The sequence below is a fragment of the Streptomyces sp. P9(2023) genome (genome assembly GCF_032436795.1).
Lineage (GTDB): Bacteria > Actinomycetota > Actinomycetes > Streptomycetales > Streptomycetaceae > Streptomyces.
Genome location: NZ_JAUPWM010000046.1, coordinates 1 through 53,953, shown reverse-complemented (window position 1 = coordinate 53,953; position 53,953 = coordinate 1). Strand labels below are relative to the sequence as shown.

At 72.5% G+C, this 53,953-nt stretch carries 52 protein-coding genes, 1 other RNA gene, 1 pseudogene and 1 riboswitch; of the genes and pseudogenes, 28 read left to right on the top strand and 26 right to left on the bottom strand.

Translation table 11 applies throughout. The annotated features are described in order from the left end of the window. Positions 1-83: 83 nt before the first annotated feature. Both Q5762_RS33370 and Q5762_RS33365 read left to right on the top strand, forming a co-directional pair. Positions 84-398 (top strand): MazG-like family protein, encoded by a 315-nt coding sequence (locus Q5762_RS33370; protein ID WP_315896039.1) that lies wholly within the window; start codon positions 84-86, stop codon positions 396-398. 90 nt (positions 399-488) lie between these two features. Continuing rightward, positions 489-671 (top strand): hypothetical protein, encoded by a 183-nt coding sequence (locus tag Q5762_RS33365; RefSeq protein WP_315896038.1) that lies wholly within the window; start codon positions 489-491, stop codon positions 669-671. Positions 672-718: 47 nt separating this feature from the next. Here Q5762_RS33365 and rnpB read toward each other — a convergent pair. Together rnpB and Q5762_RS33355 are read right to left on the bottom strand one after the other, a co-directional pair. Continuing rightward, positions 719-1,117: RNase P RNA component class A (rnpB, locus tag Q5762_RS33360), an RNA gene on the bottom strand. Positions 1,118-1,147: 30 nt separating this feature from the next. Then, entirely contained in the window at positions 1,148-1,717 is a 570-nt protein-coding gene (locus tag Q5762_RS33355; protein WP_315896042.1) for a Uma2 family endonuclease, read from the bottom strand. 142 nt (positions 1,718-1,859) lie between these two features. On the opposite strand from Q5762_RS33355, the gene Q5762_RS33350 reads away from it, so the two are divergent. Further along, a complete protein-coding gene (locus tag Q5762_RS33350; RefSeq protein ID WP_315896037.1) occupies positions 1,860-2,630 on the top strand; it encodes a MerR family transcriptional regulator in 771 nt (256 codons plus the stop codon). Continuing rightward, positions 2,627-3,427, top strand: a complete 801-nt coding sequence (locus Q5762_RS33345) for a hypothetical protein (RefSeq protein ID WP_315896036.1) — start codon at positions 2,627-2,629, stop codon at positions 3,425-3,427. The genes Q5762_RS33350 and Q5762_RS33345 overlap by 4 nt, the downstream gene beginning before the upstream one ends. A 1-nt stretch (position 3,428) precedes the next feature. Here the strand turns inward: Q5762_RS33345 and Q5762_RS33340 are convergent, their stop codons facing one another. Continuing rightward, on the bottom strand, positions 3,429-4,871 hold the full coding sequence (locus Q5762_RS33340; protein ID WP_315896035.1) for an RNB domain-containing ribonuclease: 1,443 nt from the start codon (positions 4,869-4,871) through the stop codon (positions 3,429-3,431). Positions 4,872-4,968: 97 nt separating this feature from the next. Between Q5762_RS33340 and yaaA the strand changes: the two genes are divergently transcribed. Both yaaA and Q5762_RS33330 read left to right on the top strand, forming a co-directional pair. Next, positions 4,969-5,733 (top strand): peroxide stress protein YaaA, encoded by a 765-nt coding sequence (gene yaaA / locus Q5762_RS33335; protein WP_315896034.1) that lies wholly within the window; start codon positions 4,969-4,971, stop codon positions 5,731-5,733. A 75-nt stretch (positions 5,734-5,808) separates the two neighbouring features. Further along, positions 5,809-6,432, top strand: coding sequence for a bifunctional 4-hydroxy-2-oxoglutarate aldolase/2-dehydro-3-deoxy-phosphogluconate aldolase (locus Q5762_RS33330; RefSeq protein ID WP_315896033.1), 624 nt, complete (start codon positions 5,809-5,811; stop codon positions 6,430-6,432). A 47-nt stretch (positions 6,433-6,479) separates the two neighbouring features. Here Q5762_RS33330 and Q5762_RS33325 read toward each other — a convergent pair whose 3' ends face one another. The 5 genes from Q5762_RS33325 to Q5762_RS33305 all read right to left on the bottom strand — a co-directional run bounded on the left by Q5762_RS33325 (position 6,480) and on the right by Q5762_RS33305 (position 11,538). Next, positions 6,480-7,313, bottom strand: a complete 834-nt coding sequence (locus Q5762_RS33325) for a GNAT family N-acetyltransferase (protein ID WP_315896032.1) — start codon at positions 7,311-7,313, stop codon at positions 6,480-6,482. A gap of 76 nt (positions 7,314-7,389) precedes the next feature. Continuing rightward, positions 7,390-8,829, bottom strand: coding sequence for a bifunctional RNase H/acid phosphatase (locus Q5762_RS33320; protein ID WP_315896031.1), 1,440 nt, complete (start codon positions 8,827-8,829; stop codon positions 7,390-7,392). Further along, positions 8,829-9,572, bottom strand: a complete 744-nt coding sequence (locus Q5762_RS33315; protein ID WP_315896041.1) for a C4-type zinc ribbon domain-containing protein — start codon at positions 9,570-9,572, stop codon at positions 8,829-8,831. The genes Q5762_RS33320 and Q5762_RS33315 overlap by 1 nt, the downstream gene beginning before the upstream one ends. Continuing rightward, positions 9,569-10,387, bottom strand: a complete 819-nt coding sequence (locus tag Q5762_RS33310) for a Nif3-like dinuclear metal center hexameric protein (protein WP_315896030.1) — start codon at positions 10,385-10,387, stop codon at positions 9,569-9,571. Before Q5762_RS33310 ends, Q5762_RS33315 begins: the two co-directional genes overlap by 4 nt. 110 nt (positions 10,388-10,497) lie before the next feature. Further along, positions 10,498-11,538 (bottom strand): iron-siderophore ABC transporter substrate-binding protein, encoded by a 1,041-nt coding sequence (locus tag Q5762_RS33305; protein WP_315896029.1) that lies wholly within the window; start codon positions 11,536-11,538, stop codon positions 10,498-10,500. A gap of 258 nt (positions 11,539-11,796) precedes the next feature. Between Q5762_RS33305 and Q5762_RS33300 the strand changes: the two genes are divergently transcribed. Further along, a complete protein-coding gene (locus Q5762_RS33300; RefSeq protein ID WP_315896028.1) occupies positions 11,797-12,915 on the top strand; it encodes a hypothetical protein in 1,119 nt (372 codons plus the stop codon). Positions 12,916-13,695: 780 nt separating this feature from the next. On the opposite strand, the gene Q5762_RS33295 is transcribed toward Q5762_RS33300, so the two are convergent. Genes Q5762_RS33295 through Q5762_RS33285 form a run of 3 tightly spaced genes read right to left on the bottom strand, consistent with a single transcriptional unit; the run spans position 13,696 to position 16,651 of the window. Then, positions 13,696-14,637 carry a 3-oxoacyl-ACP reductase gene (locus Q5762_RS33295; protein WP_315896027.1) on the bottom strand — a complete coding sequence of 314 codons (942 nt, stop codon included), beginning with the start codon at positions 14,635-14,637 and terminating at the stop codon, positions 13,696-13,698. A 38-nt stretch (positions 14,638-14,675) separates the two neighbouring features. Continuing rightward, entirely contained in the window at positions 14,676-15,752 is a 1,077-nt protein-coding gene (locus Q5762_RS33290; protein WP_315896026.1) for a Zn-dependent alcohol dehydrogenase, read from the bottom strand. Positions 15,753-15,796: 44 nt separating this feature from the next. Next, positions 15,797-16,651: a MaoC/PaaZ C-terminal domain-containing protein gene (locus tag Q5762_RS33285; protein ID WP_315896025.1), complete on the bottom strand. Its 855-nt coding sequence runs from the start codon at positions 16,649-16,651 to the stop codon at positions 15,797-15,799. A 314-nt stretch (positions 16,652-16,965) separates the two neighbouring features. Here Q5762_RS33285 and Q5762_RS33280 point away from each other — a divergent pair, with 314 nt between their 5' ends. Genes Q5762_RS33280 through Q5762_RS33265 form a run of 4 tightly spaced genes read left to right on the top strand, consistent with a single transcriptional unit; the run spans position 16,966 to position 20,352 of the window. Next, positions 16,966-17,868, top strand: a complete 903-nt coding sequence (locus Q5762_RS33280) for an ABC transporter ATP-binding protein (protein ID WP_315896024.1) — start codon at positions 16,966-16,968, stop codon at positions 17,866-17,868. Then, entirely contained in the window at positions 17,868-18,584 is a 717-nt protein-coding gene (locus Q5762_RS33275) for an ABC transporter permease (RefSeq protein WP_315896040.1), read from the top strand. Before Q5762_RS33280 ends, Q5762_RS33275 begins: the two co-directional genes overlap by 1 nt. 11 nt (positions 18,585-18,595) lie before the next feature. After that, the gene (locus tag Q5762_RS33270) at positions 18,596-19,750 is read left to right on the top strand and encodes a sensor histidine kinase (protein WP_315896023.1); all 1,155 of its coding nucleotides are present in this window, start codon (positions 18,596-18,598) and stop codon (positions 19,748-19,750) included. Next, on the top strand, positions 19,747-20,352 hold the full coding sequence (locus Q5762_RS33265) for a response regulator transcription factor (RefSeq protein WP_315896022.1): 606 nt from the start codon (positions 19,747-19,749) through the stop codon (positions 20,350-20,352). Before Q5762_RS33270 ends, Q5762_RS33265 begins: the two co-directional genes overlap by 4 nt. 67 nt (positions 20,353-20,419) lie before the next feature. On the opposite strand, the gene Q5762_RS33260 is transcribed toward Q5762_RS33265, so the two are convergent. From Q5762_RS33260 to Q5762_RS33250, 3 genes are read right to left on the bottom strand one after another with little or no spacing between them, the layout of a single operon-like run. Then, positions 20,420-21,853: an MFS transporter gene (locus Q5762_RS33260; RefSeq protein ID WP_315896021.1), complete on the bottom strand. Its 1,434-nt coding sequence runs from the start codon at positions 21,851-21,853 to the stop codon at positions 20,420-20,422. Positions 21,854-21,902: 49 nt separating this feature from the next. After that, on the bottom strand, positions 21,903-23,096 hold the full coding sequence (locus Q5762_RS33255; RefSeq protein WP_315896020.1) for a lipid-transfer protein: 1,194 nt from the start codon (positions 23,094-23,096) through the stop codon (positions 21,903-21,905). A gap of 13 nt (positions 23,097-23,109) precedes the next feature. Then, positions 23,110-25,287 (bottom strand): acyl-CoA dehydrogenase, encoded by a 2,178-nt coding sequence (locus tag Q5762_RS33250; RefSeq protein WP_315896019.1) that lies wholly within the window; start codon positions 25,285-25,287, stop codon positions 23,110-23,112. Between the two features lie 82 nt (positions 25,288-25,369). Here Q5762_RS33250 and Q5762_RS33245 point away from each other — a divergent pair, with 82 nt between their 5' ends. Beyond that, on the top strand, positions 25,370-25,513 hold the full coding sequence (locus Q5762_RS33245) for a hypothetical protein (RefSeq protein ID WP_315896018.1): 144 nt from the start codon (positions 25,370-25,372) through the stop codon (positions 25,511-25,513). Positions 25,514-25,556: 43 nt separating this feature from the next. Here the strand turns inward: Q5762_RS33245 and Q5762_RS33240 are convergent, their stop codons facing one another. Next, positions 25,557-26,540: an alpha/beta hydrolase gene (locus Q5762_RS33240; protein ID WP_315896017.1), complete on the bottom strand. Its 984-nt coding sequence runs from the start codon at positions 26,538-26,540 to the stop codon at positions 25,557-25,559. Between the two features lie 117 nt (positions 26,541-26,657). On the opposite strand from Q5762_RS33240, the gene Q5762_RS33235 reads away from it, so the two are divergent. Beyond that, entirely contained in the window at positions 26,658-27,299 is a 642-nt protein-coding gene (locus Q5762_RS33235; RefSeq protein WP_315896016.1) for a class I SAM-dependent methyltransferase, read from the top strand. Here the strand turns inward: Q5762_RS33235 and Q5762_RS33230 are convergent. Further along, positions 27,281-28,846 carry a hypothetical protein gene (locus Q5762_RS33230; RefSeq protein WP_315896015.1) on the bottom strand — a complete coding sequence of 522 codons (1,566 nt, stop codon included), beginning with the start codon at positions 28,844-28,846 and terminating at the stop codon, positions 27,281-27,283. The genes Q5762_RS33235 and Q5762_RS33230 overlap by 19 nt on opposite strands. Before the next feature lie 297 nt (positions 28,847-29,143). Here Q5762_RS33230 and Q5762_RS33225 point away from each other — a divergent pair, with 297 nt between their 5' ends. The 3 genes from Q5762_RS33225 to Q5762_RS33215 all read left to right on the top strand — a co-directional run bounded on the left by Q5762_RS33225 (position 29,144) and on the right by Q5762_RS33215 (position 32,052). Further along, the gene (locus Q5762_RS33225; protein WP_315896014.1) at positions 29,144-29,977 is read left to right on the top strand and encodes an N-acetylmuramoyl-L-alanine amidase; all 834 of its coding nucleotides are present in this window, start codon (positions 29,144-29,146) and stop codon (positions 29,975-29,977) included. 102 nt (positions 29,978-30,079) lie between these two features. After that, the gene (locus tag Q5762_RS33220; RefSeq protein WP_315896013.1) at positions 30,080-30,934 is read left to right on the top strand and encodes a DUF5336 domain-containing protein; all 855 of its coding nucleotides are present in this window, start codon (positions 30,080-30,082) and stop codon (positions 30,932-30,934) included. Positions 30,935-31,041: 107 nt separating this feature from the next. Next, on the top strand, positions 31,042-32,052 hold the full coding sequence (locus Q5762_RS33215) for an LLM class F420-dependent oxidoreductase (protein ID WP_315896012.1): 1,011 nt from the start codon (positions 31,042-31,044) through the stop codon (positions 32,050-32,052). Positions 32,053-32,054: 2 nt separating this feature from the next. Here the strand turns inward: Q5762_RS33215 and Q5762_RS33210 are convergent, their stop codons facing one another. The 4 genes from Q5762_RS33210 to Q5762_RS33195 form a co-directional block, all read right to left on the bottom strand. Then, on the bottom strand, positions 32,055-32,600 hold the full coding sequence (locus tag Q5762_RS33210; protein WP_315896011.1) for a hypothetical protein: 546 nt from the start codon (positions 32,598-32,600) through the stop codon (positions 32,055-32,057). A gap of 101 nt (positions 32,601-32,701) precedes the next feature. Further along, a complete protein-coding gene (locus tag Q5762_RS33205; protein WP_315896010.1) occupies positions 32,702-33,781 on the bottom strand; it encodes a prenyltransferase in 1,080 nt (359 codons plus the stop codon). Next, on the bottom strand, positions 33,778-34,515 hold the full coding sequence (locus Q5762_RS33200) for a class I SAM-dependent methyltransferase (RefSeq protein ID WP_315896009.1): 738 nt from the start codon (positions 34,513-34,515) through the stop codon (positions 33,778-33,780). Before Q5762_RS33200 ends, Q5762_RS33205 begins: the two co-directional genes overlap by 4 nt. Before the next feature lie 151 nt (positions 34,516-34,666). Then, a complete protein-coding gene (locus Q5762_RS33195; protein ID WP_315896008.1) occupies positions 34,667-35,989 on the bottom strand; it encodes a glycosyltransferase family 4 protein in 1,323 nt (440 codons plus the stop codon). Between the two features lie 230 nt (positions 35,990-36,219). Here Q5762_RS33195 and Q5762_RS33190 point away from each other — a divergent pair, with 230 nt between their 5' ends. Next, the gene (locus Q5762_RS33190) at positions 36,220-36,921 is read left to right on the top strand and encodes a TetR family transcriptional regulator (protein ID WP_315896007.1); all 702 of its coding nucleotides are present in this window, start codon (positions 36,220-36,222) and stop codon (positions 36,919-36,921) included. An 8-nt stretch (positions 36,922-36,929) separates the two neighbouring features. On the opposite strand, the gene Q5762_RS33185 is transcribed toward Q5762_RS33190, so the two are convergent. The 4 genes from Q5762_RS33185 to Q5762_RS33170 all read right to left on the bottom strand — a co-directional run bounded on the left by Q5762_RS33185 (position 36,930) and on the right by Q5762_RS33170 (position 39,985). Beyond that, complete coding sequence (locus Q5762_RS33185) at positions 36,930-37,475, bottom strand: hypothetical protein (protein WP_315896006.1); 546 nt, start codon at positions 37,473-37,475, stop codon at positions 36,930-36,932. Between the two features lie 117 nt (positions 37,476-37,592). After that, positions 37,593-38,165 (bottom strand): hypothetical protein, encoded by a 573-nt coding sequence (locus tag Q5762_RS33180; RefSeq protein ID WP_315896005.1) that lies wholly within the window; start codon positions 38,163-38,165, stop codon positions 37,593-37,595. Between the two features lie 117 nt (positions 38,166-38,282). Beyond that, positions 38,283-38,516, bottom strand: coding sequence for a ferredoxin (locus Q5762_RS33175; protein ID WP_315896004.1), 234 nt, complete (start codon positions 38,514-38,516; stop codon positions 38,283-38,285). Then, positions 38,516-39,985: an aldehyde dehydrogenase gene (locus tag Q5762_RS33170; RefSeq protein ID WP_315896003.1), complete on the bottom strand. Its 1,470-nt coding sequence runs from the start codon at positions 39,983-39,985 to the stop codon at positions 38,516-38,518. The genes Q5762_RS33175 and Q5762_RS33170 overlap by 1 nt, the downstream gene beginning before the upstream one ends. 131 nt (positions 39,986-40,116) lie before the next feature. Between Q5762_RS33170 and Q5762_RS33165 the strand changes: the two genes are divergently transcribed. Next, positions 40,117-41,157 (top strand): MBL fold metallo-hydrolase, encoded by a 1,041-nt coding sequence (locus Q5762_RS33165; RefSeq protein WP_315896002.1) that lies wholly within the window; start codon positions 40,117-40,119, stop codon positions 41,155-41,157. Positions 41,158-41,415: 258 nt separating this feature from the next. On the opposite strand, the gene Q5762_RS33160 is transcribed toward Q5762_RS33165, so the two are convergent. Continuing rightward, positions 41,416-41,715 (bottom strand): hypothetical protein, encoded by a 300-nt coding sequence (locus Q5762_RS33160; RefSeq protein WP_315896001.1) that lies wholly within the window; start codon positions 41,713-41,715, stop codon positions 41,416-41,418. 131 nt (positions 41,716-41,846) lie between these two features. Next, a riboswitch (cobalamin riboswitch) is annotated at positions 41,847-42,020 on the top strand. Positions 42,021-42,097: 77 nt separating this feature from the next. Between Q5762_RS33160 and Q5762_RS33155 the strand changes: the two genes are divergently transcribed. From Q5762_RS33155 to Q5762_RS33130, 6 genes are all read left to right on the top strand, one after another. After that, positions 42,098-43,357, top strand: a complete 1,260-nt coding sequence (locus Q5762_RS33155; RefSeq protein ID WP_315896000.1) for a prenyltransferase/squalene oxidase repeat-containing protein — start codon at positions 42,098-42,100, stop codon at positions 43,355-43,357. Continuing rightward, positions 43,354-44,055, top strand: a complete 702-nt coding sequence (locus Q5762_RS33150; RefSeq protein ID WP_315895999.1) for an SCO2322 family protein — start codon at positions 43,354-43,356, stop codon at positions 44,053-44,055. Before Q5762_RS33155 ends, Q5762_RS33150 begins: the two co-directional genes overlap by 4 nt. Continuing rightward, on the top strand, positions 44,052-45,173 hold the full coding sequence (locus tag Q5762_RS33145) for an energy-coupling factor transporter transmembrane component T (RefSeq protein ID WP_315895998.1): 1,122 nt from the start codon (positions 44,052-44,054) through the stop codon (positions 45,171-45,173). Before Q5762_RS33150 ends, Q5762_RS33145 begins: the two co-directional genes overlap by 4 nt. Next, the gene (locus Q5762_RS33140) at positions 45,170-47,086 is read left to right on the top strand and encodes an ATP-binding cassette domain-containing protein (protein ID WP_315895997.1); all 1,917 of its coding nucleotides are present in this window, start codon (positions 45,170-45,172) and stop codon (positions 47,084-47,086) included. The genes Q5762_RS33145 and Q5762_RS33140 overlap by 4 nt, the downstream gene beginning before the upstream one ends. Then, positions 47,083-47,961 carry an ECF transporter S component gene (locus tag Q5762_RS33135; protein WP_315895996.1) on the top strand — a complete coding sequence of 293 codons (879 nt, stop codon included), beginning with the start codon at positions 47,083-47,085 and terminating at the stop codon, positions 47,959-47,961. The genes Q5762_RS33140 and Q5762_RS33135 overlap by 4 nt, the downstream gene beginning before the upstream one ends. A gap of 286 nt (positions 47,962-48,247) precedes the next feature. Continuing rightward, positions 48,248-48,649, top strand: a complete 402-nt coding sequence (locus tag Q5762_RS33130) for a transglycosylase SLT domain-containing protein (protein WP_399495326.1) — start codon at positions 48,248-48,250, stop codon at positions 48,647-48,649. A gap of 146 nt (positions 48,650-48,795) precedes the next feature. On the opposite strand, the gene Q5762_RS33125 is transcribed toward Q5762_RS33130, so the two are convergent. Further along, entirely contained in the window at positions 48,796-49,974 is a 1,179-nt protein-coding gene (locus Q5762_RS33125) for a steroid 3-ketoacyl-CoA thiolase (RefSeq protein ID WP_315895994.1), read from the bottom strand. Between the two features lie 277 nt (positions 49,975-50,251). Between Q5762_RS33125 and Q5762_RS33120 the strand changes: the two genes are divergently transcribed. The 4 genes and pseudogenes from Q5762_RS33120 to Q5762_RS33105 form a co-directional block, all read left to right on the top strand. After that, positions 50,252-51,499: a cytochrome P450 gene (locus Q5762_RS33120; protein WP_315895993.1), complete on the top strand. Its 1,248-nt coding sequence runs from the start codon at positions 50,252-50,254 to the stop codon at positions 51,497-51,499. Between the two features lie 150 nt (positions 51,500-51,649). Then, a complete protein-coding gene (locus Q5762_RS33115; RefSeq protein WP_399495325.1) occupies positions 51,650-52,780 on the top strand; it encodes a DUF2330 domain-containing protein in 1,131 nt (376 codons plus the stop codon). After that, complete coding sequence (locus Q5762_RS33110; protein ID WP_315895991.1) at positions 52,777-53,445, top strand: O-methyltransferase; 669 nt, start codon at positions 52,777-52,779, stop codon at positions 53,443-53,445. Before Q5762_RS33115 ends, Q5762_RS33110 begins: the two co-directional genes overlap by 4 nt. A gap of 244 nt (positions 53,446-53,689) precedes the next feature. Next, a pseudogene (locus tag Q5762_RS33105) lies at positions 53,690-53,953 on the top strand (hypothetical protein); the annotation flags it as partial.

Genomic DNA, 53,953 nt, shown 5'->3' with positions numbered 1-53,953 from the left:
TACCCCGCCCAGGTGGGCAGAACCCACACCGAACCCTACGGTTCGCATGGGACCGCTTAGCTGATCAGAGACGCTTCTGCCTCATGACCGACCCGTGGAACACCATCGACCGCCTCGCCTCCTGGATCTCCGCCCACCACACCCTCCCGCCGGAACAGGACGTCCTGCTGCGCGTCCTGAAGCTCTCGGAGGAGGTCGGCGAGGTCGCGGAGGCCGTCATCGGCGCGACGGGCCAGAACCCGCGCAAGGGCACGACCCACACCTGGCAGGACGTCGAGTCGGAGCTCTGCGACGTGATCATCACGGCGATGGTGGCGCTACGGACCCTGAACCCGGACGCCCCGGAGGTCTTCGCGGGCCACGTGAGGCGGGTGGCGGACCGCTCCCTGGACACCTGACCCACCGCCACTGTCAGTCCCGTACGACATCCTGGTGCCATGCCTCTACCCCGAGCCGCCTGCCCCGTCTGCGGCCGCACCGTCGCCCTCATGCCCACGAAGAGACTGGGCCACGGCGTGGTCGTCGACCACAAGCGCGAGCGGAAGTCCCTGATGCTGTGCGCCGGTTCGGAAACCCGCCTGCCCCTCGCCCACGCGACGGCCTGGCAGCTGGAACTGCACCCCGGCGACCCGACGACGACGGACCCGGAAGAGACCATGCCGCTCTTCTGACGGGTCTGGGGACGGCGCCGCCGGGGGGCTCCGTGAGCGGGAAGAGGCAGACGAGTCGGGCTGTACGCCGGGTTCTGTGCCCCGGGACCTCGCGGTCGTCGGGGTGACGGCCATCCATCTAGGGCCGGCGTTGCCGCCGGCCTCGTGCGGTCTACCCGCGAACTCGGGCGAGCAGCCCTCGAACGTTCGCGCAGGGACACCGAGGTGTCCCCTCTTGACCTTGCTCCGGGTGGGGTTTACCTAGCCGCCTGAGTCACCTCAGGCGCTGGTGGTCTCTTACACCACCGTTTCACCCTTACCGAGGACCGAGGTCCCCGGCGGTCTGTTTTCTGTGGCACTGTCCCGCGGGTTTCCCCGGGTGGCCGTTAGCCACCACCCTGCCCTGTGGAGCCCGGACGTTCCTCGGGAGGATCCGAGGATCCCCACGCGGCCGCCCGCCCGGCTCGTCTGCCGTGCCGCCCATGCTACCCGGCGTTTCAGCGGAAGTCGGCCGTCTCCAGGTCGAAGCCGAAGGGGTCGGGGAGGGGGAGGGGCTTGCCGAAGGGCACCATGTGCCGTTCGCGGTAGTCCCCGCCCGCGGGGTCGGTGAAGAGCGTCACCGAAGTGGCCCCCCTGTCCACAAGGAGGTAGAGCGGGATGTCGCCCCGGGCATAGCAGCGGCGCTTCGTCTCACGGTCCCTGTTCGGACGGCTCGACGTGACTTCGAGGACCATCGCGACACCTTCGCAGGGCATCCACGAGTCCGCACCCCGATAGAGGCGCAGCTCGTTCGGAGCGAAGGTGCCGTCTGGAATGACGTGGTCCTTCGGCGCGTCGGGGATCCCTTCCAACGTCAGGCCCTTGTTCCCGGAGAAGTCCACATCGATTGCTGAACGCCTGATCACCTGCTTGACGATGACGTTGATGTAGTCCTCGTGGTCCCCGTCCGGCGGCGGCGTCACGACGATCTCCCCCTCGATCAGCTCCGCTCGGAAGCCTTCCGGCGTGTCCAGCGCCAGGAAGCCCTCCAGCAGGACGTCCGCCTGCATGAGTGGTTCGTGCGGCATGGCAGTCATGTCGTGATCGTCAGACATCGAGGCACCCGCCGTCCGTGAGATCGAAGTCCTTCCCCAGATCGTGGCACATGATCAGGGCGCGGCGGCGGACGTCGCTTGACCTTGTCGCAGCGTCAGGGTTTGTACTGGGCTCATGCGAATCGGCGAGATCGCCGCCCTCGTCGGGGTCACCCCGCGGGCCGTGCGGCACTACCACCACCTCGGGCTGCTGCCCGAGCCCGTACGGCGGGCCAACGGCTACCGCGAGTACGGCATCCGGGACGCCGTCCTGCTCGCCCGGATCCGGCGCCTCGCCGAGCTCGGGCTCGGGCTCGACGAGGTCCGGGACGTGCTCGCCGACGACGAGGGCCGCGAGCTGGTCGAGGTCCTGGAGGAGCTGGACACCGACCTCGGGCGCCAGGAGACCGTGATCCGCGAGCGGCGGGCGCGCCTCGCCGAGCTGCTCGGGGAGGCCCGGGCCGGGCGGCTGACCGCCGAGGGGCCCGTCTCGCCCGAGCTGGCCGGACTGTTCGCGGGCCTCGGCGACGTCCCGGCGTCCCCGATGGCCGCCATGGACCGGGAGCTGCTCGCCCTGCTCGACACCGTCGCCCCGGACGAGGAGCGGTCGAAGCTGATCGGCGCGATGCGTTCCATGACCGAGGACCCGGCGGTCGTCGCCCGCGCCCACGACGTGTACGCGCGGCTCGACGCCCTGGCCGACGTCGACGACGTCGACGACCCGCGCGTGGCGGAGGCCGGACAGGCCCTCGCCGACTGTCTGCCGGACTCGCTGGTGGAGCAGATCGGCGAGCAGGGCGGCCTGCCGCAGGGACGGCTCACTGAGGCCTTCTTCGGCGACTTCTCCCCCGCCCAGTCCGCCGTCGTCCACCTCGCCCTCCGCCTGCTCCGGGAGCGGAACCGGTGACCGCCGTGATCCGCCTCCTGCGCGGGATCGGCTACGCGTTCCTGCCCGCCGAGGTCGTCCTGCTCGTCCTGCTCGTCTCCGGGGTGCGCGTACCCCCGGCCGCCCTCGCCGCCGCCGAGGTCGCCGGCCTTCTGGTGGCGACCGCCGGCCTCGTGACGTACGTACGGCTCCGGCGGCGCGGCCGCTCCGCCCGGCAGGCCCTCGGCGAGCTGGTGCCCGAGCCCGTGCTGCGGCTCCTGGGGCACGAGCTGCGGCTGATGGTGAGCCTCGTCCGGTGGGTGGGCCGGCGGCGCGTCGGCGTGCGCCCCGGCGACCAGGCCTTCCCGCACGCCCGCGACCAGGCCGCCCTCATCTACGGCTTCGCGTTCGTCTGCCTGGTCGAGACCGTCGGCATGTCGTACCTGCTCGCCGACTGGCCGGTCGTCCACGGGATCGTGCTCGTCCTGGACGTGTACACGGTGCTGTTCGTCCTCGGCCTGCACGCCGCCTCCGTCACCCGCCCGCACGTCCTCACCCCCGACGCGCTCCGGCTGCGGCAGGCCGCGCACGTCGACCTCCACATCCCGCTCGACCGGATCGGCGCCGTCCGGAGCGAGCTGGTCTTCTCCCACGAGAAGACCGAAGGGGAGCTGAACCTCGCCGTCGGCTCGCAGACCTCGCTCACGATCGAGCTGACCGAGCCGGTCGAAGCGCCCCGCTTCCTCGGCGCGCCCCGGCCGGTCCACACCCTCCGCTTCCACGCGGACGACGCCCGCGCGCTGCACCGGGCGCTGGCGCGGGCCGTCGCGAGCGCCTGACTCACTCCGGCACGTGCTCGAAGAGGATCTTCTCCCTGTCCGGCTCCGCCGGGTCCGCCTTCTTCAGCCTCACCTTCACCCGGCTCCCTTCCGTCAGCCGCTGCTGACTCCTCACGTTGCCCACCACGGCCGGATCCTTCAGATGCACGACACCCTTCTTCTTCGCGGGGGCCTTCGCGTCGATCACGAACCCGTCGAAGATCTGGCCGATCCGGTCCTTCAGAAGCGCCGCCTCGACGACGTCCATGCCCTCCCTGTCGGCGTCCTTGCCGCGCCCCCTCGCCATGTCGGCCGGCAGCTTCGCCAGCGCGTCCTTCACCCATGCGGGTGGCGCCTGGCCCGCGACGGCCGCCAGACAGAGCTCGCCCACATAGCGGTCGACCAGGCGGCGCAGGGGCGCGGTGCAGTGCGTGTACTCGTCGGCGATGGCGGAATGGACCACGGAGTCCGGAAGCCGGCCGTCCTCGAAGGAGATGTACGCCCCTTTGTCGAACAGGCCGGTGGCGTCCAGAAGGAAGGCGGCGTGCCGGGGATTGTTCGCCGGATCCAGTGAGCGGATGAGCTCCGCGTACGAGACATGGTGCGGCCAGTCGATCTCCAGCGCCTGCGCGGAGCGGCGGAGCTTCTCGACCCCGTCCTGAGCAGCGCTGAGGGTGCGCAGGATCCCCGTGCCCGAGGCGATCATCAGATCGGCCGCGGCCATGCCGGTGAGCAGGGAGATCTGTTCGTTCCAGCCGTCGACCGCGCGCGGGGCGCGGTAGACGAGGGTGTACGAGGTGCCGGTCTCCACGACCTCCTGTTCGGGGAGATCGAGGGAGACCCCGCCGCGTTCGACCTCCAGGGCCTCGCGGAGCGTGCCCACGGTCTTGAGCAGAGCGAGCGGTTCCTCCGCCGTGCCCTTGTCGATCAACTGCTGGGCGCCGGCGTAGTCGAGTCTGAGGCGGCTGCGGACGAGCGCTCGGCGTACGTCGACGGCGACCTGCTTGCCGTCGACGTCCAGGTCGAAACGCCAGAGCAGGGCGGGCGCGGTGTGGTCGGGCAGCAGGCTGGCGGCGCCCTCGGAGAGGACCGGTGGGTGCAGCGGGATCTTCTCGTCTGGGAAGTAGAGGGTCTCGACGCGCTGGTGGGCCTCCTTGTCGACGGCGCCGCCCGGGGCGACGAACGCCGCGACATCGGCGATGGCGTAGTGGAGGCGGTAGCCGCCGGGCCGACGGGCGAGGTGCATGGCCTGGTCGAGGTCGCGCGAGCCCGGCGGGTCGATCGTGAAGAGCGGGATGTCGGTGGCGTCGTAGTCCGGCAGCCGCGGGGACGCCGCGGCCGCCTGTGCCTCGGCGACGACGGCCGGCGGGAAGTCTGCCGGAAGGTTCATCCGGGTCCTCAGTGCGCGCAGCGCGGCCCGGAGGCCCTCGGCTGCGCCGGTCACGTGAATGTGGCGGCGGGGCATGGACCGAGCGTATGGCGGGGGACGGTACCCGGCACTTTGTAGGCTGAACGCCCTGGGGCCGCACCCCCAGCCCCTGGACGTACGAAGGAGAACCACCGTGCTCGTGCTGTTGCCGCCGTCGGAGGGTAAGGCCGCGTCGGGGCGCGGGGCGCCGCTCAAGCCGGAGTCCCTGTCGCTGCCGGGCCTGGCCGAGGCGCGGGCGGCCGTCCTGGACGAGCTGGTCGAGCTGTGCGCCGCCGACGAGGAGAAGGCGCGCGAGGTGCTCGGGCTGAGCGAGGGGCTGCGGGGCGAGATCGCCAAGAACACGGAGCTGCGGACGGCGGGGGCCCGCCCGGCCGGCGAGGTCTACACGGGCGTGCTGTACGACGCACTGGGCCTGGCCACGCTGGACGCGGCGGCCCGGAAGCGGGCGCGGGCCTCGCTCCTGGTCTTCTCGGGGCTGTGGGGCGCGGTGCGGGTGGACGACCGGATCCCGTCGTACCGCTGCTCGATGGGCGTGAAGCTGCCGGGCCTCGGCGCGCTGGTCGCGCACTGGCGGCGCGCGATGGCGGAGGTCCTCCCGGAAGCGGCCGGAAACGGCCTCGTCCTGGACCTGCGCTCCTCGGCGTACGTGTCGGCGTGGAAGCCGAAGGGCGAGGTGGCGACGCGAACGGCGACGGTACGGGTCCTGCACGCACCGACGCGGAAGGTCGTCAGCCACTTCAACAAGGCGACCAAGGGCCGGATCGTCCGCAGCCTCCTGGAGGCGGGCGCGGCCCCCCGGGACCCGGCGGAGCTGGTGGAGGCGCTGCGGGACCTGAAGTACGTGGTGGAGGAGGGGAAGGCGGGGGCTCTGGACGTGCTGGTGGACGAGATCCACTAGCGCGCCGCTCGCGAGAGCGTTGCATCGTGTGCAACGCTCGTTGCACACGATGTCGCGTACCGGCAGGATGGGGCCATGACCTCCGCGCTGCCCTCCGTTCTCGACCTCGCTCCCGTCGTCCCGGTCGTGGTGATCGAGGACGCCGCCGATGCCGTACCGCTGGCTCGTGCGCTGGTCGCGGGCGGTCTGCCCGCGATCGAGGTGACCCTGCGGACGCCCGCCGCGCTCGACGCGATCCGGGCGATCGCCGCCGAGGTCCCGGACGCCGTCGTCGGCGCCGGCACCGTCATTTCGCCGGCCGGCGTCGCGGACGCGGTCGGGGCCGGGGCCCGGTTCCTGGTCAGCCCCGGCTGGACCGAGGGCGTCCTTGACGCGATGAAGGCTTCCGGCGTCCCGTTCCTGCCGGGCGTCTCGACCACGTCCGAGGTCGTGGCCCTGCTCGAACGCGGGGTGCGCGAGATGAAGTTCTTCCCGGCCGAGGCGGCGGGCGGCGTCCCGTATCTGAAGTCGCTCTCCGGTCCGCTCCCCCAGGCCCGGTTCTGCCCGACCGGCGGCATCTCCCTGAACTCGGCCCCGTCGTACCTGTCGCTGCCCAACGTGGGCTGTGTCGGCGGTACGTGGATGCTGCCCGCCGACGCCCTCGCGGCCCGCGACTGGGCCCGGGTGGAGTCGCTTGCGCGCGAGGCGGCGGGGCTGTGAACCCGCTGACCGGCCGCCAGGAGGACGGCCGGTCGGGAGAACGGTCGTCAGGAGATGGTCAGGCCGACGTGGTCGGTCACCGGGCGGTATCCGAGCCGCCGGTACAGCGCGTTGCTCGTCGGGTTGGCCACGTCCGTGAAGAGCAGCACCTGCTCCGCCCCCGCGTCCATGGCCGCCCGGCTCACGGCCGTGGTGACGGCGCCCGCGTAACCGCGCCCGCGCAGCCCGGCCGGCGTGAACACCGGTGAGACCCGGGCCTGGCCCGCGACGACCTGCGAGACGCTCGCCATCGACACCGGTCCGGCTTCCTCGGTCTCCCAGAGGTGGAGCCGGCCGTCGGCGACGCGCGGCGCGATGTTCGGGGTGAAATCGACGTCACCGTCCTCCCCGATGTCGCGGGCGAAGTGCCTCATCCACTCCACGGCGAGGGGGATGTCGTCGACACCCGCCGTCCGGGCCCGGCCCGCCGGTGCGGGGTCGGGCGGGGTGAGCGTGCCGAGCCGGTGCAGCCGCATCCGGCGCGTCGTCGTCCAGGACCGGCCGGACCCCCGGCACAGCTCCCGCGCCAACGCCTCGGCCGGCTCCTCCTCGCCCCGTACGGACGTCACCTCCGCCGCGTCCGGCAGGACGTGCGCGAGGGCGCGGGCGGCCACGGCGGGCATCGGACCGAGGGCCGGCTCGTGGGGCAGCGTGAACAGGAAGGCGCCGGTGACCCGGCCGTCCGGCTCGGTCCACCAGCCGTACCGCGCGTCCGCGACCGGCCGTCTGCGGGCGCCCTCGCTGAGGGTGAGCAGCACCGTGTTGCGCGCGGGCTCGGCGGCGAAGTGCTCGTCGGCTGCGGCGCGGAAGGCGGCGGCGTCCTCGGTGATGTGCCACGTCATGACGACGATGGTGCTACGGAAGCGGGGGCGGGGCCACGGATTTCCGCGGCCCCGCCCCCACCTCACATCCGTCAGGTCACCTCAGGTGCGAGGTGTCGTTCAGGAGCCGTACGGAGGCGTTGCCGTCCGCGTAGTACGCCACGGCCGACAGCGAGGCCGCCGACAGCTCCATCCGGAACAGCGACTCCGGCGGGGCGCCGAGGGCCAGCCGCACCAGGGTCTTGATGGGCGTGACGTGCGTGACGAGGAGGACCGTACGGCCCGCGTACGCGGCGGTCAGCCGGTCCCGGGTCGCCGAGACGCGGCGGGCGACCGTCGCGAAGCTCTCGCCGCCGCCGGTCGGGGCGGCCTTGGGCGAGGCGAGCCAGGCGTCGAGGTCCTCGGCGTACCGCTCGCGTACCTCGGCGAAGGTCAGTCCCTCCCAGGCCCCGAAGTCGGTCTCGCGCAGCCCGTCCTCGATCCGTACGTCGAGCCCGAGGCGGGCGGCGACGGCCTCGGCGGTCTGGCGGCACCGCTTGAGCGGGGAGCTGACGATCTCCTGGATCGTACCGCGCGCGGCGAGCGCGGCGGCGACGGCGTCGGCCTGGCGCAGCCCGGCGGCGGACAGCACGGGGTCGGTGCCCCCGCTCCCGGAGAACCGCTTCTCGGGCGTGAGCGCGGTCTCCCCGTGCCTCAGCAGCACGAACGTGGCCGGTGCCCCCATGTCGGCGGCCCCCCAGCCCGGGACGGCGGTGCCGGTGGCGGACGGGTGCGTGCCCGCCTCCGCCTCGAAGTCGCCGCTCGCCGCGGACTCCTGCTCGGCGGTCGCGGCCGCGGCCAGCGAGGCACGGGCCTGCGCCGCGACGGTCTCGTCGGCGGGGAAGAGCCCGCCGTCGGAGGGGCCGCCACCGGAGCCCGTACGCGTACCGGACCCGGCGGAGGCACCCGCGCCGGAGCCCGCCCCCGCCAGCGCGGCCCGCGCGCGGGCCGCGCCCGCCGTGGCGTCGCCTGGCGGGCCGGCGGGGGCCTCGGACGGCGCCGCCGACGCGTAGCGCGCCGCCGACGTGTCCAGGGCCGCCGTGGAGGCCGACGGCTCCCACTGCTTGCCCCGCTTGCCCGCGTCCATCGCCTCGTTGGCGAGCCGGTCCGCGTGCTTGTTCTGCTCGCGCGGGATCCACTCGTAGCGGACCTGGCTCGCCGGGAGGACCCGGGCCGCCTCCGCCGCCAGCGGCTTCATGTCCGGGTGCTTGATCTTCCAGCGGCCGGACATCTGCTCGACGACCAGCTTGGAGTCCATCCGGACGTGCACGCGGGCGTCGGGGAACAGCTCGCGCACCGCCTTCAGCCCGGCCACCAGGCCCTTGTACTCGGCCACGTTGTTCGTCGCGACGCCGATGTACTCGGCGCGCTCGGCGAGCGTCTCGCCGGTGACCGGATCCAGGACCACCGCCCCGTAACCGGCGGGTCCCGGGTTTCCCCGGGAGCCTCCGTCGGCCTCGACGACGACTTCCCTGACCGCTCCGCTCGCCGCAGTCATTACAGGCCGGACTCCGACGTACGGACCAGGATCCGGCGGCAGTTCTCGCACCGCAGCACCGCGTCCGCGGCGGCCGCCCGGACGTCGTTCAACTCGGTGATGTTGAGCTCGATGTGGCAGCCCTCGCACTTGCGCTGGAACAGCCGGGCCGCGCCGACGCCGCCCTGCTGCTCGCGCAGCTTCTCGTAGAGCTTCAGCAGGTCCGCGGGGACGGAACCGGCCACGAGCTCGCGCTCCTTGCCGACCTTGGCCGCCTCGGAGTCCAGCTCGGCCTGTGCCGTGTCGCGGCGGGCGGTCGCGTCGTCGGCCTTGGCCTGGACGGAGGAGGACCGCTCGGTCAGCTCCGCGACCCGCTCGGCGGCGGACTCACGGCGCTCCATGACCTCCAGGACGATGTCCTCCAGGTCACCCTGGCGCTTGGCGAGCGAGGTGATCTCGCGCTGCAGGCTCTCCAGGTCCTTCGGGGAGGAGACGGCGCCCGAGTCAAGACGCTGCTGGTCCCGTACGGCGCGCTGGCGCACCTGGTCGACGTCCTGCTCGGCCTTGGTCTGCTCGCGGGCGCAGTCGCTCTCCTCGGTCTGCGCGGCGACGAGCAGGTCGCGCAGCTGCGTGAGGTCCTTGTTCAGCGACTCGATCTCGGCGTGCTCGGGCAGGGACTTGCGCTTGTGGGCGAGCTGCTGGAGACGGACGTCCAGGGACTGGACGTCGAGGAGTCGGATCTGGTCGGCGGGCGCGGCGTTCAGTTGGGGGCTCCAGGGGAGGTGTGGTGGGAGGACCAGGGGTCGGTGACCGTCTTCGAGACGTGGACGCGCAGGTCCCAGCCGTGGCGGTCGGAAATCTCGTCGAGCTGGGCGGCGGCCTGCTCGCACCAGGGCCATTCGGTGGCCCAGTGGGCGGCGTCGACCAGACCGATCGGTGCGTGCTGGGTGGCCTCGGAGACCGGGTGGTGGCGCAGGTCGGCGGTGAGGAAGGCATCCACGCCCGCGGCCCGAACGGCGTCGAAGAGGCTGTCGCCGGAGCCTCCGCTGACCGCGACCCGGCGGACCGTCATCCCCGGGTCACCGGCGACCCGGATGCCCTGCGCGGTGGACGGCAGCCGCTTCGCGGCGCGGGCGGCGAACTCGGCCAGGGTCTCGGGGTGGTCCAGCTCGCAGATCCGGCCGAGGTTGTTCTCGGGGACCAGCGGGCCGGTGATCCGCAGGTCGAGGGCGCCGGCGAGGGCGTCGGAGACACCGGGGTCGGCGGTGTCGGCGTTGGTGTGCGCGACGTGCAGGGCGATGTCGTGCTTGATCAGCGTGTGCACGACGCGGCCCTTGAAGTGGGAGGCCGCGACCGTCGTCGTACCGCGCAGATAGAGCGGGTGGTGGGTGACGATCAGGTCGGCGCCGAGCGCGAGGGCCTCGTCGGCGATCTCCTGGACGGGGTCGACCGCGAAGAGGACGCGGCCGATCTCGGCGTCGGGGTCGCCGCAGACCGTGCCGACGGCGTCCCACTGCTCGGCACGCTCGGGCGGCCAGAGAGCGTCGAGCGCGGCGATGACTTCAGACAGACGGGGCACGAGGGAAAGGCTACCTGGCCCCCGTGCCCCGCCGTCCTGCCTGTGGACAACCGCGGAGAACCCCGTTCCGCTACTTCTCGACGAGGTCGTCTACTTCTTGACGAGGTCGTTTACTTCTTGACGAGGTCGGCGCGCAGGTCGTCGAGGACGGCGTCGGCCGCGGTCACGCCGAGGCCCAGGTACCAGGTCTCGTCCGGGACGTCCTTGGCCTGGCCGGCCTTGACGGCCTTGAGGTTCTTCCACAGCGGGTTGGCCTGGGCGGTGTCGCGCTTGGTGGCCTTCGGGTCGCCGTAGACGCCGGTGAAGATCCAGTCGGCGTCGGCCTGGTCGATCTTCTCGGGGCTGATCTCGGCGGCGAGGTCGTCGATCTGCTGGTTCTTGGGCCGGGGCAGGCCGGTGTCCTGGAGGATCGTGCCGATGAAGGACGCCTTGGCGTAGAGGCGGATCTTGCCCGGGAGGTAGCGGACCATGGAGATGGAAGGCTTGTCGGGCCCGATGTCGGTACCGAGCTGCTTGGCCTTGGTCTCGTACGCGGCGAGCTTCGACTTCGCGTCGGCGGTCCTGTCCAGGGCCGCGGCGTTGAGGAGGTAGTTCTCCTTCCAGGTGAACCCGGGGCGGATGGAGAACACGGTGGGGGCGATCTTCGAGAGCTCGTCGTACTTGTCCGCGGCGCGCAGCTGGCTGCCGAGGATCAGGTCGGGCTCCAGGTTGGCGATCGCCTCAAGGTTGAGGTTGTTGATCGTGCCGACGGACTTGGGGGCGCCCGCGTCGTTCTTCAGATACGTGGGGATGCCATCGTCCCCCTCGGCCGGGGCGTAGCCGACAGGCTTGATGCCGAGCGAGACGACGTTGTCGAGCTCGCCGACGTCGAGCACGACGACCCGCTTCGGGGCGGCGGGGAGCTCCGTCTTGCCGAGCGCGTGGGTGAGGGTGCGCGGGAACTGGCCGGGCTTGGCGTCCGTGCCCATCGCCGCGGTCTTGGCCGCCGCGTCGCCGAAGTCCTTGCCGCCCGTGGCGACGTCCTTCTTGGCGGCGCCGCCCTTCTTCTCCGAGGTGGCGGGCTTCTCGTCGGCGGCGCCACCGCAGGCCGCGAGGGAGAGCGCGGCGGCGAGGGCGACGGCAGCGGCGGTGCCGCGGCGGCGGAGGGACATGGGGACTACTCCTGTACGGGTACGAGGACGGCGGCGCCGAAGCGGGGCGCGAACCGGTCGCGGGCGAGGCCCCCACCCGGATTCTCAGGCTCCACTTAGGATCGCCTTACCTTACGCACCACTCATCTCTCCAGCACACCCGGCCCCCTCCCCTCAGCAGAATCGATTCACGGCCACCCTTATGTGTGAAGTGACCGGTCTCGTGTTGTTCGGCAGGAAGTGCGAAAACTAGCTTCGGTGGCCGGAGGTGACGAGTCGATGACAGCCTGTGCCATCGAGACAACGACGGACGGCGGCGGAGCGGTGCGGCCGGCGCGGCTCACGATCACGGCGAACGGCGCGTACGCGGCGCGGCTCACCGGCACGGGGGACGCCCTGTACGCGGAGCGGTGGACGCTGGACGGCCCGGAGCCGTACGCGGTACCGCTCCCGCTCGACCAGCCCGAGGAGGCCCACGCCCAGCTGCTGCCACTGGCGGACGGGCGGGTGCTGATCGGCCGCCGGGTGGACGGTCTGCGGCACACGTTCTCCCTGCTGTACCCGACGGGCCCGGGGACGGGCCAACTCCCCCTGGGCGCGGTGGAGGCCGCGGAGCTGACCCTCCTGCCACCGTCGCCGGACGGCATCTGCGGCTATGCGATGTGCGTCGGGGCGGACACGACGACGATCTGGCTGGTGGCCGGCGGGGCGTTCGGCCCCGAGCAGGTCGCGGAGGTCAAGGGCCGCTGCACGGGCGGCGTCTGGCTGGACCGTACGGGCCGGATGCTGGCCCTCGACCGGTGCCTGGACGGCGGCCCGGTGAAGGCGGTGGCGGTCGACCTGGAGCGGGGCGGCGAGGTGACGCCGCTGCTCCAGATCACGGCGGAGAGCGACGACCGGCTGCTGTTGGCGGACCCGGACAGCGGGCTGCTGCTGATCGGCTCCGACGCGCCGTCACCGGGGCACGAGCGGTTGGGGTGGGGCGTGCTGGGCAGTCTGCTGCCGATCCGGTTCCCGGACTGCCTGCGGCTCGACGACGTGGCGGTGACGCCGTTCGCCGTACAGCCGGGGCAGGTGCTGCTTCCGGAGACCTGCTCGGTCGCGCTGCGGATCGACGCGGCGGGCGGGAGCTGGGTCGGGATGTGGCAGCCGGCCGGCCGCCGTACGCACCAACTGGCCGCGCCGGCGGGGTGGCTGGCCGGGGCGGGCGTCTGGACGCAGGAGGGCGTGCTGCGGCTTCCGTACGCGACGCAGGACACGCCCTGCGGGCTGGCCGGCCTGACGGTCCCGCCGGAGCCGGTCGCGGTAGAGGTCACGATCGCCCCGCCCGAGCAGCGGGTCTGCCGCCCGGTCCCGCTCCAGCAGGCACCCCTCGCCGACCGCAAGGCCGCTGGTTAGAATCTCGGCCGCACGACAACAGCGATCAATACGGGGTGAGTTCCACCATGTCGGAAGCGCGTACGGACGGGACGGAGTCGGAGGGCTCCGGAAAGCACCGCGGCAACTCGGCGCCGTCGGAGGACTCCACAACCTCCCCCCACGGCCGCCACCGCCGCGACGCGGAGCGGTAGGCGAGATCCCGCCGAGCGACGACACGGCCCCGGGGGTACCCCCGGGGCCGTTCTGCGCTGCACGACGACTCCCCCGGTTCCGCTGGCGGCACGAAGCTGCCGCACCGGAGGCCGGGGGCAGCGGCACAAACCGGCCGCACCCCGGGGGGCCAGGGCCCGTCCACCCGGCGCACTGCCGCGGCGCGAAGCCGCCGCACCCCGGGGCCCCGAGGGGGCAGCGCCCCCAGTCACGCCCGACCACCCGCACCCCCACCCCTCGCGACGCGAACCCGCCGCACCCCGGGGCCCGGGTGCAGCGCCCCCACTCTCGTCCGACCAACCCCCGCACCCCCGCCCTTCGCGGCGCGAAACTGCCACACCCCGGGGGGCCCAGGGGCAGCGCCCTCGCTCTCGTCCGTCCAGCCCCGCCCCCACCCGCCCTTCGCAGCGCGAAACTGCCGCACCCCGGGGGGCCCGGGTGCAGCGCCCTCGGTCTCGCTCCGTCCAGCCCCGCACCCCGCGCGCCCTCGCGACGCGAAGCCGCCGCGCCCCGGGGGCCAGGGACAGCCCCCCGGTCTCGTCAGAGTTCGGGGAGGGGCGGGGTGGGGGAAATTCCGCCCCGTCCCACCTAGCTCCGCTTCAGGCCCAGAACCTCCGCCGCCGCGAACGTCTCCCCCGCCGGCCGCCCCGCGTAGTGCGGGGACAAGAGCGCGTCCAGTTCCTCGTACGTGAACGCGTCCTTCGTCGTGTCGAACTTCGCCGCGACCCTCGGCCGCTCCACGATCGCGACCATCCCCCCGTGCACCACCAGCAGCTGGCCGTTCACGTCCGCCGCCGCAGGGGACGCCAGGTAGCCCACCACCGGCGCCACGTGCTCCGGCGCCAGCGCGTCCAACTCCCCCGCCCCCGGCTCCGCGAACCCCGCGAACACGTCCTCCGTCATCCGGGTCCGCGCCCGCGGGCAGATCGCGTTCGCCGTCACGCCGTACTTCGCAAGGGCCAGCGCCGTAGACGTCGTAAGGCCCACGATCCCGCCCTTGGCCGCCGCGTAGTTCGGCTGCCCCGCCGAGCCCGCCAGGAACGCCTCCGACGAGGTGTTGACGATCCGGCCGTACACTCCGGACTCCCCCGCCTTCGCCCGCCCCCGCCAGTGCACCGCCGCGAAGTGCGTCGTGTTGAAGTGGCCCTTCAGATGGACCCGTATCACCGAGTCCCACTCCTCCTCGCTCATCGAGAAGACCATCCGGTCCCGCAGGATCCCCGCGTTGTTGACCAGGATGTCCAGCTTCCCGAACTCGCCCACCGCCAGGTCAACAAGCCCCCGGGCGGTCTCAAAGTCGGCGACGTCGCCCAGGTGCGCGACCGCCCGCCCGCCCGCCGCGTGGATCTCCTCCGCGACCTCCTCCGCAGGCGCGGAAGACGCCTCACCCGAACCGTCCCGCCCCGGCTGCCCGTAGTCGTTGACGACCACGGCCGCGCCGAGCCGGGCGAGTTCCAGCGCCTCGGCCCGGCCCAGGCCCCGGCCCGCGCCGGTGACGATCGCCGAAAGCCCCTCAAGAGGGAGTGACATCGATTCGCGTCCTCTCAATTCCCCACTCAGATCCCGACTCAGATCTCGATGCACGTACGCAGCGCCACACCCGTACGCATCTGCTCCAGCGCCTCGTTGATCCCCGCCAGCGGCACCCGGTGCGTGATCAGCGACTCCAGGTCGATCCGCCCCGCCCGCCAGAGCGCGATGGCCCGCTCGTACGAGCGCATGACGTCACCACCCCCGTACATCGACGGCAGGATCCTCTTCTCGTCGAAGAACAGCTCGAACATGTTGAGCTGCAGGAAGTCGTCGAGCGCCCCCGCGCCGACGACGCAGAGCGTGCCGCCGCGCCGGGTCGTCTCGTACGCGGTACGGGCGGTGGCGGACTTGCCGACGACTTCGAAGACGTAGTCGAAGCCCTCGCCCGCGGTGACGCGCTGCTTGGCGTCGGCGAGGCCGTCGGGCGCGACGGCCTCGGTCGCGCCGAAGCGCAGGGCGGCCTCGCGCCGCGACTCGACCGGGTCGACGGCGACGATCTGCGCGGCGCCCTGGAGCTTGGCGCCCTGGATCGCGGAGATGCCGACGCCGCCGCAGCCGATGACGGCGACCGAGGAACCGGCCTCCACCTTCGCCGTGTTGATCGCCGCGCCGAGCCCGGTGGTCACGCCGCAGCCGATGAGCGCGGCGATGTCGAAGGGCACGTCGTCGGGGATCGGGACGGCGCAGCCCGCGTCGACGACGACCTCCTCGGTGAACGTACCCGTCCCCGCGAAGCCGAAGACCTCCCCGCCGGGCCTACGGAAGTTGGGCGTACCGGCGTTCATGAATCCGGCCAGGCAGAGCTGGGTCTGGCCGCGCTTGCAGGCGGGACAGACTCCGCACGCGGGCAGCCAGCAGAGCAGCACCCGCTGGCCCTGGCTCAGCCCGGTGACACCGTCGCCGACGTCGATGATCTCGCCCGCGCCCTCGTGGCCGGGGATGAAGGGGGCGGGCTGGGGCAGCACGCCGCTCATCGCGGAGACGTCGGAGTGGCACAGTCCGGTCGCCCTGACCCGGATCTTCACCTTGCCAGGGCCGAATCCCACGGCCTCGACGTCGTCGAGGACTTCGAGCTTCTCCTGGCCGATCTCGTGCAGTACGGCTGCGCGCATGGTGCGGCTCCCTCCGGGAGGTCAGGGTCACGAACGGGTCGGGGTCACGAATGTTCGACGAGGGTGTCGGCGAGTACGGGAGCGTCGTCGCGCTCCACGGCCGTGACCGACACCTGGACGCGGCCGTCACCGGTCCACATCCGGATACGCAGGGTCTCGCCGGGGAAGACGATCCCGGCGAAGCGGGTGCGGTACGAGCGGACGCGGGCGACGTCCCCGCCGAGCATCGTGTCCACCACCGTCTTGAGGGTCATGCCGTACGTGCAGAGTCCGTGCAGGATCGGCCGGTCGAAGCCGGCGAGCGCGGCGAACTCCGGGTCGGCGTGGAGCGGGTTCCAGTCACCGGAGAGCCGGTAGAGCAGCGCCTGGTCCTCCCGTACGGGCCGCTCGACGGTCTTGTCGGGTTCGCGGTCCGGGAGTTCGAGCCGCTCGGAGGGTCCGCGGTCGCCGCCCCAGCCGCCCTCTCCCCGGACGAAAATCTGCGCGTCGCTGGTCCACAGCGGGCCGTCGTCGTCGGCGACCTCGGAGCGCAGCACGAGAACCGCCGCCTTGCCCTTGTCGTGGACGGCGGCGACGCGGGAGGTGGTGACCGCCTTGCCCCTGACGGGGACGGGCCGGTGGAGGGTGATCGACTGGCCGCCGTGCAGGACGGCGGCGAGGTCGACGTCGATGCCGGGCGCGGAGAGCCCGCCGACGACTCCCATGCCGGCGCCGGCGACGGTCGCGAAGCTGGGCAGGACGTGGAGCCGGGACTCCAGGGTGTAGCGGAGCTCGTTCGGGTCGGTCGCCGGGGTGCCGGCGCCGACGCCCAGGTGGTAGAGCTGGATGTCCTTGTGGTCCCAGCCGATCTCGGCGCTGCGGGGCTCGGCGGCGACGGCCTTGGCGGCATCAATGGGCATGAGGATGCTGCTCCTTGGAGATCCGTGAGGATCGTGACGTGTGGAAGACCTCGGTGCGACCGTCCGCACCGTCGGCCGCACCGAGGCCGTGCGGGACCGTCCCGTACGCGCCCTTCCTTCCGTTCTAGAACGCGTTCTAGGTCGGTGATCCTCATGTATAGCCGAGCGGGGGTGAGTTGAGAACCCCTCGGGCAGGCCTCAGCTGACGACACGTCAGTTGAGGGCGACTGGGCCGGAGCCAGGACATTTGTCACTGCCAGCTCCGTACATCCACGCCTGCCGGGCCCCCGGGCCCGATCCGTAACTTCGACGGCATGAGGAAAGAGCCCGCGGTGGTCTTCGAGGCCACGACGAAGACATACGGAAGCGTCCGCGCCGTGGACGGCGTCGACCTGACCGTCGGCCGTGGCGAGACGGTGGCCCTGCTCGGCAGGAACGGCGCCGGAAAGTCCACGGCGATCGGTCTGATACTGGGCCTCGCCGAGCCCGGCGACGGCCGGGTCTCGCTCTTCGGCGCGGCCCCCGCCCGTGCGGTCGAGGCGGGCCGGGTCGGCGCGATGCTCCAGGAGGGCCGCCCGGTCCCCCGGGTGACCGTCCGCGAGCTGGTCTCCTTCGTCGCGCGCACCTACCCGGCCCCGCTGCCTGTCGCCGAGGCCCTCGCGCTCGCGGGGCTGACGGAGCTGGCCGGCCGCCGTGTCGACCGGCTCTCCGGTGGCCAGGCGCAGCGCGTGCGGTTCGCCGTCGCACTGGTGGGAAACCCCGAGCTGATCGTGCTCGACGAGCCGACGGTCGCCCTCGACGTCGAGGCCCGCGAGGCGTTCTGGGACGCGATGCGCGATTACGCCCGCCGGGGCAACACGGTCCTCTTCTCCACGCACTATCTGGAGGAGGCCGACGCCCACGCGGACCGGATCGTCGTCCTCGACCGGGGTCGCGTCCTGGCGGACGGCACCGGGGAGGAGATCAGGCGCGCGGGCGGCGGCAGCCTCGTCTCCTTCGACCTCGCGGGCGGACCGAGCGAGGGCCTCGCCCACCTCCCGGGCGTGAGCTCCGTGGAGATACGGGGAGACCGCGCCCGGCTGCGCACGGACGACTCCGACGCGACGGTGCTGGCACTGGCCGCCCTGGACGCGATCCGCGGCCTGGAGGTCGCCCCGGTGTCGATGAACGACGCCTTTCTGACCCTGACCCGGCACACCTCGGAGGCCGCCTCGTGATCACCGCGTACGTACGACTGGAAGTCCGCCGGAGCCTGCGCGACATCGGATTCGCGATCGGCGGCATCGGTGTCCCGGTGATGATGTACCTCCTGTTCACCAACCTCGGCACGGACGAGGCCGGGTGGAAGACGACGTCGATGGTCGGCATGGCGGCGTACGGAGCGGTCAACGCGGCGCTGTCCGTCGGGACGGGGGTCGCCGAGGACAGATCCGTCGGCTGGCTGCGGCAGTTGCGGATCACGCCGATGACACCGCGCCAGGTGGTCGTCGGGCGCGCGCTCACCGGGTCGGTGATCGTCCTGCCCGCGATCGCCGCCGTGCTCCTCGCCGGCGCTCTCGTCAACGGCGTCCGGATGGCGGCCTGGCAGTGGGTCGCGGTGGCTCTGGCCCTCTGGCTCGGTTCGCTCCCGTTCACCCTGCTCGGCCTGGGGAACGGCTACGGCCTCACCGCCCAGACCACCGGAGTCGTCAACGTGGCCTGCAATCTGGGTCTCGCGGTCGTCGGTGGCCTCTGGTTTCCCGTGGAGCTCTTCCCGGACTGGCTGCGTGTGATCTCCTCGTACACGCCGACGAACCGCATCGCGGAGCTCGGCCGGGCACTGACGGAGGGCACCGCACCGGGCCTCGCGGCGATCACCGTGATCGGCCTGTGGGCCCTGCTGTTCGGGCTGTACGCGACGGCTTCGTACCGTCGCTCGGGGAGGACGGCGTGAGGAGGGGCACCATGCGCGGGAGGGCTGCGCGGCGGGGCGGCAGGGAGTGGGCGCCGGAGGGGATGACACCGCCCAACGGGTTCTCGATGCTGCCCTGGCTGCTCATGGGCATGGGAGCGGTCTCCCACTTCCTCCAGGGCAAGACGGCCAACCCGTGGATAACGGGCCTGGGCCTGCTCGCCTTCAACGCGCTCTACACGGCGGTCGTCTTCCGCGCCTTCCACCGCCGCACGCGGGAGGCGCCCCTCACCTGGTGGCTGCTGGCCGCGATGGCCGCCATCACGCTCGGCCTGAGCATCGCCTACGGCGGGCCGTACCTGCTCTACTTCCCGCTGCTCGGTCTGGCCGCCGGTTCGATCACCCGCGGCCGGCTGCTGCCCCGGGTGGTGTTCCCGCTCTGTGTCACCGCGGCCGTGGTCGCGGGGATACGGGACGGCTGGGGCGCGATCAACGTGGCGTACGGGACGTTCATCTCGGCGATGGTGACGGCGGCGATCTTCGCGCTCTCCGAGACCGTCCGGGAGCTGCGCCGGACCCGGCAGGAGCTGGCGCGGGCGGCGGTGGAGCAGGAGCGGCTGCGGTTCTCCCGGGACCTCCACGATCTGCTCGGGCACACGCTGTCCGTGATCGTCGTGAAGTCGGAGGCGGCGCGGCGGCTCGCTCCGTGCGACGTCGATGCCGCGCTCGCCCAGGTGGCCGACATCGAGTCCGTCGGGCGCCAGGCGCTCGCCGAGATCCGTGAGGCCGTCACGGGGTACCGCGAGGGCAGTCTCGCCACCGAGCTGGACCGGGCCCGGGACGCCCTGTCGTCGGCGGGGATCGAGCCGGTGGTCCGCCAGTCGGGCCCACCGCTGGAGCCCCCGACGGAGGCGCTGCTGAGCTGGGTCGTACGGGAGTCGGCGACGAACGCTGTACGGCACAGCGGCGCGACGCGCTGCGAGATCGAGATCGGCGGCACCCTGGAGCGGGTCCGCCTGACGGTCACCGACAACGGCCGGGGAAGTGCGCAGGGCCCTCCGGGCAGCGGGCTGAAGGGCCTGCGCGAGCGCGTGGCGTCCGCAGGCGGCACCCTCGTCTCGGGACCCGCCCCACGCGGAGGGTTCCGGGTCACCGCGGAACTTCCCGTGGAGGCCCACGCAGCGCAGAGTCGGGAGCCCACAGGATGATCAGAGTTCTCCTCGCCGAGGACCAGGGCATGATGCGGGGCGCGCTGGCGCTGCTGCTGGGGATGGAGCCGGACATCGAGGTCGTCGCCCAGGTGGGGCGGGGGGACGAGATCGTGGACGCGGCGTTGGGCAGTCGGCCCGAGGTGGCGCTGCTGGACATCGAGCTGCCGGGGCGTTCGGGGCTCGACGCCGCCGCCGATCTGCGGGAGGAGGTGCCCGACTGCCGGGTGCTGATCCTGACCACCTTCGGCCGGCCCGGGTACCTCCGGCGGGCGATGGAGGCCGGGGCGGCCGGGTTCCTGGTGAAGGACGGGCCGGTGGAGGAGCTGGCCTCGGCGATCCGGCAGGTCCTGCGGGGCGAGACGGTCATCGACCCGGCCCTCGCGGCGGCGGCCCTCGGCGCGGGCCCGAACCCGCTGTCCGCGCGGGAACGGGACGCCCTGGGAGCGGCCGTGGACGGGGCGACGATCGCCGACATCGCGTCGAGACTCCATCTGTCCGAGTCGACCGTGCGCAACTACCTCTCGTCCGCCATCGGCAAGACGGGTACGCGCAACCGGATGGAGGCGGTCCGGGAGGCCCGGCAGCAGGGCTGGCTCTGAGCCCTGGCCGTTCAGTCCTCGCCGTTCAGCCCTCGCCGTTCAGTCCTCGCCGTTCAGTCCTCGCCGTTCAGGCTTCGCGGGTCGGCCTCGGGAGCCAGAGGAGCATCAGGAGCGCCGCCGCGAGCAGGACGCCCGTCGCCGTGCGGAAGGCCAAGGCGTAGCCCTCCGTCAGGGCCTCGGGGCTCGTACCGCCGGCCGTGCGGGCGGCGGCCACGGTGGAGAGGACGGCGAGACCAAGCGCGCCGCCCATCGTGCGGGAGGTGTTGACGAGGCCGGAGACGAGACCGGCGTCGGCGGGTGCGGCGCTCGACGTGGCGAGGGTGGCGAGCGGGGTGGTGAGAAGCCCGATGCCCCCCATCATCAGGATGCCGGGGCCCAGCATGACGGTGAGGAAGGTGCCGTCGGCGGTCATCGTCGACTGCCAGCCGAAGCCGGTCGCGGCGACGAGGGCGCCGATGACCGCGAGGTTGCGGGCGCCGGTCGTCGGCATCAGACGGGGAGCCAGCTTGGAGCCCACGATGACGCTGACCGAGCTGGGGACCAGGGCCAGGCCCGCCTGGAGCGGGGTGTAGCCGAGGACGTTCTGGGCGTACACGGTCATGAAGAACCACATGCCGAAGGAGGTGGAGCCGGCGACCAGGATCGACACGTTGGCGGCGGAGACGGCCCGCGAGCGGAACAGCTTCAGCGGCATCAGCGGGGCCGCCGTCCGGGCCTCGACGACCACGAAGACCGCGAGGAGGGCCAGGCCGCCGAGCAGCGGGGCCAGGGTGGCCGGGGCGCCCCAGCCCACCTCCTCCGTCTGCACGATGCCGTACGCGACGGCGGCAAGGCCGCCGGTGACGAGGACGGCGCCCGGCAGGTCGAGGCGCCGGCCGCCGCGGGTGCTGCTCTCGGTCAGCCAGAGCGCGGCGCCGACCAGGACGAGGGCGCCGACGGGGACGTTGATCAGGAGCACCCAGCGCCAGGAGAGGAGGTCCACGAGCACGCCGCCGACGAAGCCGCCCGCCGCACCGCCCGCGGCGCCGACGGCCGTCCAGGTGCCGATGGCCCGGGTCCGCGCGGGCCCGGCGGGGACGGCGGCGGTCACGATGGTGAGCGTCGCGGGCGCGAGCACCGCCGCACCGAGGCCCTGCACGGCGCGGGCGGTGACGAGCTGCCAGCCCTCCTGCGCGAGACCGCCCGCCACCGAGGCCGCGGTGAACAGCCCGAGCCCGAGCAGGAACATCCGCTTCCGGCCGAACAGGTCGGCCGCCCTGCCGCCGAGCAGCATGAACCCGGCGAACGCGATGGAGTACGCACTGAGGACCCACTGCAGTCCGGTCGCCGAGAGCCCCAGGTCGGCCCGCATCGACGGCAGGGCGACGTTCACCACCGAGACGTCGAGGACCACCAGGAACTGCCCCGCGCACGCGGCGACCACCATGAGCCAGGTGCGCGGGGAGGAGCGTATGGAGGTGGACTCGGTGGCGGCAGACGCGGCGGACTCGGTATGGACCATGCGTGTGATGGTCGCAGACGCCCTGCGCCCCGTACATGGGCAATGAGTCCTACGACCTCCGGAGCATCGTCACGACCGCCGCCCCGCCGAGACCGATGTTGTGCGCGAGGCCGACGCGGGCCCCCGCGACCTGGCGGGCCCCGGCCTCGCCCCGTAGCTGCCAGACCAGTTCGGCGGCCTGGGCGAGACCGGTGGCGCCCAGTGGATGCCCCTTCGAGATCAGCCCGCCGGACGGGTTCACGACCCATCGCCCGCCGTAGGTCGTCGCGCCGGACTCGACGAGCTTCCCGGAGGCGCCGTCCTCGCACATGCCGAGGGCCTCGTAGGTCAGCAGCTCGTTGATGGAGAAGCAGTCGTGCAGTTCCACCACGTCCACGTCCTCGATGCCGAGGCCGGACCTCTCGTAGACCTGCCGGGCCGCCGCGCGGGACATCGGCCGGCCGACGGCGTCGATGCAGGACCCGGAGGCGAAGGAGTCCTCGGTGTCCGTGGTCATCGCCTGCGCCGCGATCTCGACGGCCTTGTCGTGCAGCCCGTGCTCGACCACGAACCGCTCCGACACCACGACCGCCGCCGCCGACCCGTCGGAGGTGGGCGAGCACTGGAGCTTGGTCAGCGGCCGGTGGATGGTCTTGGCGGCGAGGATCTCGTCGACCGAGTACACGTCCTGGAACTGGGCGTTGGGGTTGTTCGCCGAGTGCTGGTGGTTCTTGGCACCGACGGCGGCGAGCTGCACCTCCGTCGTCCCGTACCGCTCCATGTGCTCACGGGCGGCGTTGCCGAAAATCTGCGCGGTAGGCGGCGACATCTCGAAGCCGTGCGCGGCGGCCATGATCCCGTAGTGCCGGGCGACGGGAGACGTCTTGAAGTCTCCGCCGTCCGATCCACCCCCCAGGGCCCCCCGCGCCATCTTCTCGAACCCGAGGGCGAGCACGCAGTCGCTGATCCCACCCTCCACGAACTGCCGGGCCATCATCAGCGCGGTCGACGCGGTCGCGCAGTTGTTGTTGACGTTGTAGACGGGCACGCCGGTCAGGCCGAGTTCGTACGCGGCGCGCTGCCCGGCCGTGGAGGCCTGGAAGCAGTAGCCGACGGGCACCTGCTCCACCTGCGTGTACGAGACCCCGGCGTCGGCGAGCGCCGCCGTCCCCGCTTCCTTCGCCATGTCCCAGTACTGCCAGTCGCGCGTCTCGGGCTTCTCGAACTTCGTCATCCCGACACCGACGATGTACGCCTTCCCCATCTCCGCTTCCCCCTCAGTCTCTCGGCAGGCCGAGCAGGCGCTCGGCGACGACATTGAGCTGGACCTGCGTGGTGCCGCCCGCGATGGTGAGGCAGCGGGACATCAGCAGCCCGTGGACCGCCCGCTCCCCGGCCCCTTCGCGCACGGCGCCCTCGGGGCCGAGCAGTTCGAGCGTGAGCTCGGCGAGTTTCTGCTGATGCACGGTCTGGACGAGCTTGCGTACGGAGGCACCGGCGCCCGGCTCCAGGCCGGAGACCTGGAGCATCGTGGTCCGCAGCCCGATGCAGGCGAGCGCGTGCGCCTCGGCGGCCAGGGCTCCGATCCGTACCCGTACGGAGCTGTCGGCGCCGGCCGCCCGCTCGATCAGCGCTTCGAGCCCGGAGTCGAAGGCGACCTGGTCGGCCATGTGGACGCGTTCGTTGCCGAGGGTGTTGCGGGCGACCCGCCAGCCGCCGTTCACCTCGCCGACGACGGCGTCGGCCGGCAGCAACACCCCGTCGAAGAACACCTCGTTGAAGAGCGACTCGCCGGTGATCTCCTTCAGCGGCCGGATGTCGATCCCCGGGCCCCCGTGAGTGTCGACAGCCTTCATGTCGACGAGGAAGTACGTGAGCCCCTTGTGCTTCGGAGCATCCGGATCCGTCCGGGCGAGCAGGATGCCGTGGTCGGCCCACTGGGCGGCGCTCGTCCACACCTTCTGCCCGGTGATCCGCCAGCCGCCGTCCTCCGTCCGTTCGGCCTTCGTACGCAGGGAGGCGAGGTCGGACCCGGCACCGGGCTCGGAAAAGAGCTGACACCACAACAGATCGCCACGCAGCGTGGGACCGAGATACCGCTCCTGCTGCTCCGCCGTCCCGTAGGCGAGAAGGGACGGAACGACCCAGGTGGCGATCCCGAGCCCGCTGAGCGTGACGTCCGCGGCTTCCAGCTCCCGCTGTACGGCCAGCTGCTGCAGCGGCCCGGCGCCGAGGCCGTACGGAGCGGGCAGGTGCGGGGCGGTGTAGCCGGTGGCGGCGAGGGTGCGGCGGGCGGCGCCCGGGTCGAGCCCGATGGCGGGCGCGATGGCCTCGCGCGCCTCGGCCCGGAACGCGTCGGCCTCCGGCGGCAGTTCGAGCCGCAGCTCGCGCCGGACACCGTCGGCGGCGAGCCGGACGGCCCGGTCCCGGTGGGTGTCGCCGGCGCCGAGGAGCTGGCGGGCGACGAGGGCGCGGCGCAGCGCGAGATGGGCGTCGTGCTCCCAGGTGAAGCCGATGCCGCCGAGGATCTGGATGCAGTCCTTGGCGCAGCCGTAGGCGGCGTCGAGGGCGGTGGCGGCGGCGAGGGCGGCAGTGAGAGGTCGGGCGGGTACCTCGGTGGACCGGGCGGCGTCCCAGGTGAGGGCGCGGGCCTGTTCGACCCGTACGAGCATGTCGGCGCAGAGGTGCTTGACCCCCTGGAACCGCCCGATGGGCCGCCCGAACTGCTCGCGCGTCTTCGCGTACTCGGCGGCCGTCTCCAGCGCCCGGGCGGCGGTCCCGCAGGCGTCGGCGGCGTACAGCACGGCGGCGAGATCCGTGACGAGGCCGGGTTCGAGGTCCAGCATCCGCCCGCCGGGCACATGGACGCGGTCGGCGGTGACCTCGGCGGTGGGCCGGGTCGGATCGGCGCTCTCGTGCGGGCGTACGGCGAGGGTGTCGGCGTCCACGGCGAGCCAGACGGTCCTGTGGAGGGCGCGGGCGGGAAGGATCAGCAGGTCCGCCTGCGCGGCGCCGAGCACGGGCGGGAGGGCGCCGTCGAGCACGACGCCGTCGACGGTGAGGGAAGGCTCGGCGGTCAAGCTGCCAGGCCCGAGGGCAACGGCCGCGATCCGGCCCCCGCCGGCGATCTCCGCGACGAGCGACTCGGCCCCGGCGCGACGCAACACCTCCCCGGCGAGCACGGAGGGCAGATACGGCCCCGGCAACAGCGCCCGCGCGGCCTCTTCGAGCACGACGGCCAGATCGACGAGGTCACCGCCCCCGTACTCCTCCCCCAGATGCACCCCGAGCAGCCCCTGCTCGGCAAGCCCGTCCCAGTACGCGGGCCGCCCCACCCCACTCCCGGCAGGCGCGTCGAGCAACTTCCGCACATCCTCGACCGGCACGACCCGCGCGAACCACCCCCGCGCGGCCCGGGCCAACTCCCGCTGCTCTTGCGTGATTCCGATGCCCATGGCGCGCAGACTAGAACACGTTCCATTCCGAAGGAAGGTCAGAAACCCGGCGGGTTCGTCCGGACGCGCACCCAGAGCGAGGGTGCTGTGCACCGAGGCCTCCGACACGCTCACCCCGTGGCTGGCGGCCTGGAAGGCGCTCGACGACAGGGCGGCCGAGCGGCGCGGCTTCGCGCCCTGGGTGTTCCCGAGGATCTGCTCCACCGGATACGGCTCATCGGCCTGACGGGTCCCGCCCGATGGGAGGACCCGTACTGGCCGAACCACCGCTACTGAGCGAGGAGGCGGCGGAGCCAGCGGGTGCGGGTGGCGCGGGCGTCCTTGCTGACGGCGGCGTGCGGGGCGATGCCGTCGAAGCCGTGGTACGCGCCGGGCCAGACATGGAGTTCGGCCCGGCCGCCGGCCCGCCAGATCGCCTGGGCGTACGCGACGTCCTCGTCCCGGAACATCTCGGCCGACCCGACCTCGATGAAGGCCGGCGGAAGTCCGGACAGATCGGTAGCGCGGGCGGGCGCCGCGTACGGCGGCAGTTCACTCGAACCGTAGAGATCACCCAGCAGCGCCTGCCAGACGGTCGTGTGCGAGGTGAGGTCCCAGAGACCGACGCCCGACATCTGGTGACTGGACAGGGTCTCCATCCGGTCATCGAGCATCGGACACAGCAGGAGTTGACCCAGCGCCGAGGGCCCACCCCGATCGCGGGCCAGCAGAGCGAGGGCCGCCGCGAGCCCTCCACCCGCGCTCTTCCCGCCGATGACGATCCGCCCCGGATCGACATCCAGCTCCGCCGCATGCTCGACCGCCCAGACGAGCCCGGCGTAACAGTCCTCCAGCGGCCCCGGATACCGCGTCTCCGGAGCGAGCCGGTACTCGACCGAGAGGACGGCCATCCCCAGCGGCTCGACCCATTCACGCAGGATGCGCGGCAGTACGGACCAGGCGTTGCCCATGATCATGGCTCCGCCGTGCATGTAGTAGAGCAGCGGCAGCGGACCGGCGACTCCAGCCGGCCGCGCACTCACGAGGACGACCTCGGGTCCACCCGGCGGCCCCGGCACCCGCACCTCGGTCACCTCGAACCGCCCGTCCGCCCGCAGCTCCTCCACCGTCGGCCGGGGCCGGGACGCAGCATCCCGCGCACGCCGGGCCGCGAGGTTCTCAGGGGTGATGGACGTCAGCGCACCCAACGTGTCCAGTACGACGGCCAGTTCGGGATCGAAAGGGGGCGGCGTCGGCGACTCCTCAGTACCCATACGCCGTAGCCAATCACACCCCCGGCCGGCACCCAGCGGCAAGACGGTGTGGTTCGAGTGCGACGCGTAGGGCACGATGGGCGCTCGCACCTGCCGTACCCGCCAGTAGGAGGACCCATGCCCGCCCCCGAGATCCGCGCCGCCTTCGAGGCCGCCAAGGGCTTCATGCCGCTCGACGAGGGGCTCGCGCTGCACGCCGCCGCCACGGAGGCCGGCAAGCTGGGGCTGCCGCTCCTGGAGGTCGGCACGTACTGCGGGCGCTCCACCATCCTGCTCGCGGACGCGGCCCGCGCGGCCGGGACGGTCGCGGTGACCGTCGACCACCACCGGGGCAGCGAGGAGCAACAGCCGGGGTGGGAGTACCACGACCCGACCGTCGTGGACCCCGAGGTCGGCCTCATGGACACCCTGCCCACCTTCCGCCGGACGCTGCGCACCGCGGGCCTGGAGGAGCACGTGATCGCCGTCGTCGGCCGCTCCCCGCAGGTCGCCAAGGTCTGGGCGGGCGAGCTCGGCCTCGTCTTCATCGACGGCGGTCACACCGACGAGCACGCCGGCAACGACTACGAGGGCTGGGCGCCCAAGGTCGCCGCCGGCGGCCTGCTCGTCATCCACGACGTCTTCCCGAACCCGGAGGACGGCGGCCAGGCCCCGTACCGCATCTACCTCCGGGCCCTGGAGTCGGACGACTTCGAGGAGGTCTCCGTCACGGACTCCCTCCGCGTCCTGCGCCGCCTCCCTCAGAGGCCGAAGCCGTAACCCCTCGTCACGTACAGACAGTTCGTGTACGAGTAGCCCGGCTCGATCTTCGCCGTGCTCGACTTGTCCGCCGCCGACAGCGAGCTCGTCGTCCCCGACCGCTTCTGGAGGAAGTGGTAGTCGCCGGCGGGCAGCTCCAGCGTCGCCTTCGGGTACTTCGACGACGGCCCGGAGCACACCTTGAGCTTCGGCGCGCCAAGCCGGAGGCTGGGCTGGTACGCCGTACAGCTCCCGCACGCCTTCAGCGTGACGCGGCCGGTCACCGGCCCGGTGTAGAGCAGCTCGACCTCACCGGGGCCGTCGTTCGACACGACCATCACCATCCGGGGGCCGCCGGGCGCGGTCGCGGACGGCAGCCGCTTGCCCGCGGCCGGCGTCTCGTCGGCTATCTCGGCGGCGATCGCGATGGACCTGGCGTGGCCGGCCTGCGGGCTGTCCGGGTGCTCCTTCGCGTACTCCGTCATCGTCTGGACGGCCTTGCTGTACTCCTTGTCCTGGTACTGCTCCACCCCGCAGGCGAAGTCGCCCTTCTGTATCTCCTTGTCGGCGTCGCGCGAGACGGCGGCGAAGGTGGCCTTCGGCAGCAGGTCGACGGTCGTCCGGAAGCGCTCCAGTTCGAGGGCGGCGGCGCAGGCGTCGGTGCTGCCGGCGGCTATCGCGGCGGACCTGGACCGCAGGCCCTCGCGGACCGTGGGCTCGACCTTCTTCGCGTACGAGGAGTCGGGGAACGTCGACAGCAGCGCGTTCAGGTGGTCACCTGCCGCCGCCTCGGTGCCCGCACCGGCCAGCGCGCCGACCCCGCACTCGTACCAGGAGTGGGCCAGCGGCTCGTCCGCCTTCCCCGTCAGCCCGTCGAGGAGGGCGCGGTCCACCGTCTCGGGCAGGGCACGCAGATGCTGGAGCCCCGGCACGGCCTCGCAGAACTTCTTCCCTGCGTACGGCGCGGACACCGACGCGTAGTAGTCCGTCAGCCGGTCGGGGACGAGGCGTCCCGCGCGCGAGCCGGCGTGCTTCGTGCCGAGCTCCTGGTAGACGGCGAGCGCCTTACGGTACGAGGCCTCGGCCCCGGCGAAGCTCTGCCCCTCCACCGACGTCACCTGCTCGTCCGCCCCGGCGAGCCGCGCCAGCAGCGACTGCTCCATCGCCTCGTCCCGCGCCGCGCCGTAGGCGACCGAGCCGCCGACCGGCACCGCGAGCAGGACGAGCCCGAGAACCAGCGGCAGCGCGAGCCGCCGCGCGCCTGCCCCGGCCGAGGCGCCGCCCCCGCCACCCAGCGCGAGCGGGGCGCGCAGACCGCGCCGGGCGCCGTCGACCTCCGCGACCAGCAGGAACACCCCGTATCCGACCAGAACGCCGCTCGACACCCCGTCCACGTCGGCGGGCAGCGCGACGAGCAGCAGGACGGCCGTCGCGAGCCAGCAGACGGCGGCCAGGACCCACTGCTTGAGCAGGACGTAGCCCAGGCCCAGACAGGACAGGTTCAGTAACCCGGCGAGGACGGCCTGCGCCGGGTTCGAAGGTGGTGGCTCAGGCGTGGGCGTGGACATGACCGGCGGCTGCTCGGGCGGCGGCGGAATCCCCGGCCCCGGCCCCGGCCCATAAGGAGCCCCCGGTATCCCAGGCGCCCCCGGTGTCCCAGGCGCCCCATACGCCCACGGTGTCTCCGACACCCCTCGCGGGTCCGGCTCCCCCGCCTGACGTGCATCGTTCGGTTCTTCCTCCGCCACAGTTCCCCCCGTGGTCCGCGCGTGGTCCGTGCGTCTTCTCTGCATACCCCCACGCGCCCTTCACAGTCCCGCCGCGTCGGCCGAACACGCGCCGGAAGCTCCCACTAGAGTCGCAAGGTGCCGTACGACCACCGAAAGACCCGAGCCCTCGCCGGAGCCCTCACCGCCTGCGCCGCCCTCACCGCGCTCGCCGGCTGCGGCGGCGGCTCGCACGCCGCCGCCCCGAAGACCCCCGACGCCAAGGCGACGACCCGTGACCCGGACACGTCGACCGCCCTCCCGCTCGCCGTCCGCACCGTCGTCATCGACCCCGGCCACAACCCCGGCAACTTCCGTCACTCCCGGGACATCAACCAGAAGGTTGATATCGGCACAGCTCGCAAGGAATGCGACACAACCGGCACCTCCACCGACGCCGGCTACACCGAAGCCGCATTCACCCTCGATGTTTCACACCGCCTCCGCGATCTCCTCACGGCCCAGGGCGCGAAGGTCGTCCTCACCCATGACGCCGACCGCCCCTTCGGCCCCTGTATCGACGAGCGCGCCCGGACCGGCAACGCCGCCCGCGCCGACGCCGTCGTCTCCGTGCACGCCGACGGTTCCGCCACCGGCAACCGGGGATTCCACGTGATCGCGCCCGCACGGGTCAACTCCGGGGCCGCGGACACGGCGAAGATCGTCGCCCCTTCCCGTAGCCTCGGCGAGGCCATCGTCCGGCAGTTCGCCGGCGCGACCGGCACCGCGCCCGCCAACTACCTCGCCTCCGGCACCGGGTTGGACGTCCGCGACGATCTCGGGGGCCTCAATCTCTCGACCGTCCCCAAGGTCTTCGTCGAATGCGGCAATATGCGAGACCCGAAGGACGCCGCACTCCTCTCGAATGCGGCATGGCGCCAGAAAGCGGCGCGGGGAATCGCGGACGGCATCGGGACCTACCTCAAGGGGTAGTACCGGCGGGCGATAGATTCCCTCCGTACGATGGGGGCCGCCAAGGCCCCGCCCCCGTGCTTCGCGCCACCCCGACGAGACCACCCGACGAAGGACTCTTACGTGAATATCCGCTCCCTCACTCGAGGCGATGGCGTTCTGATCGGTGCAGCGGTGGTGCTGTTCATCGCTTCTTTCCTCGACATCGCCGGCTGTGACGCCAGCCCGGAGATCTGCAACCAGGTCCCCAGCACGAACTCCTGGGAGGCCTCGCCCCTCGGCTGGGGCGCCTTCTTCCTCGGCATCGCGGGCGCCGCGCTCGTCGTCTACTCGCGCACGCTTCCGCAGCCCCGCAAGGTCGTGGGCCTGGAGCTGGGTCAGATCGGCGTCGCGTTCACCGTGGCCTCGGCCTGGAACGTGCTGATGTGGATGTTCGAGTCGAACAACGCCGGTGCGGGCCTCATCCTCGGCCTGATCGCCTCCCTGGTCCTGGCCGGCGCCGCCGTCGCCGCCCCGCTGGTCCCCGCCCTCAAGGGCCCGCTCCTGAGCGCCCCGAAGCCGCAGGCCCCGCAGCCGTACGGCATGCAGCCGGGCCAGCCCGGCCAGCAGGGTGTCCCCGGTGGCTACGGCTACCCGGGCGCGCAGCAGCAGCCCTACGGCGCCCAGCCGCAGCCGTACGGCGGCCAGCCCGACCCGCAGGGCCAGGCCCAGCCCCAGGCGCAGACCGCGACCCCGCAGCAGACCCCGGCGCCCGTCCAGGGTCAGGGTCAGCCCGCCGGCGACTTCGCGCCGTTCTGGTTCGCGGTCCCGGTCGCCCGTCCGCTGTACGCGGAGGACGGCTCGCCCACCCCGATCGCCGAACTGGCCCCCGGCACCTGGTACCTGGCGGTCGAGCAGCGCGGCCAGAGCCTGATCGCCCAGACGCAGGACGGCCGCCGCGGCGTCCTCCAGGACACCACCGGCATCCAGCGCGGCTGATCCTCCGGCCCGATCGGCCCCTCGCCCGGAACCCCTTCCGGGCGAGGGGCCGTTGTCGTACAGTCGCAAGCATCAAATCTGACTGTTCGTCAGAAAGGTGCCGTGTCATGCGTCTCGGACTCGCCCTCGGCTACTGGGGACGCGGCCCCTCCCCCGCCCACCTGGACCTGGCCCGCGAGGCCGAGCGGCTCGGGTACGACTCGGTGTGGACGGCCGAGGCCTGGGGGTCGGACGCCTTCACGGCGCTGACCTGGATCGCCGCGCACACCTCCCGTATAGGCCTCGGCACCGCCGTCGCACAGATGGCCGCGCGGACGCCCACCGCCACCGCCATGCACGCACTCACCCTCGACCACCTGTCCGGCGGGCGGATGACGCTCGGCCTCGGCCTCTCCGGACCGCAGGTCGTGGAGGGCTGGTACGGCCGCCCCTTCCCCCGCTCCCCGCTGACCGCGACCCGCGAGTACGTGGACGTGATCCGGCAGGTCCTGCGGCGCGAGGCGCCCGTCCGGCTCGACGGACGGTTCCACTCCCACCCGTACGCGGGCGAGGACGGCACCGGGCTCGGCAAGGCGCTCAAGCCGATCACCCACCCCCTGCGGGCGGACCTGCCCGTACTGCTCGGGGCGGAGGGCCCCAAGAACATCGCGCAGACCCTGCGGATCGCCGACGGCTGGCTGCCGCTCTACTGGTCCCCCGCCCGGTACGCCGAGGTCTACGCCCTCCCGGACCGGCTGCCCGACGGCTTCCGCGTCGCGCCCATGGTCCGCGCGCAGCTCTGCGACGACATCGCCGAGGGGCTGCTGCCCGTCAAGGCGATGCTGGGCTTCTACATCGGGGGCATGGGACACGCGGCCCGCAACTTCCACGCCGACCTGATGGGGCGCATGGGGTACGAGTCCGAGGCCCGGCACATCCAGGAGCTGTTCGCGGCCGGCCGCCGCGAGGAGGCCGTGCTCGCCGTGCCCGACGCCTTCGCGGACGAGATTTCGCTCGTCGGGCCGCGCGAGCGGATCGCCGAACGGCTGGAGGAATGGCGCAAGGGCCCGGTCACCGACCTGCTGGTCACGGCACCGGACCCGGCCACGCTGAGGCTCCTCGCGGAGCTCAACACATAGGATCATCCGCCCAGTTGGGACGTGCTCGGCACCTTGTCGGTCACCACGGCGCCCGCGCTCGCGCCCGCGTCCTTCACGTTGGTGATGACGTCCTCGAAGGTGCCGACGTCCGCCTCGCTCGCCTCGCCCTTACGGAGCTTGGTGCCGAGGTCCTTGAGCTTGTCGATGCCCGCCGTGAGGGGCGCGACCGCCTTCGAGAGGTGCTCGTCGCCCTTGGCGTTGTTCACCGCCGCCTTGAGCCGGTTGTACGCGAACGCGCCGGCCAGACCCGCCTTGACCAGCGCGAACTTCTGCCCGTCCGCACCCTTCTTGAACTTGCCCGCACGGTACGGCTTGACGATCCACTGGTACGTGGCGCCGGCCGCCAGGCCCGCGTTGGCCACGAACCGGGTCTTGGCGAGCTTCTGCTGCTCGGCCGTGGTGCTCGCGGTGGGGCTGCCGCTCGCGCTCTGCTCGTCGTCACCGCCGCAGGCGGCCGTCGTCAGGAGCAGGCTGCAGGACAGGAAGAGCGAAACGACTCCGCGGCGTATCGGAACAGGACTGAGCACGGCTGGACCTCCCTGAGGGCTTTGGCCACAGCCTCGCCCGGCCCCCAGGGCTCCGCCACTCGGGCGACCCCAATCGAGGGGCTCGGGTCACAACCCGCAGGTCACGCCCCGCAGCAGTCCGGCTCAAGCCCCTTCGGCAGCCGCTCCCCGCCGAAGACCGCCACCGTCGCCTCGTCGCCGCCCAGCGCCGCCACGGCGAGCAGCAGCGAGCCGGCCGTCCAGCTGGTGAGCTCCTCGGGCCACACGGCAGCCTCGCCCTCGAAGACGTACCCGGTCCAGTACATGCCGCCCTCGGCGCGCAGGTGCTGGATGGACTGGAGGATCTCCAGGGCCCGGTCGGACTCCCCCATCACCCACAGGGCGAGGGCGAGTTCGCAGCTCTCGCCGCCGGTCACCCACGGGTTGGGCAGGACGCACCGTACGCCGAGCCCGGGCACGACGAAGTCGTCCCAGTGCGCGTCGATCCGGGCCGTGGCCGCCGGGCCCGTGACGGCGCCGCCGAGGACCGGGTAGTACCAGTCCATCGAGTAGCGGGACTTGTCGAGGAAGCGCTCGGGGTGGCTGCGGATCGCGTGGCCGAGCGCGCCGGCCGCCAGTTCCCAGTCGGGCTGCGGCTCTTCGCGCGCCTCGGCGATGGCGAGCGCGCAGCGCAGGGCCTGGTGGACGGAGGAACTGCCGGTGAGCAGCGCGTCGTCGACGGCCGTGCCGTCCGCCTCCCGCTTCCAGCCGATCTGCCCGCCGGGCCGCTGGAGGGCGAGGACGAACTCGACGGCGGCGTAGACGACCGGCCACATCCGGTCGAGGAAGGCGTCGTCGCCGGTCGCGAGGTAGTGGTGCCAGACGCCGACGGCGACGTACGCGACGAAGTTGGACTCGCGGCCCCGGTCGGTGACGTCGTCCGGGTCGCCGTCGCGGTAGGCCGCGTACCAGGAGCCGTCGGTGTTCTGGTGCCGGGCCAGCCACTCGTACGCCCGGGTGGCCGCCGCGTGCTCGCCGGCCGCGTCCAGGGCCATGGCGGCCTCGGTGTGGTCCCACGGGTCGAGGTGGTGGCCGCGGAACCACGGAATGGCCCCGTCCTCGCGCTGTACGGCGAGTATCCCGGCGACGGTCTCGGCGGCCTGCTCGGCGGTGAGGACCCCGGGCAGGAGCAGGTGCTCCGCGATCCGCTCGGGACTCGTCACGCGGAGGCCTTCGCCTTCGGCAGGTGGGGCTTGGTCGCGTACGCCACGAAGGACTTGCCGACGACCGGGTTGAGCAGCTGCTCGGCGACCCGGGTCAGGGCGGGCTTCTTCATGATGTCCCAGACCAGGAGCTTGTGGTACGCCCGCACCGGCAGCGCCTTGTCGTTGTCCACGCCGAACGCGCACTTCAGCCACCAGTACGGGGCGTGCAGCGCGTGCGCGTGGTGGGTGCCGTACGGCTTGAGACCCGCCTGGCGCATCTTGGCGAGCAGCTCGTCGGCCTTGTAGATACGGATGTGACCGCCCTCGACCTCGTGGTACGCGTCGGAGAGCGCCCAGCAGACCTTCTCGGGGCCGTAGCGCGGGACGGTGACGGCGATCCGGCCGCCGGGCTTGAGCACCCGGACCATCTCGGCGAGGACGCCCTTGTCGTCCGGGATGTGTTCCATGACCTCGGAGATGATCACGACGTCGAAGGACTCGTCGGGGAAGGGCAGGTTGAGCGCGTCGCCTTCCATCGCGGTGGCGGTGGCGCCGGCCGGGGCCTCGCCGGCCTCCTTCATCGCCGCGAACCACTTGGCGACCTCGCGGATCTCCTCGCCGTTCTGGTCGAGCGCCACGACCTGCGCACCGCGCCGGTAGCACTCGAAGGCGTGCCGCCCCGCCCCACAGCCCAGATCGAGCACGCGGTCGCCAGGGGCGAGCGGGAAACGGGTGAAGTCGACGGTCAGCACGGGGTCGTCCTGCTTTCGCGGTTGAGGGGCGGTTGTGGGCAGCTGTTCCGCAGGGCGATGGGGGTCCCCCCTGCTCGAGCGAAGCCGAGAGCTTGGGGGAGGGCGGGCGCAACCCCACCACCGGGCCGCACCCGGCGAACGAGGCGCGGTGTCACCGGCGGCCCCCGCGCACCCCAGCGTGGGCGATCGCCTCGCGGTACAGCTCGGCCGTGCCCTGCGCGGCGCGCGCCCAGGTGAAGTTGGCGAGAACCCGCGCCCGCCCCGCCGCCCCGAGACGCGCCCGCAAGGCAGAGTCGCCGAGCAGCCGACCCAGCGCCGCGGCGAGCGCTCCCGCGTCGCCGGGGGGCACGGCCAGACAGGTCTCACCATCCGCGCCCGTGACTTCCGGGATCGCCCCACCCGTCGTGGCGACGAGCGGCGTCCCGGTCGCCATCGCCTCCGCGGCCGGCAGCGAGAACCCCTCGTACAGCGACGGCACGCAGGAGACCTGCGCGGAGCGGACGAGGTCCACGAGCTCCGCGTCGGAGATCCCCTTCACGAACTCGACGGCGCCCTCAAGCCCGTACCGCTCGATCGCCTGCGCGACCGGCCCGTCCTCCGCCCGCCTGCCGACGACGACGAGGTGCGCGGCCGGGTTCTCGGTACGGAGCTTGGCGAGCGCCTCGACGAGGTGGACGAGGCCCTTGAGCGGGACGTCGGCGCTGGAGGTGGTGACGATCCGGCCGGGGACTTCGGCGACGGACGGGTCGGGCGACCAGAGGTCGGTGTCGGCGCCGATGTGGACGACCCGGACGCGGTCGTCCCGTACGCCGAGGTGGTCGACGATCTCCTGCCGGGAGGAGCCGGACACGGTCAGGACGGACGGCAGGCGGCGGGCGACCCGCTTCTGCATCCGGGTGAAGGCGTACCAGCGGCGGACCGAGGCGCGCCGCTTCCAGTCGGCGGCGGCGTCGAGCTCCAGCTGCCGGTCGACGGTGATGGGGTGGTGGATCGTGGTGACGAGCGGGGCGCCGATGACGCGGGGGCCGCCGAGGAGTCCGTAGCCGAGCGTCTGGTTGTCGTGAACGACGTCGAAGTCGCCGCGGCGGGCGGCGAGCATGCGCCGGGCCCGGAGGGAGAAGGTGAGGGGCTCGGGGAAGCCGCCGGTCCACATGGTGGCGACTTCGAGTGCGTCGATCCAGTCGCGGTACTCGTCGCGCTTCGGCGTACGGAACGGGTCCGGCGAGCGGTAGAGGTCGAGGCTGGCGATCTCGGTGAGCGGGACGCCCTCGTCGAGGGTGGGGTACGGCTGCGAGCCGACGACCTCGACGTGGTGGCCGAGCCGGGCGAGTTCACGGGAGAGGTGGCGGACATATACGCCCTGACCACCGCAGAAAGGGTTCCCCTTGTACGTGAGGAGAGCGATCCGCAACGGACCGTTACCGTCGTCCGCGACGCCCTGGCGGGGGCCTGCCTCTATGGCCTCAGCGGTCACTCGCTGCCCCCTTCGAGCTTGCGTTTCGCGGGAGCGTAACCGCTCGCGCTAATCTAGAACAAGTTTCAGACTTGATCGTTCTTGATCGTTCAAGGAGCACAGAATCTACCGGCAGGTAGCCCCGCCGTGAGAGCCGGATCAGGTGATTCGCGCCACGGCGGAAGCCCCGCCATACTCCGGCCGTAACCCCAGGCGTACCGCCGCTCACCCACCGCACGGAACGGGACTTCATGACCGCGGAAGACAGACCCGCATCGCCGCCCCTGACGGAGCGCCAGGAGGCGCGCCGCCGTCGCATCCTGCACGCCAGCGCGCAGCTCGCGGGGCGGGGCGGCTTCGACGCCGTACAGATGCGGGAGGTGGCCGAGGCCGCCGGGGTGGCCCTGGGCACGCTGTACCGCTACTTCCCGTCCAAGATCCATCTGCTGGTCGCGACGATGCAGGACCAGCTCCAGCACATGCACACCACCCTGCGGAAGCGGCCGCCCGCGGGCGAGACCTCGGCCGAGCGGGTCGCGGAGACGCTGATGCGGGCGTTCCGGGCGCTCCAGCGCGAGCCGCAGCTCGCCGACGCGATGGTGCGGGCGCTGACGTTCGCGGACCGGAGCGTGAGCCCGGAGGTGGACACCGTCTCGCGGCTGACGACGGCGATCATCCTGGACGCGATGGGGCTCGAACACCCCACGCCGCAGCAGCTGTCGGCGGTACGGGTGATCGAGCACACCTGGCACTCGGCGCTGATCACCTGGCTGTCGGGGCGGGCGTCGATCGCACAGGTGAAGATCGACATCGAGACGGTCTGCCGACTGATCGACCTGACGGCACCGGCCGCACCGGCCGGAGCGACTTCGACCGCACCGACCGCGCCGGCCGGAGCGACTTCGACCGCGCCGACCGCGCCCGCGGCCCCGAAGGGCCACGGGGCGGTCTGAGCGAGCCGTTACGACTTCTTGTTCTTCTCCAGGTCGGCCTTGAACAGCGCCTCGCACTGCGGGGTGTTGTCCGTGCCGAGGAACAGCACGACGGCGAACCCGGCGGCAGCGTGGTTGCTGGCCTTGAGCGACCAGGTGCCCTTGTTCAGCGTCTTCATCGTGGACCCGGTCTGCTCGGTCTTCTGGCCCTCGGTCCAGCCGCCCCCGGTCAGCGTCGCGACCGTGGCCTCGTAGGACTTCTTCGGGTCCGCCGCCTTCTGGGCGTCGGGGGTCCAGGACACCATGCAGCTCTTGAGCTCGGCCGGGACGTCCTCGCCCGAGGAGTCCCGGACGAAACCGGCCGCCGTGGCAGCAGCCTCGATCTCCTTCTCCACCGCGGCCGCGTCCGGGCTGTCGCCACCGCCACCGGCCTCCGCACCTCCGGTCGTGGAGCCCGAGGAGGAGGACGAGCCGCCGCCCTTGTTCTTGCCCGAGCCGCCCTCGCTGCCGCATCCCGCCACCAGCAGCACCACACCGACGGCCGCGGCCACCCACTCCAGCTTCGCCTTGCGCACAACTCTCCCAATCCTGGGCGCACGGAAGCCCGTTGCCCCCGTGGTCAAGGGAAGAGTTTTGCACGTGAGAACGGCTGAGCGAAGCGCGTCCGGCCCGGCGGTGGTCATCGGCGCGGCCTACTGGACCCCACCGTTCAGGATCAGGTCCCACTCCCGCTCGGTGAAACGATTCATGCACGCGTCCTCCGTCGCCTGGAAGGACACCATGTCCACCGACCCCAGGTCGTGGTGGCGGCCCATCAGCGACCAGCCGCTCTTCTTGAGCGTGATGCTGACCGTGCTGCCCTTGGCGTCGAGCTTGTCCGCGCGCCGGTCCGTCGTCACCCGCCAGCCGCGCTGCTCCAGTTCGGGGATCGTCGCGTCGAACTTCCCCCGGGGATCGCCGTTCTCGCGCAGATTGGTGTCGGCGCTCATCCAGTGCGCCGAACACTCCACGGCCCGGGCCTTGAGCCGGTCCCGCTCCGTGGCCGGGGCGGACGGCGTGGCGGACGGCGTCGGATCGGGCCGTCCGGACGCCGGCAGTCCGGCGGCGGCCGTTGCCGCGTCGATGTCCGCCTGCGCCGCGGTCCGCCCGAACGCCCCGTCCGGGGCCGCCGACGTGGCCGGCGCCGGCGATGTCGCCGACGTCACCGGACCCGAGTCGCAGCCGCTCACCAACGCGGCCAGTACCACCACCGGAAACACCACCACCGGAAACACCCCCGGAGCCGCCCCACGGGACGCCGCTCACCCGGTCATTCGCATCTGTCCCACCCCTGTCGATCGCGTTCCGCAGGAGTGTCACACAGCAGTCGACGACGGCGGACATCACTCCTCGGGCGGGAAGACCGGCTCCCCACCGTCGAGCAGCGTGATGAGGATGGCCTCCACCGGACAGCCCTCGGCCGCAGCGAGCACCCGCTCGTTCGCGTCGGACTCCGGTGCGCGCGGGTGGGACTGGCGGGCCGAGTCGAGCCGGAAGCCGTCCGGGGCGTGGTTGATGCACATACCGGAGCCGATGCAGACTCCCCGGTCGACCTCCACGTGCCAGCGGTCGCCCATCACGCACCACCCGGCCCCTCGTACCCGGCGGGCAGGTGGACCATCTTGTGCTCCAGGTACTCGCCGAAGCCCTCGGGGCCGAACTCCCGCCCCAGGCCGGAGTTCTTGTAGCCGCCGAACGGACCGAGCATGTCGAGGCTGAAGGTGTTGATGTTGAAGGTGCCCGTGCGGACCTGCCGGGCGAAGTCGATGCCGTGCTCCACGTCCCCGGTCCAGACGCTGCCGCTGAGCCCGAAGTCGGAGTCGTTGGCGATCCGGAGCGCCTCGGCCTCGTCCCCGTACGGGAGAAGGCAGATGACGGGCCCGAAAATCTCCTCGCGGGCGATCCGCATGGAGTTGTCGACGGCCCCGAAGAGGGTCGGCTCGACGTACCAGCCGCGGTCGAGGCCCGCCGGGCGGCCGCCGCCGGTCAGCACCTTGGCGCCCTCGTCCTGGCCCAGCTTGATGTAGTCGAGCGAGCGCTGCCGCTGCCGCTGGGCGACCAGCGGGCCGACCTGGGTGGCCGGGTCGAGCGGGTCGCCGACCACCAGCGCGCCCGCGGCGGCGGCGAATGCCTCGGCGATCTCGTCGTACCGGCTGCGCGGGGCGAGGATGCGGGTCTGGGCGACGCACGCCTGCCCGTTGTTCATCCAGGCGGCCGGGACGATCCCGGCGACGGCGGTGGCCAGGTCGGCGTCGGGCAGGATGACGGCGGCGGACTTGCCGCCCAGTTCGAGGGTGACGCGGGTGAGGTTGCGGGAGGCGACCTCCATCACGCGCTTGCCGGCCGCGACCGATCCGGTGAAGGAGACCTTGTCGACGCCCGGGTGGCCGACCAGGTACTCGCTGACCTCGCGGTCGGCGGGGAGGATCGAGAGCACCCCCTCGGGCAGCCCGGCCTCGGTCGCGATGTCGGCGAGGATGTACGAGTCGAGGGGCGACTCGGGCGAGGGCTTGAGGACCACCGTGCAGCCCGCGAGCAGCGCGGGCCCGAGCTTGGCGGCGGCGGTGAACTGCGGGACGTTCCACGGCACCACCGCCGCGACGACCCCGACCGGCTCGCGCCGTACGAGGATCTGCCCGAGGGCCCCGGTGCGCCGCTCCTCGTACGGGAAGGCCCGGGCGATGTTGATCGCCGAGTCCCAGACCATCATGGCGCCGAGGGCCTGGGCGAGGATGCTCCAGGAGTACGGGGAGCCGTTCTGGGAGCTGATCGAGCGGGCGATCTCCTCGTGCCGTACGGCGATGGCGTCCTTGATCCGGCCGACGACCTCGATCCGCTCCTCAAGGGTCATCCGCGGCCAGGGCCCCCGGTCGAAGGCCTCGCGGGCGGCGGCGACGGCCCGGTCGACGTCGGCCCGGGAGGCGTGCGGCACCCGGCCGATGACCTCCTCGGTGTGCGGCGAGATCACCTCGATGACGTCACCGCCCGCCGGGTCGGTCAACTCCCCGCCGATGTACAGCTTTCCGTGCTCCACAAGCTCGGTCATGACCGACTGCCTCCCGGAACCCGCAATGTTTCTGACTAGGTATCAGACTGTGTACCAGAACTGATACCAGTTCTAGTTATAGTTGGGAATGGTCGAGCAAGCGCCGTGCTGTCGCGCAGAGATGAGGGCCCATGAGCCAGGTGACCGAGCACGGCGGAGGCGTCTGGTCGATCCGGGTCCCCATCCCGGACAACCCGCTCGGCCACACCCTGGTCCATGTCGTCGACACCGACCGGGGGCCCGTACTGATCGACACCGGCTGGGACGATCCGGCGTCCTGGACGGAACTTTCGGACGGGCTCGACGCGTTGGGTACTTCCGTACGGGAAGTGCACGGGGTCGTCATCACCCACCACCACCCCGACCACCACGGCCTCTCGGGGCAGGTCCGTGAGGCGTCCGGGGCGTGGATCGCGATGCACGCCGCCGACACCGCCGTCGTCCGCCGCACCCGCGAGTCCGAGCCCGGTACCTGGCTGGACTACCTCGCCCGCAAGCTGGCCGCCGTCGGCGCGCCCGAGGAGCACACCGCGCCGCTCCTCGCCACCCGGGCCTCCGGCCGCCGCGCGAGCACCCTGCCCGGGCTGCGCTCCGCCCTCCCCGACCGCGAGATCGTCCCCGGCGAACTCCTCGACCTCGCGGGCCGCCGGCTGCGCGCGATCTGGACGCCCGGCCACACCCCGGGCCACGTCTGCCTGCACCTGGAGGAGGAGCACCCGGCCCAACTGCCCGGGCACGGCCGGCTCTTCTCCGGTGACCATCTGCTGCCCGGGATCTCCCCGCACATCGGCCTCTACGAGGACCCCGACGATGCCACCGCGACGGACCCGCTCGGCGACTACCTGGACTCGCTGGAGCGGATCGGGCGGCTCGGCGTGGCCGAGGTGCTCCCCGCCCACCAGTACGCCTTCGCCGACGCGGCCGGGCGGGTACGGGAACTGCTCGACCACCACGAGGAGCGGCTGACCGGACTCCTGGACCTCCTCGCGACCCCGCTCACCCCCTGGCAGCTCGCCGAGCGGATGGAGTGGAACCGCCCGTGGGAGCAGATTCCGTACGGCTCCCGGACCATCGCCGTCAGCGAGGCCGAGGCGCATCTGCGCCGGCTGGTGAAGCTGGGCCGCGCGGAGGCGATGGCGGGCACGGACCCGGTGACGTACGTGGCGGTGTGAGGGCGCGCGGGCGTGGCGGTGTGAGGGCGCGCGGGCCGAGGGCCGGCGCAGGCCCTGCGGCCCCCGCGCGCGCCGGCTCAGGCCCTGACGATCCGGAGCAGCGACGCGCTCAGGACGACCGGGGAGGCCAAGGCTCCGAGGATTCCGGTCGGCAGGGCCACCGGTGCACCAGGCCCGCCCGGTGCCCCCCGTCGAGCGCGTGGGCGAGCCCGGAGAGAAGCCGCCACAGGGCGTCCCCCGGCAGCGGCCCGTACGCGATCACGTCCTCCGAGAACGCGGGCCCGGGAACGTACGCCGTGGCCAGCCAGGGCACCGCCGCCTCCGGGTCGGCATCCAGGACGGGTACGGTCCCGGCCCCCGCAACGACTGGGCGGCCCTGACCTCGCGGGCGAACCGCTTGCGGAAACCGGGGTCGGAGGCCAGCGCGCCGTGCACCGCCTTGAGCGCGACCGTCCGCCCGCCCGGCGAACGGCCGAGGTAGACGCAGCCCATGCCGCCCTCCCCCAGGCGGTAGAGCAACCGGTACGCGCCCACCCGACGCGGATCGGTCTCCGTCAACGGCCGCATTCCGCACCCCCGTGAGACGCCGTCCTCCCGAACCGCGGTCAGCGTGGCACAGCGGGCACGGGCCCCGGCAGCCTGCGTGTGAGGCGCCTCGCACCCGGTCGGTACCCACCGGCCGGGCCGTGTACGGGCCGGTAGAGTGGGCGCGTCGTCCTCACACCCGTACGGGGGGAAGCCGGTGCGAATCCGGCGCTGACCCGCAACCGTGACCGTCCTTCGAGCTTCGAGTCCTGGAGCTTCGAGCCTTCGAGCTTTCGAGGACGGAAGTCGGATTGCCCCGCCCGGGACGTGACCGCCGGCACCGTCGAGGAATACGGAGCCGAGCCTGGTGCCTCAAGCGTGCCGGTGCCCGGCCGCAGGAGAGGCCACAGCTCGCATGACCACCGTCCGCCGCGGCGCCGCCGCGTTCGCAGCCGCAGCGGTGCTCTGCACCGGCTTCGCCCCCGTCGCGTCCGCCGCGCCGTCCCCCTCCACCTCCACGACCCCGGCGCCACCGGCGGTCCCCGCCGGTCTTTACGGCACGAAGGACCCGACGTACGACGGTGTGTGGCGCCAGTCGCTCGCCTTCATCGCCCAGACGACCAGCAACATGCAGCCGGCCGACGAGGCCGTGGCCTGGCTGACGAAGCAGCAGTGCGCCACCGGCGCCTTCGCCTCCTTCCGTCCGGACCCGGCAAAGGCCTGTGACCAGGCGACCATGCTGGACACCAACGCCACCGCCGTCGCCGTCCAGGCCCTCACCGGCGTCAAGCGCGCGAGCACCGACCCGGAGCCGCTCGCCAAGGCCGCCGAGGCCGGTGCGAGCTGGCTGAAGAGCGTGCAGAACAAGGACGGCGGCTGGGGCTACAACCCCGGCAGCCCCAGCGACGCCAACTCCACCTCGATCGTCCTCAGCGCGCTCACCGCGCTCGGCCAGAAGCCCGGCGAGGTCAGGTCGGCCGAGGGGAAGACCCCGTACGACGCCCTGCTCGGCCTGGCCGTGCCCTGCTCCGCCGAGGACGGCCCGGGCGCCTTCGCGTACCAGCCCGACAAGGACGGCAAGCTGCTCGCGAACGCCGACGCGACGGCCGCCGCCACCCTCGCCGGGCTCGGCAAGGGCATCACCGCGCGTGGCGTGAACCCCCAGCAGACCCCGACCTGCACGGACTCGGCGAAGCGCACGATGGACCGGGCCGCGCTCAACGGCGCCTCCTACCTGGCCACGGCGCTCGCGAAGACCGGCCACCTGAACACCCCGCCGATGCCCGGCGCCACCGACCCGACCGAGCTCCCGGACCACGGCAACACCGCCGACGCCGTCGTCGCGCTCGCCGCGGCCGGTGCCACGCAGGAGGCGGCCGGCGCGCTGAGGTGGCTCCAGCAGAACTCCGTCGCCTGGGCGAAGGAGAGCGGCCCGGCCGCGTACGCGCAGCTGATCCTGGCCGCGAAGGCGATGCACGTCGACCCGCGCGCCTTCGGCTCGACCGACCTCCTCCAGGAGCTGGCTGCCACCGGCCCCGCGCCGAAGGCCGTGCCGTCCGCGGCGCCGCAGGCGAGCGACGACGACTCCGGCTCCTTCGACCTGTGGTGGATCATCGGCATCGGCATGGTCGTCGGCGTCGGGATCGGCTTCCTGCTGAGCGGGCGCAGGAAGTGAGGGCGCCCCGGCTGCTCGGATCGGCGGCCGGAGTCGTCGGCGGTGTGGTCCTCACGCTGGCCGTCGCCGCTCCCGCGCAGGCCGCCGGCTACCGGTACTGGTCGTACTGGGAGAACGACGGCGGCGGGACGACCTGGTCGTACGCGACGCAGGGCCCGGCGATCGCCCGGCCCTCCGACGGGGACGCGGTCGGCTTCCGCTTCGCGGTCAGCGAGGACACGAGCGACGCCTCCCGGCCCTCCGCGGCCCCCGACTTCTCGGCGATCTGCGGCGGTACGGAGGCGAAGGCCAGCACCAAGCGGGTCGCGGTCGTCGTGGACTTCGGCACCCCGCAGGACGCCCCGGAGGGGGAGACTCCGCCCACGCCGGCGATCAGGACGGGCTGCGCGCAGGTCCGTACGGACGCGACGGGCGCGGAGGCGCTGGCCGCGGTGGCGAAGCCGCTGCGGTACGACAGCGCGGCGCTGCTGTGCGGGATCGCCGGATACCCGGCGAAGGGGTGCGGGGAGCAGGTGGCGGCGACGGAGCCGAACCCACTCTCCACGGAACACCTGCCCACCGGGGATCCCAACATGACGGCCTCCAAGACCGTGGACGGTGACGGTGACGGCGGGCCGTCCGTCGGGATCGTCGTGGGCGGCGCCGCCGTGCTCGTCCTCGGTGGCGCCGCGCTCTGGAAGGCCCGCCGCCGCGCATGATCCGTGCCCCCGAGGCGAGCCGTTCCAACGCGCTGCACGCGGGCGCCTGGTGGCTCTGGGCGCTCGGCCTGGCCGTCGCCGCCTCCCGTACCACCAACCCGCTGCTCCTCGCCGAGGTCGTCGCCGTCGCGGGCTATGTCGTCGCGGCCCGGCGCACGGACGCGCCCTGGGCGCGCTCGTACGGGGCGTTCGTGAAGCTGGGCCTCTTCGTGGTGGCCCTGCGGGTGGTGTTCTCGGTGGTGCTCGGCTCGGCGATCCCGGGGAGCGTCGAGCTGTTCACGCTGCCCGAGGTGCCGATGCCGGAGTGGGCGCAGGGCGTGCGGATCGGCGGCCGGGTGACGGCGGAGCAGGTCGTCTTCGCGGTGTACGACGGCGCGAAGCTGGCGGCCCTGCTGATCTGTGTGGGCGCGGCGAACGCGCTCGCGAACCCGGCGCGGCTGCTCAAGTCGCTGCCGGGCGCGCTGTACGAGGCGGGGGTCGCCGTCGTCGTGGCGATGACCTTCGCGCCGAACATGGTGGCCGACGTGGTCCGGCTGCGGACCGCGCGACGGCTGCGGGGGCGGCCGACGGGCGGGGTGCGGGCGGTGCTCCAGATCGGGCTGCCGGTCCTGGAGGGCGCGTTGGAGCGCTCGATCGCGGTGGCGGCGTCGATGGACGCGCGGGGGTACGGCCGTACGGCGCAGGTGCCGCGGGCGGTCCGCCGGACGACGAACGTGCTGACGCTGGGCGGGTTGCTCGGGGTGTGCGCGGGCTCGTACGGGCTGCTGGCGGCGGAGGGTGCGGGGTACGGGCTTCCGCTGGTCGTCGCCGGTCTTGTCGCGGCCATGGCCGGGCTCCGCCTCGGCGGTCGGCGGGCGGTACGGACCCGGTACCGGCCGGACCGGTGGGGCGTACGGGCCTGGCTCGTCGCCGGGTCGGGGGTGGCTGTGGCGGCGCTGATGATCTGGGCGAACGGGTACGCGTACGAGGCGCTGCACCCGGGTGTCGTACCGCTCGTGGCGCCGGAGCTTCCGCTGTGGCCGGCCGTGTCGTTGCTGGTGGGCCTGGTGCCCGCGTTCGTGGCGCCTGTGCCCGTATCCGCATCCGTATCCGCATCCGTATCGAAGGAGTCGTCGTGATCCGGTTCGAGAACGTCTCGGTGCGGTACGGGGACGGCGCGGCGCCCACGCTTCAGGGCATCGACCTGACGATCCCCGAGGGCGAACTGGTCCTGCTGGTCGGGCCGTCGGGCGTCGGCAAGTCGACGCTCCTCGGCGCGGTGTCGGGCCTGGTCCCGCACTTCACGGGCGGCACGCTGACCGGGCGGGTCACGGTCGCGGGCCGGGACACCCGGACGCACAAGCCGCGGGAGCTGGCGGACGTGGTCGGCACGGTCGGCCAGGACCCGCTGGCGCACTTCGTGACGGACACGGTCGAGGACGAGCTGGCGTACGGGATGGAGTCCCTGGGGCTCGCGCCGGCGGTGATGCGGCGGCGGGTGGAGGAGACGCTGGACCTGCTGGGGCTTGCCGAGCTGCGCGACCGGCCGATCGCCACGCTCTCGGGCGGGCAGCAGCAGCGGGTGGCGATCGGCTCGGTGCTGACTCCGCACCCGGAGGTGCTGGTCCTGGACGAGCCGACGTCCGCCTTGGACCCGGCGGCGGCGGAGGACGTCCTCGCGGTGTTGCAGCGGCTGGTCCACGACCTGGGCACGACGGTCCTGATGGCGGAGCACCGGCTGGAGCGGGTGGTGCAGTACGCGGACCAGGTGCTACTGCTGCCGGACGGGGTCATGGGCCCGCCGGCGGAGATCATGACGGTCTCGCCGGTCCACCCGCCGGTGGTGGCGCTGGGGCGGCTGGCGGGCTGGAGCCCGCTGCCGCTCACTGTCCGGGACGCGCGCCGGCGGTCCGCCGACCTGCGCGCCCGGTTGGCGGGGCGGGCGCCGGGGGCGGGTGCGCCGGTGGGGGGCCCTGCGGGGCTTCTCCCCCACCCCGCCCCTTCCCGTAACTGGGGGCTCCGCCCCCAGACCCCCGGTCCTCAAACTCCCCCTACGCCCAGGGGCGTGGGGGGACCCCCGGACGGGCTGAAAAGCCGGCCCTCTCCCCGAACGGCCGACCCCGCCGACACGGGCTCAGCCACCCCCGGGCGCGAAGCTGCCGCACAGTCGGGGCCGGGGGCGGTAGCCCCCGGGGATCAGCCCTCCACCAGCCCCCGGCGGGGTTTCGGGAAGGGGTGGGGTGGGGGAATCGGCCTGTTCCGGCGGCGCACGCGCCCCCGCGCGACCGCCCCCGCCCCCACCACCCCCCTCGTCGACGTCCGCGCCCTCGGTGTCCGCCGCGACCGCGTCGAGGCGCTCCGCCGCGTGGACCTCCAGGTCGAGGCGGGCGAGACCGTCGCGCTCATGGGGCGTAACGGGGCCGGGAAGTCCACGCTGCTCAGCGCCCTCGTCGGCATCGTCGCGCCCACCTCCGGCGCCGCCCTCGTCGCCGGCCGCACCCCCCACCGCACCGACCCCCGCGAGCTGATCCGCCACGTCGGGCTCGTACCGCAGGAACCCCGCGACCTGCTGTACGCCGACACGGTCGCCGCCGAGTGCTCCGCCGCCGACACCGACGCCGGCGCCACCCCCGGCGCCTGCCGGGCCCTCGTGTCCGAGCTGCTGCCCGGCGTGGCGGACGACACCCACCCCCGCGACCTCTCCGAAGGCCAGCGGCTTGCCCTCGCGCTCGCGGTCGTCCTCACCGGCCGCCCCCCGCTCCTCCTCCTCGACGAGCCGACCCGCGGCCTCGATTACGCGGCCAAGGCCCGCCTCGTCGCCCACCTGCGCGAACTCGCTACCGCCGGTCACGCCATCGTGCTGGCCACGCACGACGTCGAGCTGGCCGCCGAGCTGGCGCACCGGGTGGTGATCCTGGCCGGCGGCGAGGTCGTCGCGGACGGCCCGACCGCCGAGGTCGTCGTCTCCTCCCCCGCCTTCTCCCCGCAGGTCGCCAAGATCCTCGCCCCGCAGCCCTGGCTCACCGTCGAGCAGGTCAGGGAGGCCCTGTGAGCACCACGACGCGGACCACCCGGCCCATCCGCCTCGGCCCCCGCTCCATCGCCGCCCTCTCCCTCGTCTCCCTCGTCGGACTCGCCGCCGTCGCCTGGCCCCTCTTCGCCGACGGCTCCTCCGCCGTCACCACCCACGCCGCCGACGCCCCCTGGTTCTTCGCCGCCCTGCTCCCCCTCCTCATCGCCGTCGTCGTCGCGACGATCGCCGACTGCGGGATGGACGCGAAGGCCGTCGCGATGCTCGGCGTGCTCGCCGCCGTGGGGGCGGCGCTACGGCCGCTCGGGGCCGGTACGGCCGGTCTGGAGCCGATGTTCTTCCTCATGGTGCTCAGCGGGCGCGTCCTCGGACCGGGCTTCGGCTTCGTCCTCGGCGCGGTGACGATGTTCGCGTCCGCCCTGCTCACAGGCGGTGTGGGCCCCTGGATGCCGGTCCAGATGCTCGCCATGGGCTGGTTCACCATGGGCGCCGGCCTGCTCCCCGGCCCCGACACGCTCCGGGGCCGGGGCGAGCTGCTGATGCTGTCCGCGTACGGGTTCGTGGCGGCGTTCGCGTACGGCACCGTCACCAATCTGTACGGCTGGGTCACCGTCGGCGGCCTCGGTACCGGGGTCTCGTTCCAGCCCGGGGACCCGGTGCACGAGAACCTGGTGCGTTTCCTCGCGTACGTCCTCGCCACCTCCCTCGGCTGGGACCTCGGCCGGGCCACCCTCACCGTCGTCCTCACCCTCACCGTCGGCGCCACGCTCCTGAAGGCGCTCCGGCGCGCCACGCGACGCGCGAACTTCGAGGCCCAGGTCACATTCGAGGGCCCGGAAATGCCGCTCCGGGGTGAGGCGCCCCACAGGACCCAGGTCACGTACGACGTGGAATAGGAGAGCTCTCATACCCTCCTAAATCCTCCCAAAGACCCACCTGACCTGCGGAAAAGCGCCACGTCCCCACCCCGTGCCCTTCGGCGCAGGTCCGACTCCGCTTCGTACCGGGGGTCGTTGCGTCGCCCGTTCAGCCCTGCTTCTCTGGTGGACGTCGCCAGGCAGCAGCGCTCAGCGCAGCGCCTCGGACAGGCCGATTCCCCACCGGTCCCGGATACCCCGGGCTCTGGTTCCGGCTTGCCTGAATCGCCCGGCGCGCCCCATGTCCCCGACGTTAGGTCGCTACGTGTTCCGCTCGCTCTCCACTCGTGTCCAGTCCCGCAAGAAGACCTTCGCCGTCTCGGCAGCCGTGCTGCTGGGCGCCTCGGGTGCGGTGCTCGGCACGACGTCCACGGCTTCCGCCGCGACGCCGCAGGAGCTTGCCAAGAAGATCGTCCCGGCTTCCCAGTACGCGTCGTTCAGCAAGATCGTCGAGCGCGAGTCCGGCTGGAACCCCGCCGCCACCAACTCGTCCAGCGGTGCCTACGGCCTGGTCCAGGCCCTCCCGGCCTCGAAGATGTCTTCGGCCGGCTCCGACTGGAAGACGAACCCGGCCACCCAGATCAAGTGGGGCCTCAACTACATGAACGAGCGCTACGGCAGCCCGAACGGCGCCTGGAACTTCTGGCAGGCCAACGGCTGGTACTAAGAGTCACCAGCTCGCACAGCCGCAGGATCACCCGCAAGGCCCCGCCCCTCCTTCCTGGAGCGGCGGGGCCTTGCGGCGTACCCCGTGGCCCTGCGGGGTACCCGGTGGGCGTCCGCCCGCGGCCGCCTACAGCCGCCTACAGCCGCCTACAGCCGCTGGATGATCGTCCCGGTCGCCAGCGCCCCGCCCGCACACATCGTGACCAGCGCGAACTCCTTGTCCGTACGTTCCAGCTCGTGCAGCGCCGTCGTGATCAGCCGCGCGCCCGTCGCCCCGACCGGGTGCCCGAGCGCGATCGCGCCGCCGTTGACGTTGACCTTCACAAGCCCGTCCAGGTCGCCCTCGAACTCCTGCGCCCAGCTCAGCACCACCGACGCGAACGCCTCGTTGATCTCGACCAGGTCGATGTCCTTGAGCGACATCCCGGCCTTCCCGAGCACCGCGCGTGTGGCGTCGATCGGCCCGTCGAGGTGGAAGTGCGGGTCCGAGCCGACCAGGGCCTGGGCGACGATCCGGGCCCGCGGCTTGAGGCCGAGCGCGCGGGCCATCCGCTTGGACGCCCACATCAGCGCGCACGCGCCGTCCGAAATCTGCGAGGAGTTCCCGGCCGTGTGCACGGCCGTCGGCATGACCGGCTTCAGCCGGGCCAGCGCCTCCATGCTGGTGTCGCGCAGCCCCTCGTCATGGTCGACGAGCCGCCACATGCCCTGCCCGGCGGCCTGCTCCTCCTCGGTCGTCGGGACCTGGACGGCGAAGGTCTCGCGCTTGAAGCGCTCCTCGGACCAGGCGATGGCGGCCCGTTCCTGGGAGAGCAGACCGAGGGAGTCGACGCGTTCGCGGCTCAGGCCGCGGCGCCGGGCGATGCGCTCGGCGGCCTCGAACTGGTTGGGCAGGTCGACGTTCCACTCGTCCGGCCACGGCTTGCCGGGCCCGTGCTTGGAGCCGGAGCCCAGCGGGACGCGCGACATGGCCTCCACCCCGCAACTGATGCCGATGTCGATGACCCCCGAGGAGATCATGTTGGCCACCATGTGGCTGGCCTGCTGCGAGGAGCCGCACTGGCAGTCGACGGTGGTGGCGGCGGTCTCGTACGGAAGCCCCATGGTGAGCCAGGCGTTGCGGGCGGGGTTCATGGACTGCTCGCCGGCGTGGGTGACGGTGCCGCCCACGATCTGCTCGACGCAGTCGGCCTTGATGCCGGTGCGGCCGAGGAGTTCACGGTAGGTCTCGCCCAGGAGGTAGGCGGGATGGAGGTTGGCGAGCGCGCCTCCGCGCTTGCCGATGGGGGTGCGTACTGCTTCGACGATGACGGGTTCCGCGGCCATGAGCTCGTCCTCTCCTCGCCTGTGCGGGGTGTCCCGGCACTCCGCGACGGGCGGTACGGGGGCGGTACAGGGAACTAGTACGCGTTCTAGTTCTGAGTGAAGTCTTATGACTGCTACCGCCGGTACGCAAGGGTTGTGCACGCACCCGCGCGCGCCCCGATCACGCGCAACGGCTTCCGGCAACAGTTCCGGCCGCATCCCTTGCCACTTGTAGAACCCGTTACTACCTTGCGGTCACCTTCTGATGGACCGTCAGAGAAACCGGAGTGTGTTGCCGATGCCCTGCCCTCACCTCCCCGAAGGGTTCGACGCCACCGACCCCGACCTGCTCCAGAGCCGCATACCCTTCCCGGAGTTCGCCCAACTGCGGCAGACCGCACCGGTCTGGTGGTGCCCCCAGCCGCGCGGCGTCACGGGATTCGACGACGAGGGCTACTGGGCCGTCACCCGCCACGCGGACGTCAAGTACGTCTCGACGCACCCCGAGTTGTTCTCGTCCACCGAGAACACGGCCGTCATCCGGTTCAACGAGCACATCACCAGGGACCAGATCGAGGTCCAGAAGCTGATCATGCTCAACATGGACCCGCCCGAACACACCCGGGTCCGCCAGATCGTCCAGCGCGGCTTCACGCCCCGGGCGATCCGGACCCTGGAGACGGCGCTGCGCGAACGCGCCCGGGCGATCGTCGAGGAGGCGAAGCGGAACGCCGCCGCCGACGGTACCTTCGACTTCGTCACCCAGGTCGCCGTCGAACTGCCGCTCCAGGCGATCGCCGAACTCATCGGCGTACCGCAGGATGACCGCTCCCGGATCTTCGAGTGGTCCAACAAGATGGTCGCGTACGACGATCCCGAGTACGCCATCACCGAGGAGATCGGCGCCGAGGCCGCCATGGAGCTCATCGGCTACTCGATGAACCTGGCCGCCGCGCGCAAGGAGTGCCCGGCCAAGGACATCGTGACCCAGCTGGTCGCCGCCGAGGACCAGGGCAATCTCTCCTCCGACGAGTTCGGCTTCTTCGTGCTGCTGCTCGCCGTGGCCGGCAACGAGACCACCCGTAACGCCATCAGCCACGGCATGCACGCCTTCCTCACCCACCCCGACGAGTGGGAGCTCTACAAGCGGGAGCGGCCGGCGACCACCGCCGAGGAGATCGTGCGCTGGGCGACCCCGGTGGTCTCCTTCCAGCGGACCGCCACCCAGGACACCGAGATCGGCGGCCAGAAGATCCGCCGGGGCGACCGGGTCGGGCTCTTCTACTCCTCCGCCAACTACGACCCCGAGGTCTTCGAGAGCCCGGAGAAGTTCGACATCACCCGCGACCCGAACCCGCACCTCGGATTCGGCGGCGGGGGCCCGCACTTCTGCCTCGGCAAATCGCTCGCCGTCAACGAGATCGACCTGATCTTCAACGCGCTGGCGGACGTACTGCCCGATCTGACCCTGGTGGACGAACCGCGGCGGCTGCGCGCGGCCTGGCTGAACGGGATCAAGGAGTTGCGGGTACGGGCAGGCTCCTGACGGACCGGAAGGCGGGGGAACCCTCCCCCTCACGCCCGGGACCCCCGCCTCCCGCCTCCCACCTCGCTGGTCTTCGTCATGTTCTCGGAACCGGTTGTTCCCCTCCCACGACCGAGTCGGCATGCGGGGACACACAGAATTCTGGCCGTGATCGTCGCGCTGCTCGCGCTCCAGCCCGGCTCGCTGATCGCACCGGCGTACGCGTGCGGCTGCGGCTGCGGCTGCGGCTGCGGCTGCGGCTGCGGCTGCGGCTGCGGCTGCGGCTGCGGGGCGATGGTGCCGGACCGGAACCACCGGATCGGCGTCGACCGGGAGACCTCGGCCGTGCGCTGGGACGGCCGTACGGAGCAGATCGTCATGCGCTTCACCGTGCGCGGCGACGCCGAGCGGGCCGCCTGGATCACGCCCGTACCCGGCCGCGCGGACGTCACGCTCGGCGACCCTGCGCTCTTCGACGCGCTGGAGGACCTCATCCGGCCCGAGTACAGGACGCGGCACTACTTCTGGCCACGCGGCGACGACTGGTCCTTCGACTTCGGCGACTCGGACGGGCTTTCGGCCGGTGCGCCCACGCCGGGCGCGCCGGGCGTCGGTGTCGTCGGGCGCGAGCGGCTCGGCCCGTTCGACGTGGCACGGCTGACCGCCACCGACCCGACGGCGCTGAGCGGCCGGCTGGAGAAGAACGGCTTCGAGCTCTCCGACCGGCTGACGGCCGAACTGACGCCGTACATCGAGCAGAAGTGGGAGTACGTCGCCGTCCGGCTCGCCCCCGACACCACGGACGTCAGCGCCGGCGGCCGGGCCCTGGGCGGCGAACTCACCCCGCTCCGGATCAGCTTCGCCAGCGACCGGCTCGTCTACCCGATGCGGCTCTCCCGCCTCGCGCAGACCCCGCAGTCCCTCGGCCTGTACGTCCTCGCCGACCACCGCATGGAACCGCGCGACACCATCGGCGGCTCACGCCCCGAGGTGAGGTTCGCGGGCGAGGTCGAGGGGACGCGGGACGACTCACTCGAAGCCCTCACCGGCGGGCGCCCCGTCTTCCTGACCGCCCTGGACCAGGAGTTCCCCGAGCCGTCGCGGATCGACGGCGACCACGAACTGCGGGCGGTCACCGACACCCCGTACCGGGAAGTGATCTACACCGACCGGCTGCTCACCGTCGGCGACGGGATCCCGGTCTGGCTCCTGACGGTCCTCGGCGTGCTGCTCGCGACGGCCGCCACGGCCGTGGCGGTCCTCCGTGCGCGCGGGCAGGCTGCGGTACGTTCGGCCGCATGACTCAGGATCAATGGACCGCCGTCGACCGCTACTTCACCGACCTGCTCGCCCCGGCGGACGAGGCGCTCGCCGCCACGCTCGCCGACTCCACGGCCGCCGGCCTCCCGGAGATCGCCGTCGCCCCCAACCAGGGCAAGCTCCTGAACCTGCTCATCTCCATGCTGGGCGCGCGCTCGGCCCTGGAGATCGGCACGCTCGGCGGCTACAGCACGATCTGGATGGCCCGGGCGCTGCCCGCCGACGGCCGGATGATCTCGCTCGAACACAACCCGACCCACGCGGACGTGGCCCGCGCCAACCTCGCCCGGGCCGGCCTGGACAAGATCGTCGAGGTCCGCACGGGCTCGGCCCTGGACTCCCTGCCCCAGCTGGAGGCGGAGGGCGCGGGCCCGTTCGACTTCGTCTTCATCGACGCCGACAAGGTGAACAACCCGAACTACGTGGAGTGGGCGCTGCGGCTCTCCCGCCCCGGCTCGGTCATCGTCGTCGACAACGTCGTGCGCGGCGGCGCGGTCCTCGACGCGGAGACGGACGACCCGTCGGTCACCGGCACCCGCGCGATGTTCGAACTGGTCTCCCGCGAGCCCCGCCTGGACGCGACGGCGCTCCAGACGGTCGGCATGAAGGGCTACGACGGCCTGCTGGTCGCCCGGGTCGTGGCCTAGCGCAACGCCCTCGACCACTAGCCCCCGGGACGGGGATGTCTCCAGGCGGACCCCGGGCGTCCGCACGGATGGCCCTCCTGGCGTGCCTCGTCGGCATGGCGTGCTCAGCGTCGCCACAGAGACCACCGCCGAGACGTTGGAGAGGTTCCCATGGCCGTTGTGATGTCCTTGCGTTGGGCCGGAATGACGCCCGAGCAGTACGACGCCGCACGTGACCGGGTGGGGCTGGGAGGAGCAGATGCCCGTGGGTGTGGTCCTGCATGCCGCGTGGTTCGAGGGCGACGGGCTGCATGTGACCGATGTCTGGGAGACCGAGGGACACTGGGACCGCTTCCTTGCCGAGCAGCTCACCCCCGCTTTCCAGGAACTGGGGATTTCGGGCGAGCCGGAGTTCCACATCTTCCCTCTGCACCGGCGCTTCATCGGGCCCGGCGTGAGTTTCCTGAGTCAACCTCTATGCCGCCAGAGGTGTGTCGGCGGCCGTGTTGATCTTGCCGTTGGCTTGGTG

Excerpts from the sequence above, each read along its gene's own strand:
- Q5762_RS33145 (WP_315895998.1), top strand. The coding sequence starts at position 44,052 with ATGATCCGTGCCCCCGAGGCGAGCCGTTCCAACGCGCTGCACGCGGGC.
- Q5762_RS33215 (WP_315896012.1), top strand. The coding sequence starts at position 31,042 with ATGCGTCTCGGACTCGCCCTCGGCTACTGGGGACGCGGCCCCTCCCCC.
- Q5762_RS33240 (WP_315896017.1), bottom strand. The coding sequence starts at position 26,540 with ATGGGTACTGAGGAGTCGCCGACGCCGCCCCCTTTCGATCCCGAACTG.
- Q5762_RS33165 (WP_315896002.1), top strand. The coding sequence starts at position 40,117 with ATGAGCCAGGTGACCGAGCACGGCGGAGGCGTCTGGTCGATCCGGGTC.
- Q5762_RS33120 (WP_315895993.1), top strand. The coding sequence starts at position 50,252 with ATGCCCTGCCCTCACCTCCCCGAAGGGTTCGACGCCACCGACCCCGAC.
- Q5762_RS33370 (WP_315896039.1), top strand. The coding sequence starts at position 84 with ATGACCGACCCGTGGAACACCATCGACCGCCTCGCCTCCTGGATCTCC.
- Q5762_RS33270 (WP_315896023.1), top strand. The coding sequence starts at position 18,596 with ATGCGCGGGAGGGCTGCGCGGCGGGGCGGCAGGGAGTGGGCGCCGGAG.
- Q5762_RS33155 (WP_315896000.1), top strand. The coding sequence starts at position 42,098 with ATGACCACCGTCCGCCGCGGCGCCGCCGCGTTCGCAGCCGCAGCGGTG.
- Q5762_RS33110 (WP_315895991.1), top strand. The coding sequence starts at position 52,777 with ATGACTCAGGATCAATGGACCGCCGTCGACCGCTACTTCACCGACCTG.
- Q5762_RS33355 (WP_315896042.1), bottom strand. The coding sequence starts at position 1,717 with ATGCCGCACGAACCACTCATGCAGGCGGACGTCCTGCTGGAGGGCTTC.
- Q5762_RS33340 (WP_315896035.1), bottom strand. The coding sequence starts at position 4,871 with ATGCCCCGCCGCCACATTCACGTGACCGGCGCAGCCGAGGGCCTCCGG.
- Q5762_RS33290 (WP_315896026.1), bottom strand. The coding sequence starts at position 15,752 with ATGCGCGCAGCCGTACTGCACGAGATCGGCCAGGAGAAGCTCGAAGTC.
- Q5762_RS33280 (WP_315896024.1), top strand. The coding sequence starts at position 16,966 with ATGAGGAAAGAGCCCGCGGTGGTCTTCGAGGCCACGACGAAGACATAC.
- Q5762_RS33170 (WP_315896003.1), bottom strand. The coding sequence starts at position 39,985 with ATGACCGAGCTTGTGGAGCACGGAAAGCTGTACATCGGCGGGGAGTTG.
- Q5762_RS33320 (WP_315896031.1), bottom strand. The coding sequence starts at position 8,829 with ATGACTGCGGCGAGCGGAGCGGTCAGGGAAGTCGTCGTCGAGGCCGAC.
- Q5762_RS33330 (WP_315896033.1), top strand. The coding sequence starts at position 5,809 with ATGACCTCCGCGCTGCCCTCCGTTCTCGACCTCGCTCCCGTCGTCCCG.
- Q5762_RS33235 (WP_315896016.1), top strand. The coding sequence starts at position 26,658 with ATGCCCGCCCCCGAGATCCGCGCCGCCTTCGAGGCCGCCAAGGGCTTC.
- Q5762_RS33285 (WP_315896025.1), bottom strand. The coding sequence starts at position 16,651 with ATGCCCATTGATGCCGCCAAGGCCGTCGCCGCCGAGCCCCGCAGCGCC.
- Q5762_RS33175 (WP_315896004.1), bottom strand. The coding sequence starts at position 38,516 with ATGGGCGACCGCTGGCACGTGGAGGTCGACCGGGGAGTCTGCATCGGC.
- Q5762_RS33250 (WP_315896019.1), bottom strand. The coding sequence starts at position 25,287 with ATGGGCATCGGAATCACGCAAGAGCAGCGGGAGTTGGCCCGGGCCGCG.
- Q5762_RS33265 (WP_315896022.1), top strand. The coding sequence starts at position 19,747 with ATGATCAGAGTTCTCCTCGCCGAGGACCAGGGCATGATGCGGGGCGCG.
- Q5762_RS33255 (WP_315896020.1), bottom strand. The coding sequence starts at position 23,096 with ATGGGGAAGGCGTACATCGTCGGTGTCGGGATGACGAAGTTCGAGAAG.
- Q5762_RS33230 (WP_315896015.1), bottom strand. The coding sequence starts at position 28,846 with ATGTCCACGCCCACGCCTGAGCCACCACCTTCGAACCCGGCGCAGGCC.
- Q5762_RS33300 (WP_315896028.1), top strand. The coding sequence starts at position 11,797 with ATGACAGCCTGTGCCATCGAGACAACGACGGACGGCGGCGGAGCGGTG.
- Q5762_RS33295 (WP_315896027.1), bottom strand. The coding sequence starts at position 14,637 with ATGTCACTCCCTCTTGAGGGGCTTTCGGCGATCGTCACCGGCGCGGGC.
- Q5762_RS33305 (WP_315896029.1), bottom strand. The coding sequence starts at position 11,538 with ATGTCCCTCCGCCGCCGCGGCACCGCCGCTGCCGTCGCCCTCGCCGCC.
- Q5762_RS33125 (WP_315895994.1), bottom strand. The coding sequence starts at position 49,974 with ATGGCCGCGGAACCCGTCATCGTCGAAGCAGTACGCACCCCCATCGGC.
- Q5762_RS33190 (WP_315896007.1), top strand. The coding sequence starts at position 36,220 with ATGACCGCGGAAGACAGACCCGCATCGCCGCCCCTGACGGAGCGCCAG.
- Q5762_RS33260 (WP_315896021.1), bottom strand. The coding sequence starts at position 21,853 with ATGGTCCATACCGAGTCCGCCGCGTCTGCCGCCACCGAGTCCACCTCC.
- Q5762_RS33365 (WP_315896038.1), top strand. The coding sequence starts at position 489 with ATGCCCACGAAGAGACTGGGCCACGGCGTGGTCGTCGACCACAAGCGC.
- Q5762_RS33350 (WP_315896037.1), top strand. The coding sequence starts at position 1,860 with ATGCGAATCGGCGAGATCGCCGCCCTCGTCGGGGTCACCCCGCGGGCC.
- Q5762_RS33325 (WP_315896032.1), bottom strand. The coding sequence starts at position 7,313 with ATGACGTGGCACATCACCGAGGACGCCGCCGCCTTCCGCGCCGCAGCC.